General features: G+C 33.8%; 51 protein-coding genes and 3 other annotated features. Of the genes, 40 read left to right on the forward strand and 11 right to left on the reverse strand.

Annotation, left to right across the window (positions count from 1 at the left end; translation table 11 throughout):
* Positions 1–557 precede the first annotated feature (557 nt).
* The 5 genes from J6D32_RS07185 to J6D32_RS07205 all read left to right on the forward strand — a co-directional run bounded on the left by J6D32_RS07185 (position 558) and on the right by J6D32_RS07205 (position 4342).
* Complete coding sequence (locus tag J6D32_RS07185; RefSeq protein ID WP_287467476.1) at positions 558–863, forward strand: sigma factor; 306 nt, start codon at positions 558–560, stop codon at positions 861–863.
* 241 nt (positions 864–1104) lie between these two features.
* On the forward strand, positions 1105–1434 hold the full coding sequence (locus tag J6D32_RS07190) for a hypothetical protein (RefSeq protein ID WP_287467478.1): 330 nt from the start codon (positions 1105–1107) through the stop codon (positions 1432–1434).
* Positions 1435–1623: 189 nt separating this feature from the next.
* Positions 1624–2616, forward strand: coding sequence for a hypothetical protein (locus J6D32_RS07195; RefSeq protein WP_287467479.1), 993 nt, complete (start codon positions 1624–1626; stop codon positions 2614–2616).
* 429 nt (positions 2617–3045) lie between these two features.
* Complete coding sequence (locus tag J6D32_RS07200) at positions 3046–3297, forward strand: sigma-70 family RNA polymerase sigma factor (RefSeq protein ID WP_287467491.1); 252 nt, start codon at positions 3046–3048, stop codon at positions 3295–3297.
* Positions 3290–4342, forward strand: a complete 1053-nt coding sequence (locus J6D32_RS07205) for a DUF4179 domain-containing protein (protein ID WP_287467480.1) — start codon at positions 3290–3292, stop codon at positions 4340–4342. Before J6D32_RS07200 ends, J6D32_RS07205 begins: the two co-directional genes overlap by 8 nt.
* Before the next feature lie 95 nt (positions 4343–4437).
* Here J6D32_RS07205 and J6D32_RS07210 read toward each other — a convergent pair whose 3' ends face one another.
* The 3 genes from J6D32_RS07210 to J6D32_RS07220 are packed head-to-tail and all read right to left on the reverse strand — an operon-like array spanning position 4438 to position 7566.
* Complete coding sequence (locus tag J6D32_RS07210) at positions 4438–5313, reverse strand: exonuclease domain-containing protein (RefSeq protein WP_287467481.1); 876 nt, start codon at positions 5311–5313, stop codon at positions 4438–4440.
* A gap of 32 nt (positions 5314–5345) precedes the next feature.
* Entirely contained in the window at positions 5346–7283 is a 1938-nt protein-coding gene (locus J6D32_RS07215) for an insertion element protein (RefSeq protein WP_287467482.1), read from the reverse strand.
* Positions 7255–7566, reverse strand: coding sequence for a hypothetical protein (locus J6D32_RS07220; protein WP_287467483.1), 312 nt, complete (start codon positions 7564–7566; stop codon positions 7255–7257). Before J6D32_RS07220 ends, J6D32_RS07215 begins: the two co-directional genes overlap by 29 nt.
* Positions 7567–8187: 621 nt before the next feature.
* Here J6D32_RS07220 and miaB point away from each other — a divergent pair.
* From miaB to miaA, 6 genes are all read left to right on the forward strand, one after another.
* The gene (gene miaB / locus J6D32_RS07225; protein WP_006785429.1) at positions 8188–9696 is read left to right on the forward strand and encodes a tRNA (N6-isopentenyl adenosine(37)-C2)-methylthiotransferase MiaB; all 1509 of its coding nucleotides are present in this window, start codon (positions 8188–8190) and stop codon (positions 9694–9696) included.
* Positions 9680–10030 carry a YlbF family regulator gene (locus J6D32_RS07230; RefSeq protein WP_006785430.1) on the forward strand — a complete coding sequence of 117 codons (351 nt, stop codon included), beginning with the start codon at positions 9680–9682 and terminating at the stop codon, positions 10028–10030. Before miaB ends, J6D32_RS07230 begins: the two co-directional genes overlap by 17 nt.
* Before the next feature lie 159 nt (positions 10031–10189).
* Complete coding sequence (cotE, locus tag J6D32_RS07235) at positions 10190–10735, forward strand: outer spore coat protein CotE (RefSeq protein ID WP_006785431.1); 546 nt, start codon at positions 10190–10192, stop codon at positions 10733–10735.
* Between the two features lie 193 nt (positions 10736–10928).
* Positions 10929–13568, forward strand: a complete 2640-nt coding sequence (mutS, locus tag J6D32_RS07240; protein ID WP_009607339.1) for a DNA mismatch repair protein MutS — start codon at positions 10929–10931, stop codon at positions 13566–13568.
* A gap of 7 nt (positions 13569–13575) precedes the next feature.
* Positions 13576–15405 (forward strand): DNA mismatch repair endonuclease MutL, encoded by a 1830-nt coding sequence (gene mutL, locus J6D32_RS07245; protein ID WP_287467485.1) that lies wholly within the window; start codon positions 13576–13578, stop codon positions 15403–15405.
* 9 nt (positions 15406–15414) lie between these two features.
* Complete coding sequence (gene miaA / locus J6D32_RS07250; RefSeq protein WP_006785434.1) at positions 15415–16335, forward strand: tRNA (adenosine(37)-N6)-dimethylallyltransferase MiaA; 921 nt, start codon at positions 15415–15417, stop codon at positions 16333–16335.
* A gap of 232 nt (positions 16336–16567) precedes the next feature.
* Here miaA and lexA read toward each other — a convergent pair whose 3' ends face one another.
* Positions 16568–17215: a transcriptional repressor LexA gene (lexA, locus tag J6D32_RS07255; RefSeq protein ID WP_006785435.1), complete on the reverse strand. Its 648-nt coding sequence runs from the start codon at positions 17213–17215 to the stop codon at positions 16568–16570.
* A gap of 151 nt (positions 17216–17366) precedes the next feature.
* Here lexA and J6D32_RS07260 point away from each other — a divergent pair, with 151 nt between their 5' ends.
* Together J6D32_RS07260 and J6D32_RS07265 are read left to right on the forward strand one after the other, a co-directional pair.
* Positions 17367–17540: a hypothetical protein gene (locus J6D32_RS07260; RefSeq protein WP_009607333.1), complete on the forward strand. Its 174-nt coding sequence runs from the start codon at positions 17367–17369 to the stop codon at positions 17538–17540.
* Positions 17541–17584: 44 nt separating this feature from the next.
* Positions 17585–17824: a DUF896 domain-containing protein gene (locus J6D32_RS07265; protein ID WP_006785436.1), complete on the forward strand. Its 240-nt coding sequence runs from the start codon at positions 17585–17587 to the stop codon at positions 17822–17824.
* 50 nt (positions 17825–17874) lie between these two features.
* Here the strand turns inward: J6D32_RS07265 and fdxA are convergent, their stop codons facing one another.
* Complete coding sequence (fdxA, locus tag J6D32_RS07270; RefSeq protein WP_006785323.1) at positions 17875–18042, reverse strand: 4Fe-4S ferredoxin; 168 nt, start codon at positions 18040–18042, stop codon at positions 17875–17877.
* Between the two features lie 318 nt (positions 18043–18360).
* On the opposite strand from fdxA, the gene tkt reads away from it, so the two are divergent.
* The 3 genes from tkt (at position 18361) to J6D32_RS07285 (ending at position 22045) form a co-directional block, all read left to right on the forward strand.
* Entirely contained in the window at positions 18361–20343 is a 1983-nt protein-coding gene (gene tkt / locus J6D32_RS07275) for a transketolase (protein WP_055165122.1), read from the forward strand.
* A gap of 145 nt (positions 20344–20488) precedes the next feature.
* Positions 20489–21763 carry a PTS transporter subunit IIC gene (locus tag J6D32_RS07280; protein WP_006785325.1) on the forward strand — a complete coding sequence of 425 codons (1275 nt, stop codon included), beginning with the start codon at positions 20489–20491 and terminating at the stop codon, positions 21761–21763.
* Positions 21764–21820: 57 nt separating this feature from the next.
* Positions 21821–22045: a YneF family protein gene (locus J6D32_RS07285; RefSeq protein WP_006785326.1), complete on the forward strand. Its 225-nt coding sequence runs from the start codon at positions 21821–21823 to the stop codon at positions 22043–22045.
* Positions 22046–22124: 79 nt separating this feature from the next.
* Here J6D32_RS07285 and J6D32_RS07290 read toward each other — a convergent pair whose 3' ends face one another.
* Positions 22125–22319, reverse strand: coding sequence for an aspartyl-phosphate phosphatase Spo0E family protein (locus J6D32_RS07290; RefSeq protein WP_006785327.1), 195 nt, complete (start codon positions 22317–22319; stop codon positions 22125–22127).
* Positions 22320–22361: 42 nt separating this feature from the next.
* Positions 22362–22943, reverse strand: coding sequence for a glycerol-3-phosphate 1-O-acyltransferase PlsY (plsY, locus tag J6D32_RS07295; protein ID WP_006785328.1), 582 nt, complete (start codon positions 22941–22943; stop codon positions 22362–22364).
* 257 nt (positions 22944–23200) lie between these two features.
* Between plsY and parE the strand changes: the two genes are divergently transcribed.
* From parE to tyrS, 21 genes are all read left to right on the forward strand, one after another.
* Positions 23201–25135 (forward strand): DNA topoisomerase IV subunit B, encoded by a 1935-nt coding sequence (gene parE, locus J6D32_RS07300; RefSeq protein WP_155232201.1) that lies wholly within the window; start codon positions 23201–23203, stop codon positions 25133–25135.
* Between the two features lie 3 nt (positions 25136–25138).
* Entirely contained in the window at positions 25139–27544 is a 2406-nt protein-coding gene (gene parC / locus J6D32_RS07305) for a DNA topoisomerase IV subunit A (protein ID WP_006785330.1), read from the forward strand.
* A gap of 139 nt (positions 27545–27683) precedes the next feature.
* Positions 27684–27956 (forward strand): hypothetical protein, encoded by a 273-nt coding sequence (locus J6D32_RS07310; RefSeq protein ID WP_009607139.1) that lies wholly within the window; start codon positions 27684–27686, stop codon positions 27954–27956.
* Positions 27946–29073: a sporulation protein YqfD gene (locus tag J6D32_RS07315; protein ID WP_006785331.1), complete on the forward strand. Its 1128-nt coding sequence runs from the start codon at positions 27946–27948 to the stop codon at positions 29071–29073. Before J6D32_RS07310 ends, J6D32_RS07315 begins: the two co-directional genes overlap by 11 nt.
* Positions 29074–29085: 12 nt before the next feature.
* Positions 29086–30054: a PhoH family protein gene (locus J6D32_RS07320; RefSeq protein WP_006785332.1), complete on the forward strand. Its 969-nt coding sequence runs from the start codon at positions 29086–29088 to the stop codon at positions 30052–30054.
* A gap of 17 nt (positions 30055–30071) precedes the next feature.
* Positions 30072–30545, forward strand: a complete 474-nt coding sequence (gene ybeY / locus J6D32_RS07325) for an rRNA maturation RNase YbeY (RefSeq protein ID WP_006785333.1) — start codon at positions 30072–30074, stop codon at positions 30543–30545.
* The gene (locus J6D32_RS07330; RefSeq protein WP_006785334.1) at positions 30523–30912 is read left to right on the forward strand and encodes a diacylglycerol kinase family protein; all 390 of its coding nucleotides are present in this window, start codon (positions 30523–30525) and stop codon (positions 30910–30912) included. Before ybeY ends, J6D32_RS07330 begins: the two co-directional genes overlap by 23 nt.
* Before the next feature lie 8 nt (positions 30913–30920).
* A complete protein-coding gene (gene cdd, locus J6D32_RS07335) occupies positions 30921–31325 on the forward strand; it encodes a cytidine deaminase (RefSeq protein ID WP_006785335.1) in 405 nt (134 codons plus the stop codon).
* Positions 31325–32233 carry a GTPase Era gene (gene era, locus J6D32_RS07340; protein WP_006785336.1) on the forward strand — a complete coding sequence of 303 codons (909 nt, stop codon included), beginning with the start codon at positions 31325–31327 and terminating at the stop codon, positions 32231–32233. The genes cdd and era overlap by 1 nt, the downstream gene beginning before the upstream one ends.
* Before the next feature lie 100 nt (positions 32234–32333).
* Positions 32334–32495 (forward strand): YqzL family protein, encoded by a 162-nt coding sequence (locus J6D32_RS07345; protein WP_006785337.1) that lies wholly within the window; start codon positions 32334–32336, stop codon positions 32493–32495.
* A 4-nt stretch (positions 32496–32499) separates the two neighbouring features.
* A complete protein-coding gene (gene recO / locus J6D32_RS07350) occupies positions 32500–33243 on the forward strand; it encodes a DNA repair protein RecO (protein WP_287467487.1) in 744 nt (247 codons plus the stop codon).
* Positions 33244–33382: 139 nt separating this feature from the next.
* Positions 33383–33560: a binding site (T-box leader), on the forward strand.
* A gap of 79 nt (positions 33561–33639) precedes the next feature.
* Entirely contained in the window at positions 33640–35013 is a 1374-nt protein-coding gene (locus J6D32_RS07355; protein ID WP_006785339.1) for a glycine--tRNA ligase, read from the forward strand.
* 47 nt (positions 35014–35060) lie between these two features.
* Entirely contained in the window at positions 35061–36857 is a 1797-nt protein-coding gene (dnaG, locus tag J6D32_RS07360; protein WP_009607147.1) for a DNA primase, read from the forward strand.
* Positions 36858–36871: 14 nt separating this feature from the next.
* Positions 36872–38242: an RNA polymerase sigma factor RpoD gene (gene rpoD, locus J6D32_RS07365; RefSeq protein WP_006785341.1), complete on the forward strand. Its 1371-nt coding sequence runs from the start codon at positions 36872–36874 to the stop codon at positions 38240–38242.
* An 11-nt stretch (positions 38243–38253) separates the two neighbouring features.
* Entirely contained in the window at positions 38254–38943 is a 690-nt protein-coding gene (locus J6D32_RS07370) for a tRNA (adenine(22)-N(1))-methyltransferase (protein ID WP_006785342.1), read from the forward strand.
* Positions 38931–40040 (forward strand): Nif3-like dinuclear metal center hexameric protein, encoded by a 1110-nt coding sequence (locus tag J6D32_RS07375; RefSeq protein WP_006785343.1) that lies wholly within the window; start codon positions 38931–38933, stop codon positions 40038–40040. The genes J6D32_RS07370 and J6D32_RS07375 overlap by 13 nt, the downstream gene beginning before the upstream one ends.
* Before the next feature lie 68 nt (positions 40041–40108).
* Positions 40109–40314, forward strand: a binding site (T-box leader).
* 46 nt (positions 40315–40360) lie between these two features.
* Positions 40361–41389 carry a phenylalanine--tRNA ligase subunit alpha gene (gene pheS / locus J6D32_RS07380; protein ID WP_006785344.1) on the forward strand — a complete coding sequence of 343 codons (1029 nt, stop codon included), beginning with the start codon at positions 40361–40363 and terminating at the stop codon, positions 41387–41389.
* 31 nt (positions 41390–41420) lie between these two features.
* Complete coding sequence (pheT, locus tag J6D32_RS07385; RefSeq protein WP_006785345.1) at positions 41421–43838, forward strand: phenylalanine--tRNA ligase subunit beta; 2418 nt, start codon at positions 41421–41423, stop codon at positions 43836–43838.
* A gap of 130 nt (positions 43839–43968) precedes the next feature.
* Positions 43969–45027 (forward strand): bifunctional 3-deoxy-7-phosphoheptulonate synthase/chorismate mutase, encoded by a 1059-nt coding sequence (locus J6D32_RS07390; protein ID WP_009607146.1) that lies wholly within the window; start codon positions 43969–43971, stop codon positions 45025–45027.
* Between the two features lie 218 nt (positions 45028–45245).
* The gene (locus J6D32_RS07395) at positions 45246–46235 is read left to right on the forward strand and encodes a substrate-binding domain-containing protein (protein WP_006785347.1); all 990 of its coding nucleotides are present in this window, start codon (positions 45246–45248) and stop codon (positions 46233–46235) included.
* Positions 46236–46284: 49 nt separating this feature from the next.
* Positions 46285–46497: a binding site (T-box leader), on the forward strand.
* A gap of 365 nt (positions 46498–46862) precedes the next feature.
* A complete protein-coding gene (tyrS, locus tag J6D32_RS07400) occupies positions 46863–48131 on the forward strand; it encodes a tyrosine--tRNA ligase (RefSeq protein ID WP_006785348.1) in 1269 nt (422 codons plus the stop codon).
* 58 nt (positions 48132–48189) lie between these two features.
* Here tyrS and J6D32_RS07405 read toward each other — a convergent pair whose 3' ends face one another.
* Positions 48190–49098, reverse strand: coding sequence for an AraC family transcriptional regulator (locus J6D32_RS07405; RefSeq protein ID WP_132942669.1), 909 nt, complete (start codon positions 49096–49098; stop codon positions 48190–48192).
* A 176-nt stretch (positions 49099–49274) separates the two neighbouring features.
* Between J6D32_RS07405 and J6D32_RS07410 the strand changes: the two genes are divergently transcribed.
* A complete protein-coding gene (locus tag J6D32_RS07410) occupies positions 49275–51707 on the forward strand; it encodes a glycoside hydrolase family 38 N-terminal domain-containing protein (protein ID WP_006785350.1) in 2433 nt (810 codons plus the stop codon).
* Positions 51708–52054: 347 nt separating this feature from the next.
* Here the strand turns inward: J6D32_RS07410 and J6D32_RS07415 are convergent, their stop codons facing one another.
* Complete coding sequence (locus J6D32_RS07415; protein ID WP_006785351.1) at positions 52055–53086, reverse strand: YeiH family protein; 1032 nt, start codon at positions 53084–53086, stop codon at positions 52055–52057.
* A gap of 116 nt (positions 53087–53202) precedes the next feature.
* Between J6D32_RS07415 and J6D32_RS07420 the strand changes: the two genes are divergently transcribed.
* The gene (locus J6D32_RS07420) at positions 53203–54093 is read left to right on the forward strand and encodes a LysR substrate-binding domain-containing protein (protein ID WP_006785352.1); all 891 of its coding nucleotides are present in this window, start codon (positions 53203–53205) and stop codon (positions 54091–54093) included.
* Between the two features lie 49 nt (positions 54094–54142).
* Here the strand turns inward: J6D32_RS07420 and rpsD are convergent, their stop codons facing one another.
* Complete coding sequence (gene rpsD, locus J6D32_RS07425; protein ID WP_009607141.1) at positions 54143–54742, reverse strand: 30S ribosomal protein S4; 600 nt, start codon at positions 54740–54742, stop codon at positions 54143–54145.
* A 293-nt stretch (positions 54743–55035) separates the two neighbouring features.
* Positions 55036–55518: a free L-methionine (R)-S-oxide reductase MsrC gene (gene msrC / locus J6D32_RS07430; RefSeq protein ID WP_009607152.1), complete on the reverse strand. Its 483-nt coding sequence runs from the start codon at positions 55516–55518 to the stop codon at positions 55036–55038.
* Between the two features lie 150 nt (positions 55519–55668).
* Here msrC and J6D32_RS07435 point away from each other — a divergent pair, with 150 nt between their 5' ends.
* On the forward strand, positions 55669–57396 hold the full coding sequence (locus J6D32_RS07435; protein ID WP_006785356.1) for a septation ring formation regulator EzrA: 1728 nt from the start codon (positions 55669–55671) through the stop codon (positions 57394–57396).
* Positions 57397–57671 lie beyond the last annotated feature (275 nt).

Genomic DNA, 57671 nt, shown 5'->3' on the forward strand with positions numbered 1-57671 from the left:
GTGTTTTAGTTTTTGCATTTATTTGGGGAAATATTGGATACAGCAAAGAAATTAGACAAGACCAATACATAGAAATCGAGACTCAACAATTAGGCGAAAAAGTTATCCGATACTATGAGGATATTAATATATTTATTATGAAAAGGCATCATGAGGAAATTGTGCGATAACATTTCCAGAACATAGTGAATGTTTTCCGATAATGTTTTTAAGCTTAGTCTTAAAATACGCAAATTTAATATAATGCGAACTAAATAAAGAGTTGTATTTGATTATTCATATAACTCTTTATTTTTTTATTATTCAAAACTTATCTAATTTCAACATTTTGTTAAAACACAGCCTTTTAAAAAGATTATTCATATTTTTAAAAATAATAGATTTAACATTTTATCTAAATTTTAGTTGTTTAAAACTTTTTACTTACATAATAAACTATTCATAAATGATGCTATCACTTTTTTCTAATCGTAAGAAAATAAAAAATAAATATTGTTTTGCAACTTTTTAGGTTCATGACTTGTCTAATAGTTGAGAAAACAAAAAAGGAGGGCATTATGGAGGCACTAATGAATGTATCTTATCAAGCATTATCTGATGAAAACTCCGAAACATTTCTTATTAAAAAAGCTATTAATGGAGATGCAGAGTCTTTTACTGAATTAATGAAAATCTATAAAACCTATCTTTATAAGATTGCATTTAGTTATGTAAAAGATGAACAAAAAGCATTAGATATTTTACAAGAATGTGTTTATAGAGCTTTATTAAACATTGAAAAACTAAAAACACCAAAATTTTTCAAGACTTGGATCACTAAAATTTTAATTAATGTTCGCTGTGTTAGACATTCTTGTTGGTAAAGAAACAGTTGATATCACCGACCTTTTAATTTCAACATTTTTGTCTAACAGAGTGCAAAAAGTGACAATGTATATAGAAACAGAAATGTATTTCATCATTCTACATCAGTCTTAGTTAATCGATTGCTTTAATACTAAGACAGACTATAGTCCAGCTAAAAGTTTTCCGATATGAAAAACTTATCTGGACTTATATATATTAAAATTTAAAGTAAAAATTTAGGATGTGGGAGGAAATAATATGAATTTATTAAAAAAGAGCGAATTAAAAAGTCATGATGTTTATGAATTTTGTTATGCTAAAGATTATCCTAATCATTGGAGTGAAGATTCTCTTTTTCTTATAGATGAAGAGTTTGCAGTTTTAGTTCCGTATTTAAGTAAAGTTTTTTCGCAATTTGATTATTACGGACGTGAGAAAGTAACTTTCAGTGAATGGGAAAATGTTAAGCAGTTAGCTTTGGGAGAAAAAGAGCAAAAAGAATGTATTATTAATTTTTTTATTCAAATAGATGATTGGATAAATAATGCTGTTAATAAAAATGATTATTTTTGGATTTTAGGACTTTAATGTAAAAAATATCAACAAGATTATCTAACATAGCTTAAAGTTTTAGTTCAGACTATTTCCGAACAATTTTTTAACTTATCTCAATCTGCTATTACATCTAATGGCACCTCGACTTAACCCTCCAATTATTTACATTTTTTTCTTTTTATGTTAACATTTTCTTGATGATTATTTTTTAAGGAGGAAGGTATGTTGAAAAAAACTTTGTGGTTATTATTATGTGGTCTAATGCTATTTGCTTGTGAAGCTCCGAAAGATGAAATTGGAGAGAATCAAAATTTTGATTATCAGCCTGAATCGGAAGCAATTGAAAATGAATATAGTTCATTTAGCATGAAAGCAAGTTATAAAAATGACGTAATCATTAATAATCAGGTAAATATGACAGACTTTTCTATACCATTAGAAATTGAATTCGAAAGTATCGGAAAAGATCGAGAAGTCAATCTATCGCTCTTTTATGATTTTGTGCAAATTCCTTTTAAAATTACTCAGGAAGGTGAATACACAACTTCTCATAAATTTAATATCAGTAATGGAGAAAGTCAGAAATTCACTGTTTATTTATCAGATGAACTATTAAAGGTCGATGAAGATATACATAAACTCCTAATTTCTTTCGTTGCTGGAAGTGATGTAAATGCTTCATCTATTGAGGGGATTCCATCTAATCATTACGGGATTCATAAGGTTCTCGATATAATTTACGATAATTCATCTACTGATAAAAAAATGTTTAATAATAATCTAAAGTTTGAAAAAGCTTTAAATTATTATCAATTCAATAGCTTACAAGTCATCTTAAATATGGATTATGAAAATGAATTTCAAAAAGATAGAATGATAAAATCTCCAGAAAAAGAGATTGATGTTAAAGCGGGCGAAACGATAGAACTTATGTATAATATTAGTAATCTTGAGGACTATAACAATGCTTTATTATTAACAACTATTGGATTTGAACAAACAACAATTAATGAAACAAATTTATTTCAATTAATTGAACTTAATGAACATGAAACTGCAAACGGAAAAATATCATTATTAGCTCCAGATAAACCAGGAAAGTATGATATTATAGCTTATGTTGTTTACAATCCTTTAGAAAAATTAACAAAAGACTCTCATGATAATTCAATTGTTTATACAAGCCCAAGATTTACACTAAACGTAATTGAGTAGCCTATATACATTTAAGAGTAAGCTCTATTATATAGGTTATCAATAATAAATAAGCATATAATATTTTTAAAATTAAGCCTTATATTCAGGATAATTTTTATAAAATATAAATTAAATTTCCACACAAAATAATCATTAAGATTACAACAAAAAATGCAGCTTTAATGAAGGTGCATTTTTTTATTACTTATTTTTTGAAAGACTAACTTAAATTTTACTTAAATCGCATTTGATAATCAGTGTGTTTTAAATAAATTATAAATATAAACTGTGTTAGACAACCTTGTTGATAACGAATCGCTTGATATCAACGATGATTAAATGATTCTATCTGTTTCAAGTAGATAAATAACCAATAACAACAAATTCGTCTAACAGAGCCTTAATGTTTCTATAAATTACATTCAAAAAGAAAATAAAATTGTTTATCTGGAAAACGGAGTTCCCGAGAAGCCTCAACACTCATCTCTACACATTGAGGATAAGTTAGATTTGTATGATGCAATTGATTGTTTAAGAGAGGATTATAAAACGGTTATTGTATTGAAATACTTTAATGATTTAAGTATAAATGAAATTTCAAGTATTATGGAATTGCCAACCAATACTGTGAAAAGTCATTTAAAACGTGCTAAGGATGAATTGCGTCAAATTTTAAAGGAGGGTGAATTGAATGAGTAATAAAAAATTTAATGATATTCCAATTCCACAGAATATCGACTTTGTAATTGAGGAAGGAGTTCGTAAAGCAATGGTTGAAAAACAAACAAATCAAACAGTAAGACATTATCCAAAATCAAAAAAGACATTAGGAGTAATAGCTGCAAGTTTAGCGGTAGTTTTAGGAGTTGGCATTTCTAATCCAGCAATGGCATCAAAACTACCTTTAGTCGGTAATGTTTTTAAAGTAATTGAAGAAAATATTTATTCTCCAGGAAACTATTCGCAATATGCAACGTCTATTAATGAAACAGTAACTTCTAATGGGGTAGGAATTACTTTATCGGAAGTTTTATCTGATGGTGAATTTTTATATGTAACTTATACCATTGAAAACGAAAGTCCATTCACTTATACATCTTGGAATAATGATGATTCATTAGATATGAACCAATTATTAATTGAAGATCGTGATTCATCTGTTAGTTTTTCAAAAGATAAATTAGATTCGACTGGTTTTGCTGGGTTAGAGGGGAAATTTATTGATGATCATACCTTTATTGGAGTGCAACAGTTTGATTTAAGTTCATTGAAAACTGAAATTCCGAATGAATTTATCTTCCAAACCAAAATTAGTTCGATTGAGAATTCTCCTATTTTGGCTGATGATAAATCAGATGTAATAAAAGGAACATGGGAATTCAGGATTCCTGTGACGGTGAACCAAGAATTAAAGAAAACAATTAAATTAGATGAAGTTAAGGAAAATAATATTCAAGTTAATGAAATTTCAATGACACCATTTAATACAATTGTTAACGTGAGTCTTCCAAAAGATAGTGACCGCTATGACGTTTTAATTTTTGATGAAAATGGAAAAGAGCTTGATTTCTTACAGGCAAAAAATAGAGATAACAATCAATTTGATTTTATTTATAACGGCTTAGAGTCAGATAGTAGTAATTTAAGAATTGTTATTCAAAAACAAATTTGGAATAGCGTTGATGAAAACAGTTATACTCATGAAGAAAATCAAGTATTATTCGATGAAACTATTTCCTTATAATTTGTAATAACATCAGAAGAATAACATTTAAATGCTGTATTCTATCATTTATTACTAACAAAAAGAGCTAATAATTCATTAGCTCTTTTTGTTAGTTACAGGTGAATTTTACTTAGCCGAATTTGATATTTATCATTTTTGTTAAAAATTTCAATAGCTAATTTTAAAATTCTAATTTCATTTTCTTTTTGGCGTTTTTTACGATAAAGAATGATTAATCGATCATAAGGAATATTATCCTTACATTTCAAGTGAACACATTCTTCATAAACATTAATCGCCTCATCTATCTCCCCACTCTCTTCAAATTTTTTAGCAGAGACAAGTTGTTTATCAAAGATATCTGATGAATTAGAGTTTGTTTTATTAATGTGTAAAGTAGTTGAATCAATTTCGTCTGCAACATTAGTCTTTGACGTATCTTCATTAAGATTGGATAATCCACGACAATACTTATACACCTCATGACAAACATAACAATCATCTTCTGCTAAATGACTCTCATATTCTAACTTTAGATACTTCTTTAAAATATGAAGGCTATACCGCTTAACTCCATTCATCTTTTGTCGAGCTAATCGTAGCGTATCAACATAAATAAACGTTCTTACTGGTAGATTTAATCGCTTTATACTCTCATTTAAGAAACCTAAATCAAACGAAGCATTATGAGCCACTATAACATCATCCCCAATAAAATCAAGCAACTGAGGTATTAATTCCTCTAAGGTAGGAGCAGATTGGCAATCTTCAAGGGTAATTGAAGTTAGTTGGATTACCTTTGAGGGAATCACTGTCGCATTAACAAACGATACAAAACGACTAACTTTCACATCATCTCGATAACGAATAGCCGCCATTTGAATAATGCTACATTCTTTAGGATCAAGCCCAGTAGTTTCAAAATCTATGACCACATAATCGGATGGGTATTCGCATTCTTTTGTAATTTCAAATGTTCTGACTACCATAATTCAAACTTCTCTCCCTTTTTGATTGTAGATTACTTAAAATAAATAATATCTTTAATCGTAAACACCTTGTCAGTTATTCCAAAGCGCTGAGCAGGTGTTTTTTCTTCGTTGAACTTCTTGTTAGTTAGACAGAAGTTATAATATACTCTCAAAATCGTTACTGCATAATGTGCATATTTAGGGTTGAAGTTTGCGTAAATGTATGACTTTCCATCTCCTCTGGAAGTCGTTAAAGGACGTTCCAGTACTGAAATACTACGATGAATTTTTTGAAAGAAATCATCAATAGAACGCATATTGGCAAATGACATGATTTTAGCCAATTCTTCTAACTCCATATCACGAACATCTGTCATGCATGTTAAGTAGCGATATCCTTCATCAATGGTAGGGTAAGGAAATTGAATAGGATTAGCTCCTTTATATGGATAAAAGACACCATCAATAGCCTTTTCTTCGTAAAATTCATGATAAGCTAACTGTTCTTCTAAATGAGCACAAATTTGTTGATTTGTATTCAAATGATCATATCCCCAATCTTTTGCCCATTTCTCAAAATCTCTGCGTTGTCTCATTGCTACTGCAAAAGCATCGTTTTTACTTAAACTCTTATCTACCTGACAAGCAATGATATGAGTCTGTTTTGTTTTTATTTGATCTGAGAAAACTCTACAAGTAGCACTTTGAATAGTCATATCTTGATCATTTATAAAATAATATTTTTTTGCTTTAAGAGTTTTTTTCAATAACCACATATGAGCAATGCAGGTGTAAGTGGGTTTTACATGTAATCCATCTACATAATTGTTCTTATCATCAAATAAGAAGCGCTCTGCTTCATATTCTTTTTGTGTTTGTGTATCTACCTTAATAGGAGGCTGTGGTGCATACTCATGACGTAATCGTTCATTTTTACGAATATAATACAAGGTGTGATCACACTGATAGATTAACGTATCTTGCTCTATTTCATCTAATTTGGCGTTATAGTCGTAAGCGAAATCAGTACGAAAAACATACCCACTTTGTACATCTGTTGTCGCATACACATAAGTTGTTGGTAGTTTATTTTCATCACGGTTTCCACGTGTACCATTACTTTTAATACGTTTGTAGTTTAGGTTATACATAAAGGCATCAGTATTCAAATATAATGAATCAAATTCTTTATCTTCCAACACTTGTGCTTCATGACGCTCTAAAAACTCTAAACATTTACGATAAATCCATTCAATTTTACTGTAATAAGTTCCTGCTCCAATATTGTTTTTTCGCATTGTTCCGATCACTGGAGTACGGTTAATTAAATCTTCAAACAGACTTAGTAAAATATCATTTTTCTTTTGTCCATATGAAAAAGAGCGATTTTGTTTAGGTTGTTCACTGGTTTTCTTTGAACAAGTCTTGCATTTATAAACTTGTGCGCCAACTTTACTAAGTCCTTGCTTAGTGAAGCTCTTAGGATGAGTTTTAGGTGTATGGGAGTAATTAGAACATCCATCTTTGTGGTAATCCAAATCAAAAATGTTGGGAACGACACTATTTATTGTTTCTAAACGAATGATTTCTTCCGCAATAGCCCAGTTGCTGACTAAAGTAGTCTTATTACCTAACGACGGTTGATGCGGGCTACAACCATGCACAGTACAGTCAATCACAGATTCGTTTTTTGCACTAACAATTTTATAGCGGGAAGGTTTTCCCTTTAAATGAGCGAATCTCTCTTGTTGTAAACCAAAATTAGGACAAAATGGATTGGTGCAAGTATTCAACTGAATTTGATAATGATTTTCTCTAATTTGAAAAGTTACAGGTCTCGCCCATAATTTACGTTCTTTTTTAGCAAAGATTCCAGGGGGTAATGTTTGATAGTCTTTTTGACGTTGAGCCATTTCATCAGTAGTGAATAACGGTTCAACTGAAGCTTGAATATCTTCTTTAGTTGCAAGCTTCCTCATCTGGTTCATTTTCTAACACCTCACCTGCACGGCTTTCAAATAATTTTTGTTGTTCTGGGCTCAAATACTTAAGTAATCCAGATTGGAGAAACTTCTTAATACTACGTTGCTCACTAATCCATTGTACAAAGTCCTTATCTTCTTTTAGCACCTCTAAAAGAAAGTGATCCAATACTTCACCTTCTGGATAATTACTGTATTTACTATACAACTCAAGAATAAGGCGTCTTGATTTTAAAATTGTGTATTCTTCAACAACAGTATCCGGTCTTTTTGGTTTTAATAATTTCATTTTTTAAACTCTCCTTTTCATACCAAGAAATATTTTACATTTTAAAGATAATATAGTAAAATAAAGTTGTCAAAAATAAATGACAAAAATAAGAGAAAAATTTGAAGATTTTGTATACTTTTAGTATTCGTTAAGATTAAGCAATTTATCCAAGAACCTATGTTTTTTGTTATAAAAAATACAGATATTTTTACAAAGAGAATTTCAATGATTTTTTCAATCATTTTTACAGATAAAATTGTTATAACTTTTACAAGTATAAAAATAGCGGTCATAAATTTGTGACCGCTATTTCTTTGTCTGTAAAAATCGATGTAAAAAATAAAGTTTTTTTAAAATAAAAAGCTAAAAAACATTGATATTACAATAAAAAACAGCTATGCAAAAATAGCTGTTTTTTTTAATGCAATTTTAATAACAATTTAGTGAAAACTCTCCCTAAACTGAAACCGATGGAAATCATAATCACTAGTTTTTTTTATACCGCTCTCTTTTTAAAACAGAAAATGACATCAGTTGATTATTATGAAGCTAGATTGTATAATAGAGAAAGTAACTGATGACTTGTCACAAAAAGGACAAAATTTGATAGATAGAGCTTTATGATATAGGGTGATAAAAATGAACGAACAACAAAAAGAACTTTCAATGCAGACAAAGCAAGTAAAAGAAGAAAAAGATTATAGTCGATATTTCCAACGTCCAAGTATTACGGATGCTCGTAAACGTAGTCGTGAGCAGGCACATGTTCACCGTGATTTTGCGATTGAGAATTCAATTAAAAATATTGGACAAGGAAAAAAATATTTAATTCAAACTTATGGTTGTCAAATGAATGAGCACGACTCAGAAGCCATCATCGGAATTGCTGAAGAATTAGGGTATACCAAAGCAACAACACAAGAAGAAGCCGATTTAATTATCTTAAATACGTGTGCCATTCGTGAAAATGCAGAAAATCGTGTTTTTGGTGAATTAGGACGTTTAAAACGATTAAAACGTACAAATCCTGATTTGATTTTAGGGGTTTGTGGATGTATGTCACAGGAAGAAAAAGTTGTAAATCAGATTATGGAAAAATATCAATACGTTGATTTAGTCTTCGGGACACATAACATTTATCGTTTACCAGAATATATTCACAATGCATTAATGGGGAAAGAGCGTGTCATTGAAGTTTGGTCTCAAGAGGGAGAAATCGTTGAAAATATGCCACGTACTCGCCAAGGTAGCATTAAAGCTTGGGTTAATATTATGTATGGTTGTGATGAATTCTGTACATACTGTATTGTACCGTACACACGCGGTAAAGAACGTAGCCGTCTACCAGAAGATATCATTGCTGAAATTAAACATTTAGCCGAAGAAGGATATCAAGAAGTAACATTACTTGGACAAAATGTTAATGCCTACGGAAAAGATTTTAAAGATCGTGAATATACATTCGGTGACTTATTAGATGATTTAAATAAAATTGATCTTCCACGTATTCGCTTTACGACCTCACATCCGCGTGACTTTGATGCAAAAACAATTCAAACATTAGCAAAACGCGGAAACTTAATGGAGCATATTCATTTACCTGTTCAATCAGGAAATAATGAAGTGTTAAAACGTATGAACCGTAAATATACACGTGAAATGTATTTACAATTAGTGCGTGATCTTAAAGAAGCGATTCCAGGTGTTTCAATCACAACGGATATCATTGTAGGATTCCCGGGTGAAACAGAAGAACAATTCCAAGATACATTATCATTAGTTGAAGAAGTAGGGTATGAAGGGGCCTTCACCTTTATTTTCTCACCACGTGAGGGAACTCCAGCAGCTCGTATGGAAGATAATGTGTCAGAAGCTGATAAAAAAGATCGTTTAAATCGTTTAAATGAAGCGATTAATCGTGGATTCCGTAATGGAAATAAACGTTTTGAAGGCCAAGTAGTTGACGTTTTAGTTGAAGGAACGAGTAAAAATGATGAGACGGTATTAGCAGGATATACACGTCACAATAAACTTGTTAACTTCAAAGCAGATGAATCTACGATTGGAAAAATCGTTAAAGTTAAAATCACGGAAGCTAAAACATGGCATTTAGCAGGAGAAATGGTTAACGATGACACAACTAACTAATTTAGCGTCATTTAATGCGTTAAAAGAAAAACTTGATCAAGATGAAGTCATAGTGCGATACCGTCAGTTAGCGGTTAAAGTTCATCAAAACGAAAGACTTTTGAATCTTTATGATGAGTATCTGCAAAAACAAAAAGAGTTAATCAAATTTGAACATTATCATAAATCAGGAGCGGCGTCTTCAGTGGCATCAGAAATGAAATTACTTGAAGACGAGCTTTATGCTAATCCTCTGTTTAATGAATATATTCAAACACAAATTGAATTAAATGAACTATTTCAAAGTATGACTCATATAATAGAATATAAGGTTAATAAACATCTTAGTGAATAGCTAAGATGTTTTTAATTTTAGGAGTGGATAGATGGATTACGGATTACCCATTCAGGAGTGGAGGAATAAAATTAATTCTGAATGAATTATCATAAAGTCCTCCAATTCAGTATCAAATAAGATATGAGCTGAATATAGTATCAGTGAGGAGGTATTAGGATGAATGATATTCGTGAAATTGTAACCAAAGCTGTAATTGGTAAAGGTAAAAAAAGATTTCGTGTTACTGAATCTATTGATGATGTAGCAGCACCTGCTGATAGTATTTTAGGTTGCTGGATCATCAATCATAAATTCGGAGCGCGCAAAAGTGATAATGCTGTTGATGTAAAAGGATTCTATGATATTAACGTGTGGTATTCATATGATGGAAACACAAAAACTGAAGTTGCAAGAAAATGTGTGGATTATGCAGATCATGTTAATGTTCATAGAACCATCCGTGATTGCTTATACGAAGGTGATGAAGTCATCGCTCGTACAATTCAACAACCAACTTGTGTGGATGCAAGAATTGAAGATGGTGAAATCATTGTTGAAGTTGAATTCGAACTGGTTGTAGAAGTCATTGGGGAAACAAAAATGCGCGTTTCTATTTTAGGACCTGTTGGTGTTGACGATGCAGATCTTGAAGATGATGAAGATTCAGAAATTGATCAAGTCAATACGAACTTCTTAGGAAACTCACCATTCAGAGGAGAATAAGGCGATCTCGCCTTATTCTTTTTTATTGATAAAAAGTCGAAAAATGACGAAGATAAGTATTTCCCGGAAAATAACTAAAGGTTAATTGTTTAAAATGATTTAAAGTCGTCGATGATAAGAAGAATCTGCATCAGACAAGCGAGCGGGTTTGTGCTATAATAAAAGAACATGTACTTGAAAAAGGAGTTTTTTTATGCGAGATAAGTCTAAATATACACCGATGATGCAACAATATTTAACAATAAAAGAGAATTATCAAGACGCATTCGTCTTTTTTAGATTAGGAGATTTTTACGAATTATTCTTTGAAGATGCTCAACTGGCGGCGAAAGAGTTAGAGATTGCATTAACTGGGCGTGAAGCAGGAGCAGAAGAACGCGTTCCAATGTGTGGGGTTCCTCATCATGCGGCCGATAATTATATTAATCGATTAATTGAAAAAGGATATAAAGTGGCAGTTTGTGAACAAGTTGAAGACCCAGCGAGTGCGAAGGGAGTTGTTCGTCGAGAAGTGGTTCGAATGTTAACACCTGGAACTGTGATGAATCAAAATGCTTTAAATGAAAAAGAGAATAATTTCATTATTTCAATTGTTGGAACCACTCAAGGCTATTCAATCGTCTATAGTGATTTATCAACAGGTGAAAACTATGCGATGAATTTAGAAAAAGATGCTCAAGTTTTAATGGGTGAACTCATTAGCCTTGGGTGTAAGGAAATCGTCATCGGTCCAGATGTTGAGATTAAAATGTTTGATAATCTTCGTGCCTTAAAACAAATTGTTTTATCGTTTGAGGAAAATTGTATTCTACCTATTGAATATCAGATCTTAGTATCAGAAATAAGTGATTCAAATCTTCAGGCTGCTTTTGGACGTTTAATTAACTATTTAATTCGGACACAAAAAAGTGCACTCGGTCACTTACAGCCGGTTAGTTTAACAAAGAATGATGATTTTTTACATATCGACTATAATTCACGACGAAATTTAGAATTAACGGAAACGATTCGTTCAAAATCACGTCAAGGTTCATTACTATGGTTACTAGACAAAACAAAAACAGCCATGGGGAGTCGTTTGTTAAAACAATGGATTGAACGTCCATGTATTAATGAACAAGTGATTAAAGAACGTTTAGATGTTGTTGAAGCTTTCATTGGCGATTTTATGGTGAAAGAAGAATTAAAACAACATTTAAATGAAGTTTATGATTTAGAACGTTTATCAGGGCGTATTGGATTTGGAAACGCCAATGCTCGTGATTTATTACAATTAAATTCATCACTAAAGCAAATCCCGAACATTAAATCGTTACTCAGTCAACTATCAATTCCATCGGTTTTTTCACAACTTGAAAAGATGGTTGATTGTACTCATATGACGCAGTTGCTTGAAAAAGCGATTGTTGAAAATCCACCGATTGGAATTAAAGAAGGTGGCATTATTAAAGATGGTTATAACGAGACATTAGATGAGTATCGTTATGTTATTAACCATGGAAAAGATTGGATTTTGGCTTTAGAAGCACAAGAGCGTGAAAAAACAGGAATTAAATCATTAAAAATTAAGTTTAATAAAGTATTTGGTTATTACATTGAAATCAGTAAAGCAAACTTGCACTTGATTCCTGAGAATGCAGGATATGAACGTAAACAAACGTTAGTGAATGCGGAGCGCTTTGTGACACAAGAATTAAAAGAAAAAGAAAATTTAATTTTAAATGCAGAAGAAAAATCAATCCAATTAGAATATGAATTGTTCTCAGAACTTCGTGGCATTGTTAAAAATGAAATTCCTAAAATTCAACAGATTGCAAAAGTGCTAGCGTATTTTGATGTATTACAAGCTTTTGCAACAATGAGTGAAGAGAATCGTTACACGCGTCCGATGTTAAATAAAAATCATGTGATTGAAATTAAAGATGGACGTCATCCTGTTGTTGAAAAAGTTTTAAAAGATGTGCAATATGTTGAAAATGATTGTATCATGCCATCAGATTTATCAATCCTATTGATTACAGGCCCTAACATGTCAGGTAAATCGACGTATATGCGTCAGTTAGCCCTGATTTCCATTATGGCTCAAATTGGATGCTTTGTTCCGGCAAGTTCAGCCAATCTTCCAATTTTTGATCAAGTCTTTACACGTATTGGAGCAGCGGATGATTTAGTATCGGGTCATAGTACGTTCATGGTTGAGATGATGGAAACCAATTATGCATTGGAGCATGCGACAAAAGATAGTTTAATTTTATTAGATGAAATTGGACGTGGAACTGCTACGTTTGATGGAATGGCGCTTGCACAATCGATTATAGAATATGTACATGATAATATCGGTGCTAAAACCTTATTTTCGACACATTACCATGAGTTAACACAACTTGAACAGCAATGTCCTCATTTACAGAACCGCCATGTTCGTGCCGAAGAGCATCAAGGTCAGTTAATCTTCATGCATAAAGTAATGGAAGGGCCGTCGGATAAATCATACGGAATTCATGTTGCAGAAATTGCCAAACTTCCTTCCCCCTTAATAACACGTGCAAAAGAGTTATTAACAGCTCTTGAAGAAGATAAAGTGATGATTCAACCAGCTCCTGTTGTAAAAGAAGAACCAAAGGTTTTAGGAGGTAGTGGGCAGTTATCGTTATTTGAAGAGGCTAAACCAATTGTTAAAGAAGTCGTTAAAGTTGAAAAAAAGGTCGAGATTGTCAATCCATATGAGGATATTATTGAAGAATTACAGTCTATTGATTTATATCAGTTAACGCCAATGCAAGCGATGAATGCGATGTATGAGATTAAGGTTAAACTCAATAATCGAAAGTAGGTGACGTATGGGAAAAATTAGACGTATGAGTGAGCAACTTGCCAATATGATTGCAGCGGGGGAAGTAATTGAGCGCCCCGCTTCAGTTGTTAAAGAGTTGCTTGAGAATGCGATTGATGCTAATAGTACGAGTATTGAAATTCAATTACAGGACTCAGGTGTTCGTCAAATCAGAGTGATCGATAATGGGGAGGGAATGAGTGAGAGTGATGCTCTCCTTGCCTTTGAACGTCATGCGACGAGTAAGGTTAAAACCCAATATGATATTTTTAGAATTCAAACACTTGGGTTTCGTGGTGAGGCCCTTCCGTCAATTGCTTCGGTTTCAGATGTTCATGTGAAAACATCGGATGGTGCGTCTGCGGGTGTTCATTTAAATATTAAAGCAGGAGAAGTTTTAGTGAATGAGCCGGGTGTGATGCGTAAAGGAACGGAGATGGAAGTCAATCATTTATTTTTTAATACACCAGCTCGCTTAAAACATATTAAGTCATTGAATACAGAGCTTAGTCATATTACAGATTATTTAAATAAAATTGCACTCTCTCACCCTGAAATTGCATTCAAGCTTTTAAATAATCAACGTTTACTTTTTCAAACGAATGGACAAAATAATTTGCAAAGCGTGATTGCAAGTGTTTATGGTTTTGATGTAGCTAAAAAAATGATTCCATTTTCGGCGAAAAATGATGATTTTGAGATTTCTGGATTTTTAAGCGATCCGATTATTAATCGTGCTTCCCGTAATTATGTGACGATTATCGTGAATGGGCGCGCGATTCGTAATTATAATTTGATGCGTTCGATTATAGAGGCTTATCATACGTTACTGCCTAAAGATAAGTATCCGATTGTGGTGCTTAATTTAAAACTAGATCCCATTTTAGTGGATGTTAACGTTCATCCAGCAAAGCTTGAGGTCCGCTTTTCGCAGGAGGAATCACTTAAAACATTTATTTATCATGAACTTCGCAACGTGTTAAAGCAAGTAGAATATATTCCAGAAACACAAATTGAAGAGCCGAAGGTCGTGATGCCAAAGCCAATTCAGCAAACGTTAAGTTTAACGAAGGAGGCGACTTTTAAGCCGACGATTGCGGTTCAGATGGTTGATGAAAATCCTATTGAATTAAAAAAAGAGAGTGTTGACGTAAAAAAAGAGTCAGTTCATGTTGAAGAAGTGGCAGAACCGATGGTTTCACTTGAACAACCCGCTCAAGATTTTAAAGTGGTCGTTCCAACGAGACAAGCGATTCCGCAGTTAGAACTTCATTATATTGGGCAATTACACGGAACGTATTTATTGGCTCAAAATGAAGAAGGATTATTTATTGTCGATCAACATGCCGCAATGGAACGTATACAATATGAAAAAAATTATGCCTTACTTAAAGATGTGAAGGGTGATTGTATTGAACTCATTATTCCGATGGTGTTAAAATATTCGGCGAATGAATTATTGCTTTTAAAAGAGTCGTTACCTTCTTTAATGAAGTTTGGATTTGAGATTGAAGAGTTTGGCGGTCAATCACTTGTTGTTCGTACGATTCCCGTCTGGGTTCAAAATTTAGATGCTAAATTAATTGTAGAGACGATTTTACAGCAAATCATTTATGATAATAAAGTGGATATTGGTAAGTTACGCGAATCAGTGGCGATTATGATGAGTTGTAAAGGGTCGATTAAAGCGAATCAGTATATTAATGAGCATGAAATTAAACAGATGTTAGTTGATTTATGTTTATGTGATCAACCATATACGTGTCCACACGGACGTCCGATTATTGTAAAATTAACAAAATATGAAATTGAAAAATTGTTCAAGCGAGTCATGTAGGTGAAAAAAATGGATGTTATTTGTATTGTAGGTCCGACGGCAGTTGGAAAAACAAAGTTAAGTATTGAATTAGCGAAGCAGTTAAAGGGTGAAATCATTAGTGGTGATTCGATGCAAATTTATAAAACAATGGACATTGGAACAGCCAAAGCAACGATTGAAGAACGTGAAGGGATTGTTCATCATTTAATTGATGAAAAAAATCCAGATGAACCTTATTCAGTAGCGGAATTTCAAAAAACGGTGCGTGCAAAGATTGATCAAATTAAAAGTCGCGGGAACATGCCAATTATTGTAGGGGGGACGGGACTTTATATTAAAAGTGTTTTATATGATTACGAATTTGCAGGAGAATCAGAGACGAAAGAAGTCGATGATGAAAAATATAAGGATTTTGATAATGAATCCTTGCATCAAAAATTAGCAGAGGTGGATGAAGAAGCTGCGAAGACGATTCACCCGAATAATCGTAAGCGTGTTATTCGCGCGCTTGAAATTTTTGAAACATCAGGGGTGAAAAAATCTGAGATGATTCAAACACAACAACATGAATTGATATATGACGTTGCTTTAATCGGATTAACAGATGATCGCGATGTATTGTATGACCGTATTAATAAACGTGTGGATGTTATGTTTGAAACAGGACTTGTTGAGGAAGTGAGAGCTTTATTTGAAGCGGGAATTCCTCAGACGGCACAATCGATTCGTGCCATTGGTTATAAAGAGTTATATGATTATTTTAATGGCCTCACGTCTCTTGAGGAGTGTAAAGAATTAATTAAGCGCAATTCACGTCGTTATGCAAAGCGTCAATATACGTGGTTTAATAATCAAATGGATGTTAAGTGGTTCAAGGTGGATGTAAATCAGTTTGAAAAAACGGTTCAAAATGTTTTAACCTATATTGAATTAAAAAAAATGGATTAACTAGATTGTTAATCCATTTTTTATTTAATAAGGAGAGTTGATACTTTTTGATAAATTTTTTAGTAGCAAGAGAATGATGGCGATGACTGTTTTTTAACTCATCTTTAGTTTAGAGGGAGTTAGATGTTTACTTAACCAAAAAGCTGAAGTTAGAATAACAAAGGGATGAAGGCATTAAAGTGAAGTGACATAAAAAAATACCTTAATGAATGATTCATTAAGGTATTTTTGATTAGTGCATATTTCTAAATAAACCGATTACTTTGCCAACGATGTAAACATCGTTGGCAATAATCGGTTCTAATAAATCATTTTCTGGTTGTAAACGAATATGACCAGATTCTTTGAAGAACCGTTTAACCGTCACTTCATGATCATCTAGCATGGCTACTACAATATCCCCGTTATGGGCATCTTGCTGTTGTTGCACGATGATTTGATCACCATCATGGATTCCAGCATTAATCATTGAATCACCATGGACATTTAACATAAAGACAGTTTGGTTAGAAGGAATTAAATGTGTCGGAAGAGGGAAGAAATCATCAGGGTTTTCAATGGCTTCAATTGGCATCCCTGCTGTTACTTTACCGATTACCGGAACATTAACAACCGATTTGAATTCAATAATTTTTGAATCATTTTTAGCAGCCTTTGATTCTGTCTCATTTGCTAAAATCACAATTCCTCGTGTTGTCGATTTATCTTTACGGATAAATCCTTTCTTTTCAAGTTGATTTAGTTGGTTATGAACTGAAGCAGTTGATGAAAGACCAACAGCTATTCCAATTTCTCGAACACTTGGCGGATATCCTCGTTTATCAATTTCGGCTTTAATAAAATCAAGAATCGCTTGTTGACGTTTTGTAATAGGTTTCATGATATAACCTCCTTCCATTTTATTAATTTCATTATATCAGTAAAAAGAATAAAAGACAAACATTTGTTCTTTTTATATTGACGACAAACGAATGTTCGAATATAATAAAATTATAAAATCGAACATTCGTTTTAATAAAAGAGGGATAAAGATGTTTAATAAGTTTTGTTTATTTATTTATAGTTATCGATATTTAATTGGATTTTATTTTATTTGTTTAGGAATGATGATGATTGCACTGACTGATATCACGGATCTACTTATGTATTTAAAACCGAATACGATTATTCCGTTTTTAGAAGTATTTGCTTATCAAAAGAAGTGAAATTTGGTATATTAAAAGGGTGATCAAACATGGAGGTGCTAAAAATGTTAACGCCAGAAAAATTAAGTCGTTTAAATGAATTAGCGAAGAAGAAAAAAGAAGGAACTTTAACTGAAGAAGAAATGAAAGAGCAACAAGCTTTACGTGAAGAGTATCTATTAACTTTCAGAGAAAGTATGAAAAATACAATTGAAAATATGAGAGTCATTGATCCAAATGGTGATGATGTGACGCCAGAGAAAGTTAAAAAAATTCAAGAAGAGCGCGGAACTGTGATTCATTAATAAAAAAAAGATTTGCCCTTAGGCAAATCTTTTTTTTATTCTGATTAGAATTATGCTTCGATAATTGATTCTGTTGGACAAACTGCTTCGCAAGCCCCACAGTCAATACATACGTCTGCATCAATTGAGTAGATATCTCCTTCAGAAATACATTCTACTGGACATTCAGCAGCACAAGATCCACAAGCGATACAAGTATCAAGAATTTTACGTGGCATACGTGATAACCTCCCTATTAAATAACTCCTTTTTATTATAACATATGCTAGCAAATCCTGTAATCCCTATGCATTAATTCTATAAAAAACAGGATTAAAATCAGCAAAAATAAGTCGAGATTTTTCATTCTAATCTCTTTTATTATAAAAAATCGTATTCCCTGATTAGAGGATAGAAGGTTACGTCGAGAATAAGGAGAAGAACGCTAGAATGAAAGAAAAGATAGTTGTTAGATTGTGAAATAAAAATTTTTTCTAAAATATTGTAAAAATTTCGACAAAAGGGTATTATATAGGTGGTATAGAGGAGGTAATAACGTGGAAAATAACATCTCATTACAATCAATTAATGCAATTCGAACATTAGGTATTGACGCTATCAATAAGGCGAAATCAGGACATCCTGGTGTTGTGTTAGGGGCAGCACCGATGGCTTACACATTATTTACACAGCATTTAAATGCAAATCCAAGTAATAGTAATTGGTTTAATCGTGACCGTTTTGTGTTAGCGGCAGGACATGGTTCAATGTTACTTTATTCATTACTACATTTATCAGGATATAGTGTGAGCATGGATGACATTAAACAATTCCGTCAGTGGGATTCAAAAACACCAGGACATCCTGAGTATGGTCATACAGATGGAATTGATGCTACAAGTGGACCGCTTGGACAAGGAATTCCAATGGCAATCGGAATGGCATTAGCAGAAAAGTATTTAGCAAGCCGTTATAATAAAGAAGGTTACTCGTTAATCGATCATTACAACTTTGTAATTTGTGGTGATGGAGATTTAATGGAAGGGGTAACAAGTGAAGCATCATCACTTGCTGGACATTTAGGGCTTGGAAAAGTGGTTGTGTTATATGATTCAAATGACATTTGTTTAGATGGAGATTTAACACAAAGCTTTACAGAAGATGTTTTAAAGCGTTATGAATCTTATGGTTGGCATATTCAACGTGTTGAAGATGGAAATGATGTTGAAGCCATCAATAAAGCAATCGAATGTGCGAAACAAACAACAGATAAACCGTCAATTATTGAAGTGAAAACAGTCATTGGATATGGTTCAAAACTTCAAGGAACAAATGCAGTTCATGGTGCACCTCTTGGTGATGAGGACGGGGCGTATGCTAAATCACAATATGGATGGAATCATGAGCCATTTACGGTACCAGCTGAAGTTTATCATCATTTTAATGAAACAATTAAAGAACGTGGACAAGTTGCTAATAAGATGTGGGATGAATTATTTGCAAGTTACTCAAAAGCTTATCCAGAATTAGCAGAAGAGTTAACAAAAGCAATGAATAATGAATTAGTAGTTGATTTAAAAGACGTGATGCCAACTTATGAAACAGGGCATTCTGCAGCTACACGTGATACAAACAATGAAGCAATTAATGCTATTGCTTCGGCGATTCCTTATTTCTTAGGGGGATCTGCTGACCTTTCTCATTCAAATAAAACAAATATTAAAAATGGTGGAGATTTCTCTAAAGTAACACCAGATGGACGCAATATTTATTTCGGAGTTCGTGAGTTTGCGATGGCTTCGATTTTAAATGGGATGGCATTACACGGTGGAGTTCGCGTATTCGGTGGAACATTCTTCGTATTCTGCGACTATTTAAAACCAGCAATGCGTATGGCTGCCTTAATGGGATTACCAGTTACTTACGTTTTAACGCATGACTCAATTGCAGTAGGTGAAGATGGTCCAACACATGAACCAATCGAGCAATTAGCTATGTTACGTACGATTCCTAACTTCTCAGTCATTCGTCCAGCAGATGCAACTGAAACAGCAGCAGCCTGGCGTTTAGCTGTTGAATCTAAAAATACACCAACGGCGTTAATTTTAACTCGTCAAAATTTAACAACAATGGCTCATACATCATATGAAGGTGTAAGTAAAGGGGCTTACGTCGTAAGTGAAGCAGCTAAAGAAATGGATGGAATCTTAATTGCAACAGGTTCTGAGGTTAATTTAGCGGTTGAAGCACAAGAAAAATTAGCAAGTGAAGGAATTTATGTACGTGTTGTAAGCATGCCATCAATGGATTTATTTGAAAAACAATCAAAAGAATACCGTGAAAGCATTCTTCCAAAACAGGTAACAAAACGTATGTCAATTGAAATGGGAGCAACTTATGGATGGCATAAATATGTAGGCTTTGATGGAGTTGTCATGGGAATTGATCGTTTTGGAGCTTCTGCACCAGCTAATAAAGTTATTGAAGCTTATGGATTTACAGCAGAAAATGTTGTGTCATTATTCAAAGAAATGGCGTAATTTTTAAATTTAAATAAAAAGGGAAAGTTTTGGTCAAAGCCAAGCTTTCTTTTTTTTTGTTCAGAGTGAAATTTAGGTTAAAAACACATATAAAAGAATATGAAAATTTGTTATAATTAGGTAAAACTTTTGGGGAGGATGAGGGATGAGTCTTACACTAGAGGTGCAAATTTCCATTATTTTGATGATGAGTCTTTTTTTTATACTGATTACACTCATGAATCAAATTAAAGAACGTGAATCACTTAAGCAGTTAATAATTGTTCAATCTAAAATAATACTAGGAATCGGCTTGTTTTTAATGAGTTTAGTCTTTTTAAATAGTTATTATTATTTGATTTCTTCAGTGATTTGCTATGTTTTGAAAATATCACCCGTTTATATGAGTTCCGCTTCATTTGAAACAGTTTTAATCGAGAAATGGTTTGTGATTATATGTACGGTTTTAATGGCCTTTGTCATCAATGTAGCATTAGCTTATTATACAAGGTTTAAACATTTATTTATTGCACCATTTGAAATGATTATATTCACGACTGTGATGATGACTCTTTTACAACAAAGTTCACTCTCAATTTCGAGCCAAATTATGATGATGGCAGTAGTATTAGGAATGGTCATGAGTATAGCACCTTCAATCACCTCAAAGCTTTGTAAAGGGGAATTAGAAGGTCGTACAACACTTGGGTTATTTCATTACCTAGATAACTGGCTCTGTATTGGGGCAGGAAATTTATTTGGTAAGTGTCATTTATCAACTGAGGCCTTTGTTGAAAACTCAAATTTTAAACGAATACTTAAAAAAGGATTTAGTGGCGTGACGTTCTTTTTAATCATAACAACAGTTTTATTAACTTTTATCGCCTATTTTCAAGGCTATCATGAACAGACAAGATTAGTGATTTTGAATCAATTGATTGTTGAAGGTATTGGGTTGCAAGTGATTAATGTTTTAATTCTTTTAATGGGAATCGGCTGTTTTTATGGGTTTTATCGATTAATCATCAGTGTATATCCCGTTTATTTATCCTTTTTTGAAAAAATAATTCCAACTGCCTATTTTGCAACGGATTGGATTTATCAACTTCAACATTGTCGGTATGTTGGGTTAATTGGGTTTATTAGTAGTTATGTGGCTGCGCTTGTCACCTTAATGTATCTGAGTTTTTATCAAGTAACTGAGATTGTGATGCCAGAGTTAGTGTCTATTGGATTGATTGGAGTTTTAGTTAGTAAAATGGCAAATCAGGTAAATGGAGTTAAAGGGACACTGATTGCTTCATTTATGAATGGAATTTTATTAACCGTTATCCCAACGCTTTCATTACATTTTTTAAAAGCGCTACAATTAGAAGGAAGTTTTAGGTCACTAGACACGTTCTTTATTTCACAATTACTTGACAGATTGTTCATATTCTAGTATAAATTGAATATAGTATTGGACTATTCAATTGTAAAAATGTTTGGAGGAAGTAATATGTTATATACTAACTGGGTATTCTGGGTTTGGATTATTGTAGCTATTTTAATTGGTGCAATTATTGGATTCTTTGTTGCTCAAAAACAATTAAAAAAATATTTACAAAAAAACCCACCTATTAATGAAGAGGTTGTTCGTACAATGATGATGCAAATGGGACGTACACCATCTCAAAAACAAATTAATCAAGTGATGAAATCAATTAATCAAAATATGAAATAAAACAAAAAGCGTATGAAAACATACGCTTTTTATGATGATAAATGTAAGAAAAGACGCCTTTCAGGGCGTCTTTTTAAAATTAAAATTGTTGTTTAGAACACATGTATTCATTTACAACTAAATCTAATTCTTGACTTTTTGCTACTGTCAATTCATGTACCATTCCAAATGTTTTTACGAGTTCGTGTAATTCAGCCTTAATGGTTGTAATACGATTATAAATGTCTTTAGAATTATTGAAATTCATCGGTTCTGAACATGAAATAGTTTTCAAGATGATTCCCCCCAGGTATTTTTGAATATAATGTAATAGTGTTTAAAATGAGACTTTATTTTCAGTTCCATTTAAAATGCGTTTATAGTTCGGGATGTGCTTAATAATAATCATTGCAGCAAATAAGGTAAACATAATTTTGGCTGTTAAGTCATAATGTCCAAACCAAACAATTAATACTGCGGCAATTGAGATAATAGTTGAAGATAAAGAGACCATTTTCCATATCTTTAATGAAATGACAAAGATAATAAAGAGTGTGATAAATAAAAGAGGTGAATAGAATAAAATGATTCCTGCACTTGTTGCAACAGCTTTTCCACCTTTGAAGTTAGCAAAAATAGGGTAAATATGTCCGATTAAAGCAAACATCGAAATAATTAAGGGATGGATCGTAGCTCCTAAGTACATGGCTGCTAAAACAGCTAACCCACCTTTTAACACATCAAGAATAAAGACAATGGTCCCCCCTTTTTTTCCAAGAACTCGGAAGGCATTCGTTGACCCTAGGTTACCAGAACCATATTGACGAATATCTTTTTGATAAAATGTTTTTCCAATTACAAGCGCTGAAGGAAATGATCCTAGCAAGTAAGCGGCAATAATTAGTATGAAGTTAATCATTTAAATCCTCCTTTTTTGCAGAATTATTATAGCATAGACTCCGATAATATTAGTGAAATTTACAAAAAAAATATAAAAAACTTCTTTTTCGACATATTTCACGCTATAATTCATACTTTAATTAATGTATAATACAGTTATTTTGAATAGATTTGGAATTAAAATTTATAAATTAGTCTTATAATGTCTAATAACATCTTTTAATCTTCGAGAAAATCTTTTAAAATGAGATAATGGAAAGGGAAAGGAGTGTTATGATGTCGACGCACTTAAATTATAATGAAGACTCAATACAAGTACTCGAAGGACTAGAAGCAGTCCGTAAAAGACCAGGGATGTATATTGGTTCAACTGACAGTCGCGGGTTACATCATCTTGTCTATGAAATTGTAGATAATGCCATTGACGAAGTTTTAGCCGGATATGGTGATCATATAAAAGTAACAATTCATGAAAATAATAGCATCAGTGTACAAGATTCTGGGCGAGGAGTTCCAACTGGAATGCATAAATCAGGAAAGCCGACACCAGAAGTTATTTTTACTGTCTTACATGCAGGTGGAAAGTTTGGAACAGGTGGATATAAAACATCTGGAGGATTACACGGGGTAGGGGCAAGTGTTGTAAATGCCCTATCTGAGTGGGTTGAAGTGACAATCAAACGTGATGGGAATGTATATCGTCAACGTTTTGAGAATGGTGGGCATCCTGTTACAGGTCTTGATATCATTGGTAAAAGTAAAGAAACAGGAACATTAGTAAGCTTCAAACCAGATCCTGAAATTTTCTCAACAACAGTTTATTCATTTGATATTTTAAGTGAACGATTACGTGAATCAGCATTTCTTTTAAAAGGATTAAAAATTGAGTTAATCGATTTAAGAAACGATAAAGAAGAAACATTTTACTATGAAGATGGAATTAAATCATTTGTTAGTTATTTAAACGAAGGAAAAGATACCCTTCATGATGTAGTTTATTTCGAGGGAGAAAGCCAAGAGATTGAAGTTGATTTTGCTTTCCAATATTCTGGAAGTTATTCAGAAAATATTTTATCTTTCGTTAATAATGTTCGGACTAAAGATGGTGGAACTCATGAAACAGGAGCTAAAGCTGTCTTAACTCGTATTTTTAATGACTATGCGAGACGTAATGGATTACTTAAAGAAAAAGAGAAAAATTTAGAAGGTGCAGACATTCGTGAAGGGGTAGCGGCCATCGTTTCAGTTCGAATTCCTGAAAATTTATTACAATTTGAAGGACAAACAAAGGCGAAACTTGGAACGCCAGAGGCTCGTTCAGCGGTAGATAATGTGATTGCAGAAAAATTAACATTTTTCTTTGAAGAAAATGGAGCTGTTGCGACACAATTAATTAAAAAAGCGATTAAAGCAGCTCAAGTCCGTGAAGCAGCGCGTAAAGCGCGAGAAGATGCTCGTAGTGGAAAAACGAAAAAGAAAAAAGAAACGAATCTTTCAGGAAAGTTAACGCCAGCTCAAACGAAAAATCCTCAGAAAAATGAGTTATTCTTAGTCGAAGGGGATTCAGCGGGTGGATCAGCGAAACTAGGTCGTAACCGTGCCTTCCAAGCAATTTTACCTCTACGTGGTAAGGTCATCAATACTGAAAAAGCAAAGATGGAAGATATCTTTAAAAATGAGGAAATTAATACGATGATTTATACCATCGGTGCAGGTGTAGGAGCGAATTTTGAATTAAGTGATGTCAATTATGATAAAGTCATCATTATGACCGATGCTGATACCGATGGGGCGCATATTCAGGTATTATTACTAACATTCTTCTTCCGATACATGCGTGAATTAGTTGAAGCGGGTAAAGTTTACATTGCATTGCCACCGCTTTATAAAGTGTCTAAAGGACAAGGAAAAAAGCAAGTGGTTGAGTATGCATGGACAGACGAAGAGTTAGGAAGCGTTATTGCGAAAGTCGGAAAAGGCTACATGTTACAACGTTACAAAGGTCTTGGAGAAATGAACGCGGATCAATTATGGGATACAACTATGAATCCTGAAACACGTACGTTAATTCAAGTCAGTATTGAAGATGCGGCAGATGCCGATCATCGCGTAACCACGTTAATGGGAGATAAAGTTGAGCCACGTCGTGAATGGATCGAGCAAAATGTCGATTTTACGATGGAAGATGATTATGATATAGAGAGGGTGTAATTTATGGAAAACTCAACCCAACGCGTTCAAGTAATGCGACTTGAAGATATTATGGGGGATCGTTTCGGACGTTACTCTAAATATATCATTCAAGATCGTGCGTTACCTGATGCTCGTGATGGATTAAAACCGGTACAACGACGTATTCTATATGCGATGTATAAAGACGGAAATACATTTGAAAAAGCATTCCGTAAATCGGCTAAAACAGTTGGAAATGTTATTGGTAATTACCATCCTCATGGCGATTCATCTGTATATGAGGCAATGGTTCGTATGTCTCAGGATTGGAAATTAAGAGAACCCCTTGTGCAAATGCATGGGAACAATGGTAGTATTGATGGCGATCCTGCAGCTGCGATGCGTTATACTGAAGCAAGATTATCAGCTATTTCAGGATTATTATTAAAAGATATCGATAAAAATTTAGTTGACTTTATTCCAAACTTTGATGATTCAATGACAGAACCAACGGTATTACCGGCATTTTTCCCTAACTTATTAGTTAATGGAGCGACAGGGATTTCAGCAGGATATGCAACTGATATTCCACCTCACAATTTAGCTGAAATTATTGATGCGGTGATTCATCGTATGAATCATAAACAGTGTCAATTAGATGACTTATTAACCTTTATCAAAGGGCCAGATTTCCCAACGGGAGCGATTATCCAAGGGATTCAAGAAATCAAAAAAGCATATGCTACGGGAAAAGGACGTATTATTGTTCGTTCAAAAGCTGAGATTGAAACGATTCGAGGAGGACGCGATCAAATCGTTGTCACTGAAATTCCTTACGAAGTCAATAAAGCGAATTTAGTGAAAAAAATTGATGATTTACGTATTGATAAAAAAATCGACGGAATCATGGAGGTTCGTGATGAAACTGATCGTAATGGATTACGTATTGTCATTGAACTAAAAAAAGACGTGAAATCTGAAATGGTGTTGAACTATTTATTCAAAAATACGGATTTACAAGTGTCATATAACATCAATATGGTGGCGATTCATAATAAGCGTCCTGTCTTGATGGGATTAATGGACTTAATTGACGCTTATATCCAACATCAAAAAGAAGTTGTAACTAATCGTTCAAATTATGATTTAAAACGTGCACGTGAACGTCAACACATCGTTGAAGGTTTAATTAAAATGGTGTCAGTTTTAGATGAAGTGGTTCATATGATCCGCCAATCGAAAGATAAATCAGATGCGAAGAAAAATTTAATGGTAGCTTTTGAGTTTAGTGAACGTCAAGCTGAAGCTATCGTGATGTTACAGTTATATCGTTTAACGAATACAGATGTGACAGCGCTACAACAAGAAAACGAAGAGTTATCAAAAACAATCTTAGAATTAACTGAGATTTTAAGTAGCGAAACGAAGTTATTAAAAGTCATTCAAACAGAATTAAAACAAGTGCGAAAAGATTTTAAAACGGAGCGACGCAGTCAAATAGAGGAACAAATTCAAGAGATTAAAATTGATGAGACTGATATGATTACCAAAGAAGATGTTATTGTCGCTGTTACAAAAGATGGATATGTCAAACGGACGAGTATTCGTTCATACAATGCAACGAAATCTGAAATGCCAGTGATGAAAGATGGCGATGAACTGGTATCAAAATTACAAGTCGATACGCTACAAACGCTATTGATGTTTACGAATCGAGGAAGTTTTATCTACTTACCAGTCTATAAACTCCCAGAGTTTAAATGGAAAGATATTGGACAGCACGTTTCAAATCTAGTAACGATCGATTCAGAGGAGAAAGTGATAGCAGTCTTCGCGATTAGTGATTTTAAATCGGAAGAGTGTTTATTCTTTACAACAGCAAACGGTATGATTAAAAAGACTCGTTTAGGTGATTTTGAAGTGTCTCGTTATAATCGTGCCATGATGGCGATGGCGGTTAAAGAAGATGATGTTTTAATTTCAGTGGTTAAAGCACCAAGTCCAAATGATGTCATCATGGTCACAAAACAGGGTTACTTGTTGAAGTTTAGTGATGAGGAAATTGCTATTACGGGTCTTAAGGCTATGGGGGTTAAAGGGATTGCCATTGGAAAAGATGATCAGCTAATCAAAGTGGTGTTAGCTAATGCAAACGATGAGTTGTTATTATTAACACAACGTGGGAATATCAAAAAGTTAAAAGTAAAAGATATTGCCCTCTCTTCACGTAATAAAAAAGGATCACTTGGAATCAAGGCGATTAAATCAAACCCACATTATTTTGTTGATTGTATTAAAGTTGAATCGAATCAAGAGGTTTATATTAAAACAGAGACAACGCAAGTGAAGTTGAATCTTTCACTCTTTAAGGCGGTTGATTTAAACTCTGTTGGAACCAATATTGTAGATGATGCGGTCATGAAATTGATGATTGATGAAATAGAATAATTAGAAAAGTCGGCTTCTATTAAGAAGTCGATTTTTTATTTTGAACCGAACTAAATTCATTTGTTCATATTCTTAGGTCTTAGCACATACAATCTTATGAGTGTATCTAGAGTTAAGTCGGAAATGATGGTGAAAAGGAATGCAAATGCTTAGTAAAGTTGAATCAGCAATATTTAAACAAACCTTACATTATCCACTACTACAAGTTGTAGAAAATAAAACCGTCATCATTAACGATCGTTGTACGGTTGAACATTTTACGGATGATTTTTGCATGGTTAAGACGCCTGATTGTACTTATCAGTTAAGTGGAATCAATTTTAGAGTTAAAGAATATGGAGACTTTGTTATTAGAATTGAAAGTGATGGAGTAAAAAAAATAGAAATAGTCGGTGATGAAAATGAAAAATAAGTGGTTAAGTCTGTTTATTCCAAAAGTTCAAATCATAGTGCCTACAATGACTGAAGTTAATCGATTGAGGCAACGTAATGTGATGATTTATGGGGTGAAAAAACATCCGGATGGTTACTTGGTGACGGTTAGGAAGGATATTTTGGATAAATTGGAGGGATATCCGGTTGCTCGGACACTTTCCATTTATCCGCCTTTTCTTAAAGTAGGAGTTCCTATCATTGGATTAGTGTTGATTTTGATGCTTTTAATGCAAAAGTATACCATCGGGTATCGGATTGATGGAAATTTAACACCACAGGAACAAGATGAATTAGAAACTTTGCTTGAACCCCACTTTCAGGAATTAGGTCCATTTCATTTCCTAAAAAGTGATTTGGATGTGATTTATGAGGAGCTTAAAGCTTATTACAATGATTATGTATGGGTAAATATCTACCGAAAAGGAACAGACATCATTTTTGATGTTTATGATATTACGTTAGAAGAACAAGATGATGACAGTGAATATTCACAAACGTTATTTGCTAAGCGTTCTGGTTTGGTGAAGAACTATATTGTAGACAGTTGTCGTGTGTTGGTGGAGCAAAATCAAGTTGTTAAAAAAGGGGATCCACTTGTTGCTTGTTATGTCGAACAACCATATACGAGTGAGATTATTCCGATAGATGATGTGGCACGGGGAGAAGTTTGGGCTGATACATGGTACACTGTTGATGTAAGGGCGTCTAAAAGCTATGTAGAAGAACGGTTTACAACGAATAAAGAGACTTATTATGTTCTTCATCTTGGCGGAAAAGAATTTACTTTTCCATTCGATGAGATAAATTTTGAAAAGTACGAAGAAGTCGATAAATCATATGATCCCTTCTTTTTCCTCAAAAATTCACCGCTTTATTTAGAAAAAAGACAATATTATGAAAAAAGTGATATAATAATAACAAACACTTATGACGAGATTAAGGCTAATTTATTAGTCCTTGTCCAAAATAAATTCAAAGAAGAAACCGATGGTGAGTTTATCATCAAGAATTTGGAGATAATATCAGAAGAGGAAACAGATGATGAGATTTATTTCAAATGTCATCTAACTGTATACGAAAATATCGCATATTAGAGGAGCTGAATTATGAGTAAAGATCCGATTAAGATACAAGAAGTATTTGAAACAATGGATGAGATTATTTCTGTTGTTGGACATCATGATAAGCATTTAAAAATCTTTGAAGATTACTATAATGTTGAAATTTCTTTACGTGGAGATCAACTCTACGTTTACGGAGATGAAGCAAAAGCTTCAGAAGTTCGTGAAGTGTTAGTAGCTTTAGTGGACTTACATCGTAAAGGAAAAGACGTAACAGAGCGAGATGTTTTATATGCAATTAAGATGAATGAACAAAATCGCCTAGGTGAACTTGAGTCATTGTTTGATGAACGATATAAAATTATTAAAACAACACAAGGGAAAACGATTTTTGCGAAAACTTTTAATCAAAAAGATTATTATCGAAAAATTCTAGATAATGATTTAGTCTTTGGAATTGGTCCTGCAGGGACAGGGAAAACTTATTTAGCAGTTGTTATTGGTGTTTCATTATTAAAGAAAAACATCGTTCGAAAAATTATTTTAACTCGTCCTGTTGTAGAAGCGGGAGAAAATTTAGGATTCTTACCTGGAGATTTAAAAGAGAAGGTGGATCCTTACTTAAGACCGTTATATGATGCGTTATATGATGTATTAGGTCTTGAACAAACTGAAAAAATGATTGAACGTGGGATTATCGAGATTGCCCCATTAGCTTATATGCGCGGTCGTACACTTGAAGATGCTTATATCATTTTAGATGAAGCGCAAAATACAACGAAACAACAGATGAAAATGTTCTTAACGCGTTTAGGATTTAATTCAAAAATGGTTGTCACAGGTGATGAAACGCAGATTGACCTTCCAAAACCGGTGAAGTCAGGATTAAAACATGCAAAAGAAATTTTACATGATGTTAAAGGAATTGAATTTGTTCAATTTGAAACAGTCGATGTTGTACGACATACGCTTGTTCAAAAAATTATTGAAAGCTATGAAAAGACCGGAGAATAAAGGAGCAACAAACGAAAATGGCAGTAGATATTCAATTTTACAATCAAACAGATGAAGCAGTTGAAAGATATGAGCAAATGATTGAACGTGTTGTAGTTGAAACGTTAAAGCAAGAAAACTTAGCGCATGAGTTTATTGAGTGTAGTTTTATCTTTGTGGATAATGAACAAATTCGTGAAATCAATGCAAATTATCGTCAAAAAGATGCCGTAACAGATGTTATAACATTTGCAATTGAGGATGAAACTCCTGGAGAAATAAAGATTCAAGGAGTTCCTATGCCAAGAATGTTAGGTGATGTCTTTATTTCATTACCACGCACACGAGAACAAGCAGAGCGATTTGGTCATTCATTTGATCGTGAACTTTCGTTTTTAGCCGTTCATGGATGTTTACATCTTCTAGGTTATGATCATCTTGTGAAAGAAGAAGAGGAAATCATGTTCGCTAAACAGGAGGATGTCCTAAATGCGCTCGGAATCAGACGTTAAAGAGACTCATTCTATTCAAGCAATTTTAAAATCGTTTAAATATGCAAGTCGGGGTATCTTGACATCATTCTTAATAGGGCGTAATATTAAAGTCCACTATACCGCAGCACTAATCGTGCTAGGGTGTGGGCTTTATTTTCGTATTAGCAAAGTAGAATTTATTTTGTTATTTCTAACAATTGCTCAAGTGATTACGTTAGAAATGATTAATACTGCGATAGAGAGAACCGTTGATTTAGTAACATCAGACTATCATATTTATGCGAAAATAGCGAAAGATGTCGCAGCAGGAGCCGTTTTGGTCAGCGCGATCATCGCAACTATTATCGGAGGAATTATCTTTCTTCCATATATATCTAGTCAGTAGGTGAAAAAATGAAAGAAATGTACACAGATTTAATTGCAGCAGCGAAGGAAGCTTATCAAAATGCATATGTTCCGTATTCGAAATTCCCAGTAGGTGCGGCTTTAAAATTAAAAGATGGAAGTATTATCAATGGAGCAAATGTTGAAAATGCCTCTTTTGGATTGACTAATTGTGCAGAGCGCTCAGCTTTATTTACAGCTTTTACAAAAGGTTATCGTCGTGACGATATTGAGGCCATTGCAGTTGTAGCAAATACAGATCGTCCAATTTCACCATGTGGAGCATGTCGTCAAGTCATTAGTGAATTAATGCCACAAGACGCACAAGTTATTTTATTAAGTAACAAGGACGAAATTAAAATTTATACAGTGTCAGAATTATTACCATATTCATTTACATCGGAGGATTTATAATGACAGAAAAACATTTTAAGTCTGGGTTCGTCTCAATTATTGGTCGCCCTAATGTTGGAAAATCAACATTTTTAAATCAAGTATTAGGGAAAAAAATTGCGATTATGAGCGATAAACCTCAAACAACACGAAATAAAATTCAAGGTGTTATCACAGATGCGGATTCACAAACAATTTTTATTGATACACCAGGAATTCATAAACCTAAACATGAGCTTGGAAAATTTATGACCGATTTAGCCATTGGAACATTAAATGAAGTGGATGCTGTTATGTTTATGGTCAATGCAACTGAGAAAGTAGGAAAAGGGGATCGCTTCATTATTGAACATTTACAAAATGTAAAACAACCTGTTTTCTTAGTCATTAATAAAATTGATTTAATTACAAAAGAAGAATTATTAACAGTTATTGCTTCATTCCGTGAAGAGTATAATTTTGCTGGAATTATTCCAATTTCTGCGATGACTGGGGAGAATGTAGAGACATTAATCTCAGTTATCAAAGAGGCGCTTCCTGAAGGGCCACAATTTTATCCATCAGATTATATTACTGATCATCCAGAACGTTTCATTATTTCTGAGTTAATTCGTGAAAAAGTTTTACATTTAACTCATGAAGAAGTTCCGCATTCAGTTGCTGTCGTTATTGATAAAATTGAAAAAGTAGAAGGTAAAAATGTGATTGATGTGATGGCGACTATTGTTGTTGAACGTCCTTCACAAAAAGGGATTTTAATTGGTAAGGGTGGAAAAATGTTAAAAGACATTGGAACACTAGCTCGTAAAGATATCGTGAAATTACTTGGAACAAAAATTTACTTAGAGTTATGGGTAAAGGTTCAAAAGGATTGGCGTAATAAAAAATTATACTTAAATGATTTCGGATATAGCGAAAAAGAATACTAATTCGACTTTTTAAGACAAAAGTGTCATAAATTCTTGGAGTTTGGATATCCTAATGACTAGAGGGTTTAAATAATAGCTTAGCTAGTAAGAAGGGATTTAAATGAATAGCTTAGAATGGGAAGTGTTCAAACGTACAGGAAAAATTGAGCACTATTTGTTATTAAAAGAAACTGAGAATAGTAAGATAGATTTAACTTCACCTACTGAGTTTTCAGAAGAATTAATAAGTTCGGAGGCAACGAAAGCCATAAGGGAGGATTAACAACATGGCGCTCGATGTGGATGGGATTATTTTAAAAAACTTTAATTATGGTGAACATCATAAAATTATAAAAGTTCTGACTCGGAATATGGGAGTTATTGGTGTGTTTGTCCAAAATGCCAATAAAGTTAATACAAAAAAGAGTGCACTTGTTCAACCATTAACAAGTGCACGTTTTAATTTAAAACCCTCAACCAATGCAAACAGTGAATTGTATTACTTATATTCTGGAGAAGTTGAAAATCATTATTTAAATATTAAGCTTGATTATGAAACGGTTGCTTATTTTTATTTCATGATTGAATTGATTTTAAAAGGTGTGTCATCAGATGAATATAGTGCTTATATTTATCGACTATTGAAAAATTTCTTAGACGCAGCAGACGCGGGGTATAATCCGTATCTGTTGAGTCTAATTTTTCAATTTAAAATGATGCCGGTTCTTGGGATAGAGCCAGTACTTGATTGTTGTGCAAATTGTCGTTCTACTGAACAGATTGTCACGATTGGTATCCGTCAAGGTGGATTAGTTTGTGCCAAGTGTTATGACAATACACAACCTATTTTAATTGATGCGCCCTTGATTCCAATTGTCCGTGCACTTTATCGAGTTGATATTGATCATCTACCAGAGGTTGAGCTAGAAGATGAATTACTACAACCTATTGAACAAATTTTAGATGCTTATTATGAGACTTATGCAGGACTTCATTTAAGAACGAAAAAGTTTTTAAAAGACTTAACATAAAATCAAAATCGCTTAAAAATCGCCACGATTTAAGTGATTTTTTTTGTTGAATAAATGATTTTCTTTTGTTATTTTTTCATACTTTTGTATATTGTGTTTTATGTATTGATATAATATAATGGTAATAGTATAATGCAATATTTATGTGATGACGAAGAATAGTACTTTTGAAGCATTGAACTTAAGCGAGTCTGGGAGGGTGTGAGCCAGATGTCAAATTCTTAAGGAACGGAACTTTCGAGCATATTTAACAAAGTGGTAAAAAGCTTGCTTTTTACAAATAGGGTGGAACCGCGGGAATAACTCTCGTCCCTATGCTTGTGGGCATAGGTATGAGAGTTTTTATTATTTCTATGTTCACAAGATCTTAATTTTGTTAAGCAAAGGAGCATCAGTATGAGTCAAGTTACTATGGAAAAAATCGTAAATATGTCAAAAACACAAGGTTTCGTTTACCAAGGTAGTGAAATTTATGGTGGATTAGCGAACACTTGGGATTATGGGCCATTAGGTGTCGAATTAAAAAATAATGTTAAAAAAGCTTGGTGGAAAAAATTCATTCAAGAATCTCCATACAATGTAGGATTAGATAGTGCCATCTTAATGAACCCTCAAACATGGGTTGCATCAGGACATGTTGGAGGATTTAGTGATCCTTTAATGGACTGTAAAGTATGTAAAAGCCGTCACCGTGCCGATAAATTAATTGAAGATCATGGAGATGATATCGTAGCTGATGGATGGACAGAAGAACAAATGATGAATTACATCCGTGAACATAACATCGCATGTCCAGATTGTGGGGCACATGATTTCACAGATATTCGTCAATTTGAATTAATGTTCAAAACACACATGGGTGTTGTATCAGATGAAAAATCAGCTGTTTACTTACGTCCTGAAACAGCACAAGGAATCTTCGTTAACTTTAAAAACGTTCAACGTACATCTCGTAAAAAAATTCCATTTGGAATTGGACAAATCGGGAAATCATTCCGTAACGAAATTACACCAGGAAACTTTACATTCCGTACACGTGAATTCGAACAAATGGAATTAGAATTCTTCTGTAAACCAGGTGAAGATGCTAAGTGGTATGAATTCTGGAAAGAATATTGCTGGAATTGGCTAGTAAGCTTAGGAATGAACCCAGAGCACATCCGTCAACGTGAACATTCACCAGAAGAATTAAGTCATTATAGTAACGGAACATCAGATATTGAATATCGTTTCCCATTCGGATGGGGAGAATTATGGGGAGTTGCAAATCGTACAGATTTCGACTTAAAAGCTCATATGAAAGAATCAGGAGCAAACTTTGAATACCAAGATCCAACAACGAATGAAAAATACGTGCCATATTGTATTGAACCATCGGTTGGAGCTGATCGTGTAACCTTAGCCTTTTTAGTTGATGCTTATGCAGAAGAGACATTAGAAAATGGTGAAACACGTGAAGTGTTAAAATTCCATCCAGCTTTAGCTCCTTATAAAGTGGCAGTATTACCATTAGTTAAAAAATTAAATGAGCAAGCTTTAGAAGTATTTGCAGATTTATCAAAACACATGATGGTAGATTATGATGAAGCAGGAACAATTGGTAAACGTTACCGTCGTCAAGATGCAATCGGGACACCATTCTGTGTGACATTCGATTATGATTCATTAGAAGATAAAAAAGTAACTGTTCGTCACCGTGATACAATGGAACAAGAACGTGTTGCAATTGATGAGTTAGTTGAGTACATCACATCAAAAATTCAATTCTAAAACATAGTTTTACTAATTAGACATTATAGGAGAGAGGGTGATTTACGGTGAATAAGGGTCGGATTCCACAAGAATTATTTGATCAAGTCATTGCACAAAGTGACATTGTTGATGTTGTTAGTGATTATGTTCAATTAACTAAAGCCGGTAAAAACTATAAAGGCTTATGTCCTTTTCACGGTGAAAACACCCCTTCTTTTGTGGTGTCACCGGATAAAGGAATTTATAAATGCTTTGGTTGTGGTGAAGGTGGAAATGTTATTTCTTTTATTTCACAACTTGAAGCAATTTCTTACCCACAAGCTATTTTAAAATTGGCACAACGAGCAGGAATTCAAACCGACTTAGTTGCTAGTCTTTCGCAGTCTACACAAAATTCAAAATATAAAAATGAGTATGACCTTTTAGAATTTTCTAAAGGGTTTTACCATTATTATCTGAATCATACAAAAGAGGGAAAAATCGCCCTTGAGTATTTAACAAAACGTGGAATGTCAGCGGAAATGATTGAGCAATTTGGTATTGGTTTATCTCCATCCTACTCGGATGCTCTTGTCAAAACATTAGCAAATAACCAATTTTCTTTACCTCAGGCAACACAACTTGGGTTATTAAACGAGCATAATGGTCAATATTATGACCGATTTAAATCTCGGATTATGTTCCCAATTTTTGATAAGGTAGGAAAAGTGGTTGGATTTAGTGGGCGTGTCTTTTTAGAGGGGGACACACATTTAGGAAAGTATGTAAATTCTCCGGAATCACCATTATTTCAAAAGGGGAAACTGATTTATAACTTGCATGAGGCAAAGTTAGCCATTCGACGTCATAACCGAGTACTGTTATTTGAAGGATTTTTAGATGTTATTTCTGCTGTGGAAGCAGGAATTTCAGAATCTGTTGCCACAATGGGGACAGCCTTTACCGAAGATCATGGTCGAGAATTAAGACGTTTAACCGATCATATCATTATTTGTTATGACGGAGATAAAGCTGGATTAGCTGCTGCTAATAAAGCCATTCCAATTTTAATGTCGCAAAACTTTATAGTAAGTGTTGTCGAGATTCCATCGAAGATGGACCCGGATGAATTCATAAAAACAAATGGTGCCGAAGCTTTTTCGAAATTAGTTGATCAGGCGATTCCCGCCATCGATTATCAATATCGTTATATCAAACGTCAGTTTAATTTAGAATTTGTCAGTCATCGCGATCAATTTAAACGTGCTATTTATCATTTAGCATATTCTTTACAAAGTCCGACTCTTCAGGAGTTAATATTGAAAAAATTAGCGCAAGATATCTCCATCGGAGAACAAAGTATTTTACAAGAGTTTGCAAGTGGAAAAAGTCAAGTGTATAAAAATACCAATATTAACAACAATAAAAATGAAATGAGTCAAATGAGACGCCATCATTTGAGAGACACTAAGTATGACCGGTCAGAAAAAATGTTAATTCATTATATGTTAAAAGACCGACGTGTCGCTTTGCAGGTAGAGAAAGAATTAAATGGTTACTTAAATGATCCGACGAGACGAAACATTGTCCTTTACATTTTAGATTATTACACCGTACATGAGACAATGAATTTACAATATTTTTTAAATTGGATTGATGAAGCGTTAGTGAAACCAATCACGGACATTATTTTTGAATGTGAGACCTTACCACCTTTAACGAACGATAATGTCATCCGTGATTTAATATTAGTTGTGAAAGAGTATGTTTATAAAGCCCAAATGGAGCAGTTAAAAAAGCAAATCAGTGAAGCAACATTAGATCATGAAAAATTGGAACTACTAGGTAAAGTTAATCAACTTAAACAGCAGTTTGGTAAGTAAAAAGGAGTGGTTTTATGTCAAATCCGGTACTTGACGAGAAAAAAATTCTGGAAATTAATAGTCAACTAATCAAGTTAGGAAAGAAGCGCGGTTATTTAACATACGATGAAATCAACAATAGTTTCGAACAAGTTCAATTAGATCCAGAAATGATTAGTTCATTTTTAGATTTATATGATTCAGAAGGAATCAGCATTGTTAAATCTGAGAAAATTGTTGAAACGCCTGAAGTTGGTGAGACAGAAGAGGAAGATACAGTCTTATTATTACCAGATTTTGATGCTGACGAAGATGAAGATAATATTCCAGCCAATTTCTCTACTGAAGATGAAGTTGATTTAGAAGAAAAATTTGATGAGTTTGAATTCACCTCACAATTTAAAATTAATGATCCAGTTCGTATGTATTTAAAAGAAATTGGACGCGTTGAATTATTATCTAGTCAAGAAGAAATTAACTTTGCGAAAAAGATTGAACGTGGAGATATCTCATCAGAAATTTTAGAAATACGCCGTAAAAATGAGCCGCTTCCGGAAGAGTTGTTAGAACGTATTGATTTATTAATCCAAGATGCTGGGGAAGCAAATGACGGAAATGAGTTTTTAATTGGGGTTACTGAATTAAGTGATGAAGAAGCACGACGTGTTATTCAAGAAGGTGAATATGCAAAAAAACGTCTTGTTGAAGCTAACTTACGTTTAGTTGTTAGTATCGCTAAACGTCATGTTGGACGTGGGATGTTATTCTTAGATTTAATTCAAGAAGGAAATATGGGATTAATTAAAGCGGTTGAAAAATTCGATTATCGTAAAGGATTTAAATTCTCGACTTATGCAACATGGTGGATTCGTCAAGCTATTACACGTGCGATTGCGGATCAAGCGCGTACCATTCGTATTCCGGTTCACATGGTTGAAACAATTAATAAATTAGTTCGTATTCAACGTCAATTAGTTCAAGAATTAGGGCGTGAACCTTTACCAGAAGAAATTTCTGAGAAAATGGGAATCGCTCCTGAAAAAGTACGCGAAATTTTAAAAATTTCACAAGAACCTGTTTCATTAGAATCACCAGTAGGTGAAGAAGATGATTCTCATTTAGGAGATTTCATCCCAGATGCGGATGCCTTATCACCATCTGAATTCGCCTCAAATGAAATGCTAAAAAAAGAATTAGACGATGTGTTAGAAACATTAACGGATCGCGAAGAACGTGTTCTCCGTTTACGTTTTGGACTTGAAGATGGACGTACTCGTACGCTTGAAGAAGTAGGAAAAGAATTTGGTGTGACACGTGAACGTATTCGTCAAATTGAAGCGAAGGCCTTACGTAAACTTCGCCACCCATCTCGTAGCCGTCGTTTAAAAGACTTCATGGAAGAATAGGAATATAAAATATGAGTTATGAACTTTCAACACGATTACAAACATGTTTAGATGCGTTAAAACCTTTGCAAAAAATTGCAGATATTGGAACGGATCATGCTTATTTACCTTGTGTTGGAATGCTTGACAATCAGTTGACTTATGCAATTGCTGCAGATATTGGAGTTGGCCCATTAGAGTCAGCTAAAGCAACTATCAAACGATATGGATTAGAAGCTAAAATAGAAACTCGTCTAGGTGGCGGGTTATCCATTTTAGCTCCTAGTGAAGTAGAAGGGGTTGTCGTTGCAGGAATGGGAGGAAAACTGATTGTTTCTATTTTAGACGCAGACATTCCACTCACAACATCATTTAAGCGATTAGTTTTACAACCTAACATCGATGCAAATTTAGTTCGAGCTTGGTTATCTAACCATTCGTTTACAATCATTGATGAAAAAATCGTCTTAGATGAAGGGAAGTTTTATGAAGTCATTGTAGCGGAACCTACTGATGAAGAGACTTCATATAACGAACTAGATCTTGAATTTGGACCTATTTTACGTCAGACACCAAATGATGAGGTGTTTAAAGCAAGATGGATGAAAGAATTTAATAAAAATCAAGAAATTATGGATCAGTTAGCCGTTAATCATCCACGCTTGGCTGATTTAGAAGCTCGCCAGGCATTATTATCGGAGGTTTTAAAATGTCAATCGTAATTTCAGATGTGATTAAACAATTAGAAACTTTATATCCAAAACATTTAGCGGCGTTTGATAAAGACCCAAATGGATTACATATTGGAAATGTTAATCGTCCGTTAACAAAAGTTTTAGTCACACTTGATGTGACGAAATCTGTCGTTGAAGAAGCGATTGAAAAAGGAGCGAACTTAATTGTTGCTCATCATCCATTCATTTTTCGTCCTTTAGCGAACATTAATACCAATACGCCAAAAGGAAAAATTGTTGAACTTTGTATTAAACATGATATTTGTGTTTATGCGATGCATACTAATTTTGATATTGCGAAAAATGGGATGAATGATTGTTTAGCTCAAACCATCGGTTTAGAAAATATTCAACCGTTAATTCCAACCAAACGTGAAGAATATTCTAAATTAGTCATCTATACACCAGCTACTCACAGTGATTCGATTCGTCAAGTGATGTCAGAAGCGGGTGTTGGGCAAATCGGAAATTATTCTCATTGTACCTTTGCGAGTACGGGAATTGGTTCATTTAAACCGCTTGATGGAAGTCAACCGTTTTTAGGAAATGTAAATGAAGTAGAATTGGTTGAAGAAGTAAAATTAGAAGGGGTTATTCCGACCGCTTTAGTTGGAAGCGCCATTGCAAAAATTAAATCGGTCCATCCATATGAGGAAATGGCGTATGATGTCTATGCCTTAAATGTGACGATGCCTGATGCTCAGTATGGACTTGGACGTATGGGACAAGTTCCGACCCCTTTAAAAGCTGTTGATTATATTAAACACGTCAAAAAGTCATTAAAGATTGAAAATGCACGTTTTGTCGGTTCACTAGATAAAACCATTAAAACAGTCGCTATCATTGGTGGTAGTGGGGCAAGTTATATCGGACCTGTCAAAGCGAAAAAAGTAGATTTATTTATTACAGGTGATGTTGGATTCCACGATGCTCAAGATGCACAGGATATGGGCTTAAATGTCTTAGATGTTGGTCACCATGCAGAGTATGTAATGAAAGAGCACGTTGCTGCTATTTTAAATGAGTTGTTTGGAGAGATTGCAACTGCATCCGTGATTAGTACGGAACCCTTCCAATTTGTTTAAAATGAATAAATCACATAAAATATTGTCTTTTTTAGGTTCAATGTATATAATAGAACTAAGAAAAAAATAAAAAAACGTTGAATGAGGCATAGTAGTGAGGACTAGCTATTCAGGGAGAGAATATCGTAGACTGAAAGTATTCTTATAGAGATAGCTCATGAATTCACCTTATGAGTGGTGCTAATCACACCCGGGAACTCCCCGTTATCTGTTTTGAGTGGACAAGTCAATGATTTGTCAATAAAGGTGGTACCGCGTGTGAAACGTCCTTTTTTAAGGACGTTTTTTTATTTTTTAAAAATAAGTTTGGAGGAATCGTCATGCTAAATCGATTAAAAGAGTTACAAATCGAAGCAATTAATGAAGTATCAAATACGACAGATTTAAAAGAGTTAAATGATCTTCGTGTTAAATATCTTGGTAAAAAAGGTCCAATCCAAGAAGTAATGAAAAATATGAAAGATATGCAACCTGAAGAACGTAAAAGTGCAGGAGCTGTTTCAAATGAAGTAAAAAATGCAATCTCAGCAGCGATTGAAACAAAAAAAGAAGAGTTAGAGGCTTTAGCGATTCAACAAAAATTAGCAAATGAAACGATCGACGTGACATTACCAGGTCGTACAGTAAACATTGGAGTAACGCACCCATTACAGGCGGTGACAAATGAATTAGAATCATTATTTATTTCAATGGGATATACGGTAGAAGAAGGACCAGAAGTTGAATGGGATCATTATAACTTCGAACTTTTAAACTTACCTAAAGGTCATCCAGCTCGTGATATGCAAGATTCATTCTATATTACAGAAGAATCATTATTACGTACGCATACATCACCTGTTCAAGCACGCGTTTTAGAAGCAGCGAAAGGAAAAGGTCCAATTAAAATTATCTGTCCAGGTAAAGTATACCGTCGTGATGATGATGATGCGACTCACTCACATCAATTTACACAAATTGAAGGATTAGTAGTTGATACTGATGTAACAATGGCTGATTTAAAAGGAACATTACTTGAACTTGCACGTCAAATGTTTGGTCAAGATCGCGAAATCCGTTTACGCCCATCATTCTTCCCATTCACTGAACCATCAGTTGAAGTGGACGTAACATGCTCAAAATGTGGTGGATGTGGATGTAACATTTGTAAAGGTACAGGATGGATTGAAATTTTAGGAGCAGGTATGGTTCATCCAAACGTATTAGAAATGTCTGGATTTGACTCAAAAGTATATCAAGGATTTGCCTTTGGTATTGGAGCAGAACGTATTGCAATGCTTAAATACGGAATTGAAGATATCCGTAACTTCTATACAAATGATTTAAGATTTATCAATCAATTTAAATAAGACATTTTTAATAGGAATTGGAGGCTATAACATGTTAGTTTCAGTAAATTGGTTAAATCAATATGTCAATATTAGCGATATTGATCCAAAAGAATTAGCAGAGCGTATTACACGCACAGGAATCGAAGTAGAATCAGTAAATATCTTATCAGATGCAACAAATATTGTTATTGGTCATGTTTTAGAACGTGTTCAACATCCAAATGCCGATAAATTATCGGTTTGCCAAGTAGATGTTGGAGGAGAAGAAGGGGTTCTTCAAATCGTTTGTGGAGCGAAAAACGTAGCTGCGGGACAAAAAATTATTGTCGCTAAACCAGGAGCTGTTTTACCAGGAAACTTTAAAATTAAACGTTCTAAATTACGCGGTGAAGAATCAAACGGAATGTGCTGTTCATTAAAAGAATTAGGAATTGAGCAAAAATTAGTTCCAACAGCTTATGCTGAAGGAATCTTCGTTTGTGCGGATGATGCACCGGTTGGAATGGATGCATTAGAATATTTAAAATTCAATGATACGGTCATTGAATTAGGATTAACACCTAACCGTATGGATTGTTTATCTATGTATGGAGTGGCTTACGAAGTTGGAGCTATTTTATCACGTGAGGTTAAATTTGAAGAGGTTTCTGTTAACGAAGTAGCAGAAGCAGCTAAAGATTTAATCAAAGTAACATCTAACACAGAAAAATCACCAGCTTATTTAACACGCGTGGTGAAAAATGTTGAAATTAAGGAATCTCCACAATGGTTACAAGCGATGTTAATCGCAGCAGGGATGCGTCCGAAAAATAACGTAGTCGATGTCACAAACTTCGTCATGTTAGAAATGGGACAACCATTACATGCATTTGATTATGAGACGATTACGTCAAAAGAAATCGTTGTACGTGAAGCTGTTAATGGTGAAACAATTAAAACGTTAGACGGTCAAGACCGTGAATTGGTTGAAGGAGATATCATCATTACAGACGGAAAAACGCCAATTGCGATTGCCGGCGTAATGGGGGGAGAAAATACAGAGGTTACCGATGAAACAAAAACTGTTTTATTAGAATCTGCAATGTTTGATCGTCTTCAAGTTCGTAAAACAGCAACTCGCTTAGGATTACGTTCTGAAGCGTCAGCTCGTTTTGAAAAGGGAATTGATCCTCAACGTGTCGAGTTAGCGTTAAATCGTGCAGCTTCATTATTAGCTGAGCTTGCAAATGGTGAAGTTTGCCAAGGAATCGTGGCAGATGATCGATTTGAATTAACAGCGGTTGACATTGAGATTACAGCCGAAAAAATTAACTCAGTTTTAGGAACAAACATGTCAACGGATGAAGTGGCATCAATTTGGTCTCGTTTACAATTTACTTATGATTTAAATGGTGAAGTCTTCACAGTTCATGTGCCATCTCGACGCTTAGATATTACAATTGTTGAAGATTTAATTGAAGAAGCGGGGCGTATTTATGGATACGATAAAATCCCAACAACCCTCCCTTCAACAGATATTAAAGGTGGATATTCACCAATTCAATTAGTACGTAATCGTGCTCATGAAACGTTAAAAGCATGTGGGCTAACACAAGTGATTACGTATTCATTAACAAGTGAGGAAAAAGCGACTCAATTCTTATCATTACCAGCAGATGTAAAAGAAACCGTTAAGTTATCAATGCCAATGAGTGAAGAGCGTGCTTACTTACGTCAATCAACAATTCCAGGATTATTAGAAGTCGTTCGTTACAACAATGCTCGTACAATGGCTAATGTTGCAATTTATGAAATTGGTAAAGTATACGGACAAACTGAAGGGGATTACGTAGAAGAAACGAAAATTTCAGGTGCGGTAACGGGACAATTAATCCAAAATAAATGGCAAGGAAAAGTTGAAAATGTTGACTTCTTTGTAGCTAAAGGATATGTTGAGACATTATTAACTGAAATGGGTCATTTAAATGTTACTTATCGTCCAGTTGATGCAACGGAATATAAAGACTTCCATCCAGGACGTAGTGCGGTTGTGTTAGTAAATGATGTAACAGTTGGAGTAGTCGGTCAAGTTCACCCTGCCTTACAACAAGAATTAGATTTAAATGAAACATATGTTTTTGAATTATCATTAGATGCTTTATACGGATTAGAAACATCAAAACCTGGATATGAAATCATCGCTAAACATCCAGGGATGACTCGTGATATTGCCTTAGTGGTAAATCGTGAAGTGTTAGCTGACGACCTAGTTCAAACGATTAAAAAGGCTGCTAATAAATTATTACAAACAGTTGAAGTGTTCGATATTTATGAAGGTAAGGGAGTAGAAGAAGGTAAGAAATCTGTTGCGATTTCACTTTACTACTTAGATCGTGAAAAAACATTAACAGACGAAGATTTACAACCAACACATCAAAAAGTATTAGATGCTTTAACAGCAGAACATGATGCTGTGTTACGCGGATAATTATCAAAACCTAAAAAGGAACAAGTTTCGACTTGTTTCTTTTTATTTTGATGAGAATATTAGTGAAAAGTTTTCAAAAAACAGAAAAGTTGGTTATAATAGAAATAGTAATGACAGATGAGGTGAAAACATGACAAATCAAAATCTAAAACAGCTTAGAGATCGTATAGATGAAATTAATTTACAAATGCTTGAGTTATTAAACGAACGTACTGCTATTGTAGAATTAGTAGGACGCGAAAAAGATAAACAAGGATTAAAAAAATATGATCCCATTCGTGAACATCAAATTTTAGAAAGTTTAAAAGCTAAAAATAATGGACCGATGACGGATGAAATGATGGTTCATATTTTTAAAGAAATCTTTAAGTTGAGTGTGAAGTTACAAGAAGATAATAGTCAAAAAGGATTATTAGTATCTCGAAAAAATAAAGCTCATGATACGGTGATTGATGTTCAAGGTGACTTGGTCGGAGGTGATGTTCAAACTCTGATTTTTGGTCCATGTAGCGTTGAATCAAAAGAACAAATGGAGCTCGTGGCTAAGAATTTAGCAGACAAAGGTTTAAAATACATCCGTGGAGGTGCATTTAAGCCACGTACATCGCCATATGATTTCCAAGGTTTAGGAGTCGAAGGGTTGAAAATTATGTCGGAAACAGCAAAAAAATATGGGTTACGCGTGGTTAGTGAAATCATGGATGCAAAAGATTTAGAAGAAGCTTTACCCTATTTAGATGTGGTTCAAATTGGAGCACGTAATATGCAAAACTTCTCGTTATTAAAGGCAGTTGGGCAAATCGATAAACCTGTGCTATTAAAACGAGGCTTAAGTGCAACGATTGAAGAGTTCATTAATGCTGCTGAATATATTACAATGCATGGAAATCCAAATGTTATGTTATGTGAACGTGGAATTCGTACTTACGAAAAAGCAACTCGTAATACATTAGATATTTCTGCAGTTCCAATTTTAAAACAAGAAACACATTTACCAGTATTTGTTGATATTACTCATTCAACAGGGCGTAAGGATATTTTATTACCGATTGCCAAAGCGGCACTTGCGGTAGGAGCAGATGGAATCATGGCAGAGGTTCATCCGAATCCATGCGTTGCTTTATCGGATGCTGCGCAACAAATGAGTTTGGAAGAATTTGATGATTTTTATAAAAATCTTTCAAAATAGAATATGAAAACCCATTCCTGCCTATAATAGAATAAGTTTTCAAAAAGCAAACGGTTTATTTATGAAAATTTTCATTATATTATTGCGAAATAGTTTTATTTTCGCTAAAATTGTCTATGTATCGAAATATAAAGGGCATGTTAACGCTTGCAAACGAAAAGTGTGTAAGGTAAAATGATAAATAGGTACAGGAAAAATTTACATTTAGGAGTGATGTTATGTCAAAAGTAACGATTTACGATGTGGCACGTGTTGCGGATGTTTCACTAGCAACAGTATCTCGCGTTTTAAATAACCCAGAAAAAGTAAAGCCAAAAACTCGTGAACGTGTTTTAGCTGCAATCAATGAATTAGGATACCGTCCAAATGCGATTGCACGTGGACTTGCAAGTCGTCGTTCAACAAACGTTGGATTAATTGTTCCAACATGTTCTCGTGCATCAGTATCAGAAATGATTGATGGAGTGGCTGATATCGCAGATAAATATCGTTATTCAGTGTTCTTAAATGTAACACATAATGAATTAGATATTGCAGCAAATGTTTGGCAGAACATGATTGCTTCTCAAGTAGACGGTGTTTTAATGATGGCCGATCGTTTAAGTGATGAGGAAATTACACGTTTAGCAAATGATACAGTGCCAACGGTTTTATTATCAGTTAAAGATTTAGATGAGCGTATCCCAGCCGTTTTAATTAATTATGAATTAGCGGCTTATGAAGCAACTAAAAAATTAATTGAGAATGGAAATAAAGATATTGCCTTTATTACGTCAAGTTCATATTATGCAATGAATGATTTAAAAGAACAAGGATATCGTCGTGCCTTAGCTGAAGCGGGACTTGAACCACGTATCTTAGGTTTATACAATAAATTTGAAAACTCATTAGAGTCATTCAAAGAATTCTTTGCCAATAACCAAGCACCTGATGCAGCCTTAGCTGTTCGTGACTCTGTTGCTGTTATGTTTATGAATGCAGCCATTGAACATGGAATTAGTGTGCCAGATGAGTTAGAAATTATCGGATTCCAAAATACAAAATATGCAATTATGTCACGTCCTCAATTAAGTACAATCAATATCCCAACATACGATATTGGGGCAGTTGCGATGCGTTTATTAACGAAGTTAATGAAAGAGGAAGAAGTAACAGAAACACAAATCACGTTACCTCACTCATTTGTATGGCGTAATACAACAAAATAAGGTTGACAATGCTCGACTGCTTTTGTTATAATCCAGTCAAAAGATAAATAATAATGCAATGAAAAGATCACAGTAGAAATCATTGAAATGCAGTATCAGAGACTTAGTGGACGGTGAGAACTAAGGCAATAATGAAATCGAATTACAATCTTGGAGCATGTTCAAATGAACCGGAAACAATCCGTTATCAAATCAAGTGGTTAAATCAAAACCTTTTTGATCTAACAAGTTGGGTGGTACCGCGACTATAATCGTCCCTTCATTCTACAATACGTAGAGTGGAGGGATTTTTAGTTGGACTAGTAATCTTCGATTACTTAGTCCAACTTATCCTGAGTGTTTGGAATATCTTGCGAAGATTAGATATTCCCACGAAGGGCTGTTAGTTGTCCTCAGCTAGTCGCGTTAGCGACTTAGCTGAACTATACACCGCCTCGGGCGTGTGTTATCCGTATATTCTAGGCGAGGTGTAGCTGAGCCCTACTACTAGGAATGAATCATTTTTAGGATAAGAGCTTAGTGCAACTTGTCCTGAGGGTTTTCGATCCATTTATTTGATTGCTTGAAGCATTGTAAGGCTGCTGATTAAGTTATATCTTTCAAAATATTGTTGAAGAGGTGAATGAAATGAAAAATGAATTCTTAAAAGACCTACAATGGCGTGGGTTAATTAATGATTGTACGGATTTTGATGCTTTAGATGAGTTAGTTGAGAAAGGGAATATCACGTTATACTGTGGTTTTGACCCAACAGCAGATAGTTTACATATTGGACATTTATTAATGATTTTAATTTTAAAACGATTCCAATTAGCAGGGCATAAACCATTAGCTCTTGTAGGAGGAGCAACAGGATTAATCGGGGATCCATCAGGTCGTTCGGTTGAACGTCCAGATAGTAATTTAGAAACAGTTGAAAAATGGTCTAACAGTATTAAAGGACAATTATCTCAATTCTTAGATTTCAATGAGACTGAAGCAAATGGTGCTGAAATCGTAAATAATTATGATTGGACTTCAAATGTTAATATGCTTGATTTCTTACGTGATGTTGGGAAATACTTTAATGTTAACTATATTTTAGCGAAAGACCTTGTATGTTCACGTTTAGATAAAGGGATGACATTCACTGAATTCTCTTATACGATTTTACAAGGAATGGATTTCAAACATTTATATGAAACCAAAAAATGTGTGTTACAAATTGGTGGATCGGATCAATGGGGGAATATTACCTCTGGACTTGAGTTAATTCGTAAACAATTAGGACATGAAGAAAAAGCAGTTGGATTAACAATGCCATTAGTAACAAAAGCGGATGGAACAAAGTTCGGAAAAACAGCAGGTGGAGCTGTTTGGTTAGATCGTAAGAAAACATCTCCATATGAGTTATACCAATTCTTAATCAACACAGCTGACGAAGATGTTGTCAAATTCTTAAAATACTTCACATTCTTAACAAAAGAAGAAATTGAAGCAGTAGAAGCAGAATTTAAAGAAGCACCACATTTACGTCATGGACAAAAAGTATTAGCACGTGAAGTGGTAACTTTAGTTCATGGTGTTGAAGCTTACGAACAAGCCTTAAAAATTACAGAAGCCTTATTCAGTGGAAACCTTGCAGGATTAACTGCTGAAGAAATCGAAGTTGGATTCAAAGATGTTCCATCAGTTGAATTAGCTGAAGATCTTAACTTAGTGGATGCCTTAGTGTTTGCTAAAGCGGCTAGCTCAAAACGTGAATCACGTGAATTCATCAATAATAATTCAATCTTAATTAACGGAGAAAAAGTTAATAATTTAGAATTTATTGTATCAAAAGAAAATGCAATTGGTGGTAAGTTTACAGTCATCCGCCGTGGTAAGAAGAAATATTTCTTAATTAAACACGTTTAGTCAAAAAAAAGAAATCGTGAGAAAAGTTTAATTTTTTCACGATTTCTTTTTTTATGAATTAACTTACCTTTGATTGTTGAAAGGCTTTAGGAGAAATTCCGCATTGTTTTTTGAAGAGACGACTAAATTGACCCACATCTTGAATTCCAACAAGTAAGGCAACCTCGCCTACTTTATAGTTCATTCGTAAATAGAGCTTGGCGAGATTAATCTTACGAGTATTAATATATTCTTTTGGCGTTTTGTGGACATATTTATTGAAGAGATAATGTAAATTTCGATGGGACATATAAGAAGCATTAGCTAAATCTTGAATGGTAATGGGTTTATTTAAATTACTTTCGATAAACATGAGCAATTGATTAAATTCACTTGGATAGCGATTCGCATCGAGAGGATGGCTATTTTGACTGGAACATAATAAAGATAAACCCTCGAAGGCCATTGTTTTCATCATATTGTAAATGCCATAATTATTTAGCGTATTAGGCCCGATGTGGTTCATTAAAAAATCGATATAAGAAAACATGTGATCACAATGATGAACAACTATTTCATGCTGCTGAGTAAAAGAATGAAGAATTTTTTCTTCAATAGAGGGAAAATGAGTAGGTGAAATAGCATGAATGTAATCAAGGGTAATCACAAAAAAGATTAAATAAAGCTCAGATGAATAAGTTCCATTAATGGAAGCTTTGAGCCTAATCTCATGTTCAATAAGAGGGTTACAGATAAAAATATCGCCTTTATTTAAATTATAAAGTTTGTCACCATGAAGATATTCTCCTGTTCCTTCAATCACAAAACAAAGTTCGTAGTAATCGTGACGGTGTACCTTATTAGTTGGAGAGATCTGATCAAATTTACATAGACTATCTGGTTTAATGGTTATCACAAAGCGACCGAATTTTTCCTGAATTAAAATATCTGATACTAAATTAAAGATATAAAATTTATCAATTCCCATAATAGCTCCTTGCACAATAGGTCAAATTTTTATTCGTTCTGGATTATTTGATATTTACCATAGTTTATTATAATAAGATTATATTCGAGATAGCGCTTAATGAAAAGAGAGAGTGTTAGAGGGATTTATAATATTAAAAAAATGTATCTATCAAAGAGGCTAAGGAGCGAACTGATATGTCAAAAATAAAATTAACGAAAAAATGGGAAGTTTTATTAATTCATCATACACACACTGATATTGGATATACGCAAAGTCAAGAAGTGATTGAGTTTTATCATGTGAACTTTATTAAACAAGTCATTGAGATTTTAGAGGGATTAAGAGTTCAGGGAAAAGAGAAAGATTTTAAATGGGTATGTGAGGCCTTTTGGGGTGTTGAAACTTTTTTAAGAAGAGTTGATGAATCATGGAGAAAGCGTTTTGAAACATGTGTGAAAAATGGTGGAATTGAACTGACGGGAAGCTATTTAAATATGACAGAATTAATTGATGACCAGGTATTAAAGAATCAAATCAAAAAATCTGTTGATTATGGAAAGAGCATTGAAAAAGAGGTTAGATGTGCCATGACAGCCGATATTAACGGTTATTCTTGGGGATTTGTTGATGCACTAGCTGAGAATGGAATTGAAAATTTATTATCCTGTGTTCATACTCATCATGGAATGTATCCTTTATTTAGGAAGTTAATGCCTTTTTATTGGGAGTCCGAAAAGGGGAATAAAGTGTTAGTCTGGAATGGGGAGCATTATCACTTTGGGAATGAGTTTGGGATTGTAAAAACAGCAACAGGATCATATGTTCATAAGGATGAACTTCGAGATTCTTTTACGCAAGATAAATTAAAAGAATATGGGCATAAACGTATGTATCGATACCTTAAATCATTAGAGGATCAAGCTTATGAATATAACTTTGTTCCGATTACCGTTCATGGACTCCCAACGGATAATAGTTCAGCTAATCTTGAGGTATTGGAATTTGTACAGTGGTGGAATGAGAATTTTTCGCATGAAGTTATAATTAAGATGTCGACGCTTGAGGAATTATTTGATCGTGTCAGGGCGAGTGAGGTTGAAATCCAAACGTATAGAGGGGATTGGCCAGATTGGTGGGCGTTTGGTGTAGGAAGTACACCAAACGCGGTAAAAGTCTATAAAGAAGCACAACGTTTATTACAAATGACAAAGATGATAGATGAAAATCTGTGTGACAACAAGTTAGTTAATGAATGTGAAGAAATGTTAATGTTGTATGCGGAACATACATGGGGACATTCTGCTTCGATTACAAATCCTTGGAATTCACTGGTTAACCTAATGGATTACAAAAAATCATCGTATGCTGCACGTGCGCATGAATTAGCGATTAGAAATTATTTAAATGTTCTGGAGGCAAGAGGGATGACGAGTTTAAAACCAAATCGAGAGCCAAAGTTTAAAGTGATAAATCCTCATTCGCGAACAGTCACCGAGTGTGTAAAATTATTTTTAGATTACTGGGAAACTTCAAATTTGATTAATGTCGTCGTTGATGATTTAGGAAATGAATATGCCACTCAAATTGAACGTCAGCCAAGAGGAGAGGCAATCCATTTTATTGCCACATTAGAAGCGAATGAAGAACGAACCTTTTGGGTGGAAAGACGAGAGCATCCAGTGCATTATATCAAAATTAAGAATGAATCAGCCTGTGTCCAAGGGTATGATGATATATTTTTATACGAGGATAAAAGAGCTGTTATTAAGTATGATCAGACCTATGAGAATGGGCATGTAAGAATTTCGTGGAACAAACAACATGGAATTATAAGTTGGTATGATAAAGTAAATCAGGTGGAATTGCTAGATCCCTCATCTGAAACAGGTGCATTTATGCCTATTTATGAATGTTCAAAAGCTTACTCTCAAACGACATCGGATCAATATAGCGTGCGTTCAAGACTCGGGCGGAATATGCGTGGAGCAAATCATGAGGTATATTATGCACACATTAAACAGATTACGATCAATGAAATAGGAGAGATTTATGGAAAGATTCAACTGGATTTAGAATTAGAGGGAACAACACTCGCAAAGGTCGAGCTTAAAATTTATCATGATATTTGTAAAGTTGAGGTTCAAGTTATTCTAAACAAGATGAGTGTTTGGGATCCTGAAAGTCTCTACGTTGCGCTACCTTTTGCTTATAATCAGCAAAAAATGGACTTATTTGCAGAGAAAACAGGATGTACTGTTCAATTGAAGAAAGATCAATTATTGGGAACAAATTGTGATTATTACTTGGTTCAAGAAGGGGTTGGATTAAAAAAAGGCAGTTATGGAATGAGCATCGCCATGCCGGACACCCCATTAATTTATACGTCCCCCTTAAGATATGAAAATGCAAAAAAATTATATCATCCTAAGTATACGAAGGCGACTGACTATGAACTTTACTCATGGCCGATGAATAATCTTTGGGAAACAAATTTCAAAGTATCATTAGCTGGATTTATTGAATTGAACTATGCGGTGAGCTGGTCAAATCAGATTGAAAGTAAGCAAGATTTAACAAGAAGAAATCATGAAATGAATATGGGATTCCTCAATTATCGAATCGACTAAAATATATAAGTAGCGTTAAGTTTTTCATAGCGTAAAAATCTTTAACGAATCACCCTAACAGTGGAGGATTTCTCTCTTTGAGAGGTTAGGTTCTCCCTATAAAGGGTCGTCATACCGACTCAAATCCATCTATCGTGAAAGATTCATTAGAAAGAATCCGTTTGATTAAACGGATTTTTTTATGTGATGATTTCGTTTAGTGTCAGAAGAAAAAAATAAATACAGCCACCATTGCCGTTAAGACTAGTATCAATTGAGAAAGAAAAGGACAATAAAAACTTTTTTATCTGTCAGTAGGTTCATAATAAGATAACAAAAAAAGACACCATGAGGTGCCTTAAAAAATTTTATAGTAAAATCCCGATTAAAACAACGGCGATCATAATTTGGGCAATTCCGATTAATAAACAGTAAATCCCGCTTTTGACGCCTGCTTTCATTAAATCTTTGAATTTAACACTCATTCCGATTCCGGCCAATGCAAAGATTTCTAAATAGTTACTAATTTGTTTAAATCCATGTGATATATTTTCATTAATGATTCCAACACTGAATAAGAAACACATGATAAAGAATCCAATGACATACCATGGAATTTTAATTTTTGCTTTTGGTTGTTGATGATGTAATTCTGCTTCATGGTTTTCTTCATCTTTTTTCAGTTTAGCAAATGATAAAATAACAAATACTAAGAAAATAATTCGGACAATTTTAAAGATGGTCGCGTATTGTAACACATCATGGTTAACCATTGAACCACTTCCAACAACTTGGCCAACTGATTGCAAGGTTCCTCCGATTAAAGCTGATGATTTAATGGTTTCATTTCCATAAAGAATAGAGGTTAAAAAGGGTAAAATCATCATTAAGATGGTTCCAGTTAAGTTAACTAATGTAATCGTAATAGATTTATCCACGTCGTTTGCCTTTATAACAGGTGCGGTCGCTCCAATAGCTGAAGATCCGCAGACAGCGTTACCTGCTGCCATTAATAAGCGGAAATCTTCTGAGAATCCAAGTTTTTTTCCAACAAGGATACAAAAAATAATGGTTAAAATCATTTGTAGTACGATGAAACTAACACCTGAAACACCTAATTGTAAAATAACCTTATAGCTTAAAGTTCCGCCTAATAAAACAATAGAGTAAGAAAGTAAGTTAGATTCTGAAAAACGAACCCCTTTATAGAAGCTTTTATGTGTTAAAACTGTATTCCCAAGTAATAGGCCGAGTAAAATCGCAATCGTCGCACCTCCGAGTGCTGGAACAAAGGTTCCAACGTATTTGGAAATTAACCCGATTATAATGCAGACAATAAGACCAGGTAATAGCTCTTTAACGTTTACAAACTTTTGTTGCATAAAGTTTCGAGTTTTCATTTAAAACGCTCCTTCATCTAAGTTCTACGTTATTAGTATATAACAGGTCTTATTATAAGTAAAATTAATTGTTATAATGCTAACAATAAGTAAAAATAATAATAGAGGTGTCAAATATGATTGATGAATTAAGATCATTTATTCAGGTAGTCGAAAATCAGAACTTTACAAAGGCGGCAAAGAAGTTAAACCTATCACAACCGGCAGTTAGTTTGCATATTTTAGGACTTGAAAAACAACTTGATACCAAACTTATTTTGCGATCTAATAAAGAAAAAAACTTTTTATTAACATCAGATGGGGAAATTTTATTTAAACGTGCAAAAGAAATTGTTCATCAGTATGATGATATGATTAATGAAATTAAATCACACGCAATGGAAGTTAAAGGAACCCTAAAAATTGGAGCTAGTTTGACGATTGGAGAGTATCTGCTACCTTCTATTCTTGGAGAGTTATCTAAGTTATATCCTGCCCTCAGTTTTGAAGTTACCATTGAAAATAGTCAGTCTATTTTAAATAAAGTGAATCAATTAGAGCTTGAGATTGGGTTAGTTGAAACTGAGATAGAAAGTGATCAATTGAATCGAGTCCCATTTTATCGGGATGTGCTACAAGTAGCCTACACGAGTAGTTTAGTTCCTCCAAACAATCCAGAACACTATCATCAGTTTTTTAATGAGCAAGTATGGTTATTACGAGAGTCAGGATCAGGGACGAGAGAGAGAACTGATTTCTTTTTAGAGAATTATGGAATTACACCGTATCGTCGAATTATTCTGGGGAGTAACTATATTATTAAAGAAACGCTCAGACAGCAACCCTCAGTTACCTTTACTTCAACGTTAATGAAGAAACAAAAGTTTGAGGGAATTGAGTATTTAGAAGATGAGGGATATCAATTATCACGATTATTTTATTACGTGACAAAAGATGGCGTTGTTTTGAGTAAACGCGTTCAAATTTTTATGGCTTTATTACAGGAATTATATGAGCCAGTAAAATAAAAAAAAGACTTCGGAAAATCCGAAGTCTTTTTTAATGAGCCATTAAAGATTAACGGCTGTAGAACTCTACGATTAAGTTTTCGTGGATGTCAGCGAATACTTCTGAACGTTCTGGTAAACGTACATAAGTTCCTGTCATTGTAGCTTCATCGAAAGTTACGAAGTCTGGACGGTGGATAGTAGCCTCTAAAGACGCTTTAACTACAGCTAAGTTAGCTGATTTTTCACGTAAAGAGATTGTTTGTCCTGGTTTTACTGAGTAAGAAGGAATATCAACGCGTTTTCCATCTACAGTAATGTGTCCGTGGTTTACTAATTGACGAGCTTGACGACGAGTCGCAGCTAATCCTAAACGATAAACTAAGTTATCTAAACGAGATTCTAACATGTATAAGAAGTTCTCACCATGTTTACCTGCTAATTTACCAGCTTTATCGTATGTACGACGGAATTGACGCTCAGTCATTCCATAAGCATGACGTAATTTTTGTTTCTCTTGTAATTGTAATCCGTATTCAGAGATTTTTTTACGAGATTGTCCGTGTTGCCCAGGTGCATAAGGGCGTTTTTGTAATTCTTTTCCGTTTTCTAAGATAGAGTATCCTAAACGACGAGAAATTTTCCAGCTTGGTCCAGTATAACGAGCCATGCTAATACCTCCTTTAATTTGTAAGAAATTTGATTTTGCATATCAAAAAAGGAGAAAATTTATCTTTACCTATAAGATAGATTAAAATCTCATATCCTCGCCTTTGCAGCCAAAAGGTTATACGATATGCCATCAGCCAAGCCAAGCTTTACTGAGGTTTAATCTAAACGTTATAGTCTGATAAACAGCTGCCTTTAATATACGCACTCAAGTATAATATCAACTTTCATTTGTATTGTCAACAAAAAATCCCTATCTCATACATTTACCATTTAATCTCTACAAAAAAAGGTTTAAATAAGTGATTCAACCAAAATTTGAACGAATTTTTCTAAGTAATGTTGATCGGTTTTTGAAAATCGATTCAAAAGCGGACTATCAATATCAAGGACCCCCATTAATTCGTTATCTTTAATAATCGGAACGACAATTTCAGAGTTGGTTGCACTATCACAAGCAATATGGCCAACAAATTCATGAACATTTTGAACTAATGCAGTTTGCTTTGTTGTTGCAACATAACCACAAACTCCCTTATCAAATGGAATACGAATGCAGGCTGGTAGTCCTTGAAAGGGTCCTAGTACGAGTTGGTTGTTTTTTACGAGATAGAATCCGACCCAGTTAATTTCCTCTAAAAATACATTTAGTAAGGCAGATGCATTAGAGAGGTTTGCAATTAAATCCGATTCTCCTGCAATTAAAGCTTTTAATTGTGCTAAAACGAGTTCGTAATTTTCTTCTAAAGTTCCAGTGTAAGCTTCTTTTTGAAACATCTTAAATTCCCCCTGAGATTTAATCTATAAGTTGGAGAAAATTATAACAAAAAATATAAGAAAAACATAGAAAGAATAGGATTTTTTGATTAAATTATGATATTATTGTAAGATAAAAAATAATTATTAATAATCGTGATGGAGGATACTATGGGAGATTTTAAGTTAATACTCTTGATTGTAATGGTCATTGTTCTCGTGACTGTATTATTATATTCAATCATTATTGTCTCAAAGAAGAAACAGTATTATACGAAAATCGATGAGCTTGATTATTTCAAACATGAGATATCTAATAAGACGGTACCGTTTGAGTTAGCAAAGTTACGCAGTACAAAAAAGAGTGAACGCATTGTAAAAATGGTGCAACAATGGGAACAACGTTGGGGGAAATTAGAAGCACAATTTATTACTGTCACGGAACAAATTATTTATGCGGAAGAGTTGGTGTCACAACGTAGCTTTTCCGAGGTTGATGAATTATTAGAGGAGACGCATCAACAATTAGAGGGGCTCAATCAAGAGGTTGAGGGTTTATTAAATGAAATTAAAGAGTTAAAAAAATCAGAAGAACGTAGTCGTTCAAACGTCTTAGGGTTAAAAGAACACTTTGAACAGTTAAAGATTCAATATGAGGGGGAAATTGATCAATTTACTGAATTTAAAGAAGAAATTAAACAGTTATTTAAAGACATTGAAAGTTTATTTTTTAAATTTAATGAATGTATGGAAGATTGTAATTATGATGTAGCAGATGAAACCATTGCGACGATTAAAATAGAGATGGAAAAAGTAACGATTATTTTTGATCGTGTACCGATTTATTTAACGAGTATTAAAACTGAGATTCGACCTTTATTAAAAGATGTTTTAAAAAGCTATGAAAACTTAACACAGTCAGGTGTCTATTTAAAACATTTAGAAATTGAAGAAACAATATCGATTTATAAAGAACAGTTATCACAAATGACGGATTTAATTAAACAGTTTGAATTTGAGCAAATCGAAACACGCTTGATGGAAATGAGTCAAGATGCGAAACAAATGATTACATTCATGAAAAAGGAATTAGAGATTCAAGATTCTTTAACGGCTGGATTAAAAGAAGTTAAAGAGTCCATTTCAAAAATGAATAAACAGGCCGATCATTTAAGTCAACGTTATGATAATATCAAATCAAATTATACATTACCTGAAGAAGATGAAGATAACTTTAATTTCATTTTAAATGAGGTTAAAATTATCACGAATAAATATGAATTTTTAGAAAAAAATGCGCAACAAAAACAAACGGCCAATTCAATTCTTTGTCGTGAGTTAGATGAGATTTTAAATCAAATGGATGAGATTGAACAACAGTTAAACATATTTGAACATGAAATTGAAAACTTATATGCGGGGGAAAAAGAGGCTCGTCAACGTGCGCTTAAGTTATTAAAAGCCTTTAATGATTTAAAAGGATACTATCAACAAGTGAAGTTACCAGTTAAGAATGACGAGATAAAACAAATGATGGGCTCAGCGAATCAAATGATGATGTCATTATTTGAGACGATTGGGCAAATGCCAATTAATATTACGGCGATTGAGGAGCAATTAAAAACCGCTGAGGATATGATTCAAATGCTCAGTTTTAAAGTTGAAAAAGAGGTTCAGCAATTAAAATTAGCAGAGCGTTTAATGGTTTATGGACATCGTTATATTGGCCGTGAAGGCATGTACGTGGTCGATTTAACGATTGCAGAAGATCAATTCAGACAAGGAAATTATGAAACAGTGATTCATAACATGAAAGATTTAATTAAAACATTAGAAGGTTCAGCGTTTGATTTTACATTTGATCAGTTTAAACAAGAATTAGATTGTTATTTATTATAGAAAGTAAATGGGGAGACTATCTATACAAGGAGGATAACTTTGATAGATAGTCTTTTTTATTTGAAACGATTGAAGTAGTGAAATGGAAATAATTCAGTCTAAGTGGGAGATAATAACGATAAAGAGAGATTTTTTCCGTAAGACAACATATGTTAGTAGTGGAGGAAATTAATTTTTTTCTCGCAAAGCTCCTTATTTCCTCATATTTTATAATGTAAACAAATCATAGAATGACCATTTTATTTATCATAGACGTTTACGAAAATCGTCATTTG

Origin of the sequence: Turicibacter sp., from assembly GCF_017941855.1 — a bacterium.
Taxonomy (GTDB): domain Bacteria; phylum Bacillota_I; class Bacilli_A; order MOL361; family Turicibacteraceae; genus Turicibacter; species Turicibacter sanguinis.

Coding starts and splice junctions, on each gene's coding strand:
- J6D32_RS07395 (WP_006785347.1), top strand. CDS start 45,246: ATGTCAAAAGTAACGATTTACGATGTGGCACGTGTTGCGGATGTTTCA.
- pheT (WP_006785345.1), top strand. CDS start 41,421: ATGTTAGTTTCAGTAAATTGGTTAAATCAATATGTCAATATTAGCGAT.
- J6D32_RS07310 (WP_009607139.1), top strand. CDS start 27,684: ATGCAAATGCTTAGTAAAGTTGAATCAGCAATATTTAAACAAACCTTA.
- miaB (WP_006785429.1), top strand. CDS start 8,188: ATGAACGAACAACAAAAAGAACTTTCAATGCAGACAAAGCAAGTAAAA.
- parE (WP_155232201.1), top strand. CDS start 23,201: ATGTCGACGCACTTAAATTATAATGAAGACTCAATACAAGTACTCGAA.
- cdd (WP_006785335.1), top strand. CDS start 30,921: ATGAAAGAAATGTACACAGATTTAATTGCAGCAGCGAAGGAAGCTTAT.
- J6D32_RS07205 (WP_287467480.1), top strand. CDS start 3,290: ATGAGTAATAAAAAATTTAATGATATTCCAATTCCACAGAATATCGAC.
- J6D32_RS07320 (WP_006785332.1), top strand. CDS start 29,086: ATGAGTAAAGATCCGATTAAGATACAAGAAGTATTTGAAACAATGGAT.
- J6D32_RS07370 (WP_006785342.1), top strand. CDS start 38,254: ATGAGTTATGAACTTTCAACACGATTACAAACATGTTTAGATGCGTTA.
- J6D32_RS07280 (WP_006785325.1), top strand. CDS start 20,489: ATGAGTCTTACACTAGAGGTGCAAATTTCCATTATTTTGATGATGAGT.
- pheS (WP_006785344.1), top strand. CDS start 40,361: ATGCTAAATCGATTAAAAGAGTTACAAATCGAAGCAATTAATGAAGTA.
- lexA (WP_006785435.1), bottom strand. CDS start 17,215: ATGAAACCTATTACAAAACGTCAACAAGCGATTCTTGATTTTATTAAA.
- rpoD (WP_006785341.1), top strand. CDS start 36,872: ATGTCAAATCCGGTACTTGACGAGAAAAAAATTCTGGAAATTAATAGT.
- J6D32_RS07420 (WP_006785352.1), top strand. CDS start 53,203: ATGATTGATGAATTAAGATCATTTATTCAGGTAGTCGAAAATCAGAAC.
- parC (WP_006785330.1), top strand. CDS start 25,139: ATGGAAAACTCAACCCAACGCGTTCAAGTAATGCGACTTGAAGATATT.
- J6D32_RS07260 (WP_009607333.1), top strand. CDS start 17,367: ATGTTTAATAAGTTTTGTTTATTTATTTATAGTTATCGATATTTAATT.
- J6D32_RS07210 (WP_287467481.1), bottom strand. CDS start 5,313: ATGGTAGTCAGAACATTTGAAATTACAAAAGAATGCGAATACCCATCC.
- J6D32_RS07330 (WP_006785334.1), top strand. CDS start 30,523: ATGCGCTCGGAATCAGACGTTAAAGAGACTCATTCTATTCAAGCAATT.
- plsY (WP_006785328.1), bottom strand. CDS start 22,943: ATGATTAACTTCATACTAATTATTGCCGCTTACTTGCTAGGATCATTT.
- J6D32_RS07435 (WP_006785356.1), top strand. CDS start 55,669: ATGGGAGATTTTAAGTTAATACTCTTGATTGTAATGGTCATTGTTCTC.
- J6D32_RS07315 (WP_006785331.1), top strand. CDS start 27,946: ATGAAAAATAAGTGGTTAAGTCTGTTTATTCCAAAAGTTCAAATCATA.
- rpsD (WP_009607141.1), bottom strand. CDS start 54,742: ATGGCTCGTTATACTGGACCAAGCTGGAAAATTTCTCGTCGTTTAGGA.
- tyrS (WP_006785348.1), top strand. CDS start 46,863: ATGAAAAATGAATTCTTAAAAGACCTACAATGGCGTGGGTTAATTAAT.
- J6D32_RS07375 (WP_006785343.1), top strand. CDS start 38,931: ATGTCAATCGTAATTTCAGATGTGATTAAACAATTAGAAACTTTATAT.
- era (WP_006785336.1), top strand. CDS start 31,325: ATGACAGAAAAACATTTTAAGTCTGGGTTCGTCTCAATTATTGGTCGC.
- J6D32_RS07220 (WP_287467483.1), bottom strand. CDS start 7,566: ATGAAATTATTAAAACCAAAAAGACCGGATACTGTTGTTGAAGAATAC.
- J6D32_RS07265 (WP_006785436.1), top strand. CDS start 17,585: ATGTTAACGCCAGAAAAATTAAGTCGTTTAAATGAATTAGCGAAGAAG.
- msrC (WP_009607152.1), bottom strand. CDS start 55,518: ATGTTTCAAAAAGAAGCTTACACTGGAACTTTAGAAGAAAATTACGAA.
- fdxA (WP_006785323.1), bottom strand. CDS start 18,042: ATGCCACGTAAAATTCTTGATACTTGTATCGCTTGTGGATCTTGTGCT.
- miaA (WP_006785434.1), top strand. CDS start 15,415: ATGGATGTTATTTGTATTGTAGGTCCGACGGCAGTTGGAAAAACAAAG.
- J6D32_RS07345 (WP_006785337.1), top strand. CDS start 32,334: ATGAATAGCTTAGAATGGGAAGTGTTCAAACGTACAGGAAAAATTGAG.
- J6D32_RS07415 (WP_006785351.1), bottom strand. CDS start 53,086: ATGAAAACTCGAAACTTTATGCAACAAAAGTTTGTAAACGTTAAAGAG.
- J6D32_RS07185 (WP_287467476.1), top strand. CDS start 558: ATGGAGGCACTAATGAATGTATCTTATCAAGCATTATCTGATGAAAAC.
- ybeY (WP_006785333.1), top strand. CDS start 30,072: ATGGCAGTAGATATTCAATTTTACAATCAAACAGATGAAGCAGTTGAA.
- J6D32_RS07285 (WP_006785326.1), top strand. CDS start 21,821: ATGTTATATACTAACTGGGTATTCTGGGTTTGGATTATTGTAGCTATT.
- J6D32_RS07195 (WP_287467479.1), top strand. CDS start 1,624: ATGTTGAAAAAAACTTTGTGGTTATTATTATGTGGTCTAATGCTATTT.
- J6D32_RS07405 (WP_132942669.1), bottom strand. CDS start 49,098: ATGGGAATTGATAAATTTTATATCTTTAATTTAGTATCAGATATTTTA.
- mutS (WP_009607339.1), top strand. CDS start 10,929: ATGCGAGATAAGTCTAAATATACACCGATGATGCAACAATATTTAACA.
- J6D32_RS07230 (WP_006785430.1), top strand. CDS start 9,680: ATGACACAACTAACTAATTTAGCGTCATTTAATGCGTTAAAAGAAAAA.
- recO (WP_287467487.1), top strand. CDS start 32,500: ATGGCGCTCGATGTGGATGGGATTATTTTAAAAAACTTTAATTATGGT.
- J6D32_RS07355 (WP_006785339.1), top strand. CDS start 33,640: ATGAGTCAAGTTACTATGGAAAAAATCGTAAATATGTCAAAAACACAA.
- J6D32_RS07390 (WP_009607146.1), top strand. CDS start 43,969: ATGACAAATCAAAATCTAAAACAGCTTAGAGATCGTATAGATGAAATT.
- mutL (WP_287467485.1), top strand. CDS start 13,576: ATGGGAAAAATTAGACGTATGAGTGAGCAACTTGCCAATATGATTGCA.
- J6D32_RS07190 (WP_287467478.1), top strand. CDS start 1,105: ATGAATTTATTAAAAAAGAGCGAATTAAAAAGTCATGATGTTTATGAA.
- cotE (WP_006785431.1), top strand. CDS start 10,190: ATGAATGATATTCGTGAAATTGTAACCAAAGCTGTAATTGGTAAAGGT.
- J6D32_RS07410 (WP_006785350.1), top strand. CDS start 49,275: ATGTCAAAAATAAAATTAACGAAAAAATGGGAAGTTTTATTAATTCAT.
- J6D32_RS07215 (WP_287467482.1), bottom strand. CDS start 7,283: ATGAACCAGATGAGGAAGCTTGCAACTAAAGAAGATATTCAAGCTTCA.